Raw genomic sequence first — 57173 nt, 5'->3', positions numbered from 1 at the left:
GCCGACCAGGACCCGGAACCCCTACGCGTCCCGCCCGCGCAGTTGACTTTGACTTCAGCCCTTGTGGATCATTCTGAAAGGACTGATTCGATGTTCTCGACGTTGCGGGAGGATTGAGCGCGTCAACATCGTTCTTTGGCTTCCCGACCTTGGCCGCCGACTGGTCATGGTGTCCGACACAACCTCGAAGCCCTACTCGGCATCGAACTGCGGACCGATGTGTGGCGGGCAGAGGGTTACTCGGAACGGTGGGTGGTGACTTTCTCGATCACCTGTGCGCGACGGTCCAAGTGGCGCGGGTGCAGGGGAGCCTCGTCGGGTGCGGTTTTGCCCTGCTGTCGAAGAAATCGAGCTAGCCGGTTGTAGTTGCCGGGGTTGTAGTCGGCCGATCTGGGATTGGCGTTGAAGACGGTGCGAAATCCGGGTTTCTGGCCTTGTTCGTCAGTGAGGCGTGGGTCGTTACAGGTCAGGTGGATCGAGGCGGTCTTCTCGTCGTACCAGACGTGGACCGGGTTGCGGGCATCCCCCAACTGCACGTAGTTCCCGCCGCTGTTTCGTTCATCATGGCTCTCGTTGCTCATCGTGGCCTCGTCTCGGGCTCGGGTTGAGATTCATTCGCAGGCGCGTGTGGTGATCTCTTTTGCGACGGTCGGTCACCGCGGCCATGGCGTTACAGCTGAGGGTTACGGATGCCCGGCTTGTTCAAAGACAACGCCCGCTGACCTTGACGTCGGCGAACTGCGAAGGGCGGGAGAGCTCGCGCATCGATCTGTTTCGCACACAGAGTCCAGCGCTTTCACCAGGCCATTGGACGAAGGTCGCAGGCATACCGAGGAGAAGCCGGTTGAGGGGCAATGAAGCGTTACCTATGGTTGCGGGTTCAGTCGCGTTGATGACGGCACTAGCGTCGGCAGCTTGATGGCGACAGCTATCAAGGGCGAGGTGGCGCCGGAGAGTGCGCTCGCCGTTGCTGAGCAGGGCTGTTTGGGTGAGGGGCAGGCCCAGCCGCTGGCGGGCGCCGGGGAAGCGGCGATGTGGTGCCGGAACGACGACCTCGACACCCTGGTCGTAACCGTCAAGCGGAGCCATGGCGAGGTCCGGATCGCTCACTTGACGCTTGCCGGTAGTCCAATGGCTGCCAATATCCCCGGATATGCCTCGCTGGCGCGGCTTCTCGGCGGCAGGCTGTAGCGTCCGAAGTTAAGCGAGCCATCCGGTCTTCTGATCGACCCGGGCACGGCATGGCGCTCAGTTGCCTGCAGGCAAGGCCGCGAGACGCATCGGCTTTGATGGGAACAACGTGTCCGAGGCAGCACAAGACGGGAACAAGGACACGGCATGTCGTGAACGGCAGCGCTGGCCGTCCGCGGCTGACGAGGATCGGTTTCCGAGTGCTGCTGGCAACGTTGTTCAGTTCACTCCGGCGAACGATGCCTCGGTTCTCCACGTATCGGGCAAGCGGGTGACCTGACTTGGCTCAAGATCGCTGATCTTGGGTAGGGTGCTGGCTGTTGAGCTGCGGTTTCGTCGTGTGAACGGCGAAAATCTGCGCACTAAGCGGCCGGTTCCAGGGGTCTGCCCATCGCTTCCCGGTTACGGCTTCAGTGACAAGCCGGCCGCGCCGGGTGGGGGATCGAGCGGATACCCGACGCGTGGTGCGAGCTGATGGCCCGGCTCGGCTACCGGCGGTTCGGCGCCCAGGGCACTAGCATCGCCACGAGCATCGGTCAACGGCAACCCGATCGGGTCGCCGGCATCCATCTCATGCCGCCGCTCGCACCGCCCGATCCGGCCACGTTGGACGACCTCACCGGTGCCGAGCGGGCGGCGCTCGCGACACTGCGGGAGGCGGACGAATGGGGCTCCGGATACTCGGCGCAGCAGTCGACCCGGCCGCAGACGGTCGGCTACGGGCTGGTCGAATCGCCGGCCGCCCTCTGCGCCTGGATCGTCGAGAAGTTTCTGGTCGTGGACCGACTCCGGTGGCGACCTGCATCGGGTTATTACCCGGGATGAGCTGCTCGACAACCTGATGCTCTACTGGCTGCCCGGCACCGGTGCCTCATCCGCCCGGCTGTACTGGGAAAGCCTCCGGCGGGTCAACGAATGGATCTCCGGGTCGGCCGGCGCGCCGGCGACCGTACCCACCGGCTGTTCGGTCTTCCCCAAGGAGCTACAGCGCCCGTCTCGGCGGTGGGCGGAGCGCCGGTTCCCGAACATCCGGTACTGGAACGAGCCCGGCAAGGGCGGCCACTTCGCGGCGTTCGAGCAGCCGACGTTGTTCGTCGACGAGGTCCGGTCATTCTTCCGGCTGGTCCGCTGATGGTCACCCGTACTCGGTAAGCGGCTGGCTAAAGATCAACAAGTGCCCATCGGGTGTCCGTACGTTGAAGTCGCGCATCCCGTAGGGCCGGTCAGCCGGTGGCTCGACGATGTCGGCGCCGCGGGCGCGCAGCTCGTCGTGGCAGGAATCGACGTCGTCGACGATAACCGTCACCCTAGCCGGGCCGACGCTGCTTTCGGCGTACAAGTGGAACTCGGCGGTGTCGCGGATCACGGCCGCGTAGCTAGGTGGGGTCTCCCAGGTGAATATGGTGTCGAATCCGAGCGCGTCCGTGAAATACGACCGCGCTGCCTGCACATCTCGGCACGGCAGCACGGGAACCGCCACCCGCATGACCATTCCGTCACCTTATCTGACTTTGGCTCAAGATCGCTGATCTTGGGCAGGGTGCTGGCTGTTGAGCTGCGGTTTCGTCGTGTGAACGGCGAAAATCTGCGCACTAAGCGGCCGGTTCTAGGCTGTCTCGTGGCGTATGTGCGCACGGTGAAGACGGCGTCGGGGGCCAGGGCGGTGCAGATCGTGCACTCCTCGCGTCGCGGGACATCGAGCACATCGGCTCGGCGCATGACGATGCGGCGTTGGAGGCGCTCAAGGCGGTGGCGAGGCAGCGTCTGGCTGTGGGGCAGCCCGAGCTCGACTTTGGCCCGGACTTCGCGGCGTTGCAGGCCGGCAGTGGTGCTGGTGGTGGGCCGCTTGCGATCACGTCGTCGCGGATGGGGTACCTGTGGGACGCGCTCGGCCACGCCTACCAGCTGTTGGGGTTCGAGGAGGCCGCTGGTGGTGACGAGGTGTTCCGATCACTGGTGCTGGCACGGATCGTCGAGCCGACCAGCAAGCTGGACAGTCTGCGGGTGGTCGAGGAGGCAGGTTTCGACCCGCCGGCGTACGCGACCCTCAAGCGGCGTCTGCCCACGTTCGCGAAAGAGTCCTGGCGGCAGAAGTTGGCCGCGGCGTGCGCCCGCACCGCTGATCTGGGGCCGGCGTCACTGGTTCTCTACGATGTGTCCACCTTGTACTTCGAGACCGATGCCGGGGACGGGTTCCGTGAGCCCGGGTTCTCCAAAGAACGCCGCCTGGAGCCGCAGATCACGATCGGGCTGCTCACCGACGCAAGCGGGTTTCCGTTGATGGTTAACGCGTTCGAGGGCAACCGGGGCGAGACCACTACGATGCTGCCGACCATCCTTGCGTTCATGGATGCCCACCAGCTCGCTGATGTCACGGTCGTGGCCGACGCTGGCATGATCTCTGCGGCCAACCAGCAGGCCATCGAGGCCGCGGGGTTGTCGTTCATCCTCGGCGCGCGGATACCCGACGTGCCGTACGTGGTCCAGGCGTGGCGCCACGAGCACCCGGATGAGCAGATCCCCGACGGGCACATCTTCACCCAGCCCTGGCCTGCCGGCCCCAAGGACCAGCGCCGCGACCAGATCATCTACTACCAGTACCGGGCGGACCGGGCTCGGCGCACCCTGCACGGCATCGACGAACAGGTCGCCAAGGCCGAGCAGGCCGTCGCCGGCAAGACCGCGGTCAAACGCAACCGGTTCATCCAGCTCACCGGCGCCACCAAGAGTTTCAACCGGACCCTGGAAGTCAAGGCACGCGCCCTTGCCGGCCTCAAAGGCTACGTCACCAACCTCCCGGACGTCACCGCCGAGTTCGTGATCGACGCCTACCACCGACTGTTCCACATCGAGAAGTCGTTCCGAATGTCTAAACACGACCTACGTGCGCGGCCGATCTACCACCACAAGCGCGAGTCGATCGACGCGCACCTGACGGTCGTGTTCGCCGCCCTGGCCGTCAGCAGGTGGATCGAGCAGACCACCGGCTGGTCGATCAAGAAGTTCGTGCGCACCACCCGCCGCTACCGCACCATCAACATCCAGGCCGGCGAGCACGCCCTCACCGCCGTCGACCCGCTACCCGACGACTTCCGCGATGCCCTCACCCGCATCCACGATCGCGGTGCGCACTAATTTGAGCCAAGTCAGGGCAAGCGGGTGAAGCTCCTCCGCGTTGACCTGCACGGATGGTCGCAGTTCGATACTTCGCGGCGCTCCCCGGCACCGTGGCGCAGGGAACTTTTAATCCGAGGGAATCTGCAGCTCGTCGGTGCGACCGGGTTTCGCACTTTGCGGAACCCGGGGAGCACTACCCAGTCGGGTTACGCAACTGGACAGAAGATGTGACCCCAGTTGGCGTGGGTGGGATGGCGTGCTCCAGAGTTGCTGCAGCTACTGAACAGTAACTGAAATTCGCCGCACCAATTCTCAAAATGGGGCCAAACGAAAAAACCGCCCTACCTCGGCTGATCTGCCAGGTGGGCGGTGTTTCGTCATTGTGGAGCTAAGGGGACTCGAACCCCTGACCCCCTCACTGCCAGTGAGGTGCGCTACCAGCTGCGCCATAGCCCCGGAGCGAAGTTGTACTCCGCATCTCGTGTGTCCATACATTACACCGCCCGCGAGGGCCGTTCACGCGGGGGTCATCTTGCGAGGGTGCGGCTGGCGGAAACCGGGCTGACCGGCATCTTTTAGCCTTATTTTTAGTTGTGTATTGACTCTGTGTGTGACCCCCGTTACGTTTTCGACCATCGTGACGCCGAGGTCCCCGCCCGCTACGCCGCGTCTCCACTGGGCTCCACCTCAGCTCGCCCTGCCCGAATGACGCGGAGGAGGTCCTGATGAGGGCCAGAGCAGGTCTGTTAACCCTGTTTTCCCTGGTCGGAGCACTGATCGTGGTGGCTCCGACGGCTCAGGCGGCCATCGTGGCCGGCACTTGGTACACGGTGACGACCGGCAGCGGGAAGTGTGTGGACGCGCGCGCCGCCGGGACGGCGAACGGGACGGTCGTCCAGCAGTACGCGTGCAACCAGACCTTCTCCCAGCAGTGGCAGTTCCAGCCGACCTCCGGCGGCTACTACCGGGTGAACACGCGCAACGATCCGGCGCAGGTCTGGGACGTCGCCGACGTGTCGACCGCGGACGGCGGGTTGATCCACTTGTGGGCCTACGGCGGCGGCGACAACCAGCAGTGGCAGCCGGTCGAGGAATCCGGTGGCACGTATCACTTCGTCAGCCGCAACAGCGGAAAGTGCCTCGACATCCCGGGAGCGTCGACGGCGGACAGCGTTCAGCTGCAGCAGTACGCGTGCAACGGCAGCGGGGCGCAGTCGTTCCGGCTCACGCCGGTCACCGGCACCGCCAATCCCGATCTCGGGCCGAACGTGCTCGTCTTCGACCCCGGTATGTCGCAGTCGGCGATCCAATCCCAGGTCGACAGCGTGTTCTCGCAGCAGGAGACCAACCAGTTCGGCTCGAACCGCAAGGCGTTGCTGTTCAAACCGGGCTCGTACAACGTCGACGTCAACGTCGGGTTCTACACGCAGGTGCTCGGGCTCGGCCTCTCGCCGGACAACGTGACGATCAACGGCGCGGTGCACGCCGAGGCCGACTGGTTCCAGGGCAACGCGACACAGAACTTCTGGCGTGGCGCGGAAAACCTCTCCGTGAACCCGAACGGCGGCACCGATCGCTGGGCCGTTTCGCAGGCCGCGCCCTATCGGCGCATGCACGTCCGCGGCAATCTGCAGCTCGACGACGGCGGCTGGTCCAGCGGTGGCTGGATGTCCGACGTCAAGGTGGACGGCCAGGTCCGTTCCGGTTCGCAGCAGCAGTGGATCTCGCGCAACTCGCAGTTCGGCGGCTGGAGCGGCTCCAACTGGAACATGGTGTTCGCCGGTGTCATCGGCGCGCCGTCGACCAGTTTCCCGAATCCGCCGTACACCACGGTGAACACGACGCCGGTCGTGCGGGAGAAGCCCTTCCTCTACGTTGACGGCGCGGGCGCGTACCAGGTCTTCGTGCCTTCCACGCGCACCAACGCGTCGGGTATCACGTGGGGCGCCAACCAAGCGGGGACGTCGCTGCCGATCAGCCGGTTCTTCATCGCGAAGCCCGGCACGACGGCGTCGCAGCTCAACGCGGCCCTCGCGGAAGGGAAAGATCTCCTGATCACGCCGGGCGTCTACCACCTCAACGAGACGCTCCGCGTGACCAGGCCGGACACCGTCGTCCTCGGCCTCGGGCTGGCGACGCTGGTCCCGGACAACGGCATCACCGCGATGACGGTGGCCGACGTCGACGGCGTCAAGGTGGCCGGTGTACTGATCGACGCGGGCACCACGAACTCGAACACGCTGATGGAGGTCGGCCCGGCCGGCGCCGCGCAGGACCACGCGGCCAACCCGATTTCGTTGCACGACGTGTTCTTCCGCGTCGGCGGGGCGGGTGTCGGGAAGGCCACGAACAGTTTGGTGGTCAACAGTGACGACGTCATCGGCGACCACCTGTGGATCTGGCGCGCCGACCACGGCAGCGGGGTCGGGTGGGGCACGAATACCGCCGACACCGGCCTGACCGTCAACGGTGACGACGTCACGATGTACGGCCTGTTCGTCGAGCATTACCAGAAGTACCAGACGATCTGGACCGGAAACCGCGGCAGGACGTACTTCTACCAGAACGAAATGCCTTACGACCCACCGAATCAGGCCGCCTGGATGAACGGGTCGACGCGCGGTTACGCGGCCTACAAGGTGGCGAACTCGGTGACGGACCACCAGGCGTACGGGCTCGGCAGTTACTGCTACTTCAACGTGAATCCGAGCGTGGTCGCCGATCGCGCCATCGAGGTGCCGAACACCCCGAACGTGCGGTTCCGCAGCATGGTCACCGTCTCCCTCGGCGGGAACGGGACCATCGCCAGGGTCATCAACAACACCGGCGGACCGTCGAATTCGGGGACGAACGTGGCCAACCTCGTCGCGTATCCCTGAGCCCCGGTGCGCGCCGTGATGGCGGTCGCGGCGCGCACCGGCCCCCGAACGGGTGGCGTGCCGCGCGGACGCTCTCCGGCGCTTCGATACTCGAGACATGCCTCTCGTCGGTTTCACCGCCATCGAACCCCGCCTCGCCTGGCCGCTCGCCGCCGTCCGCGGGGTCTTCGCCGTCCTGTTCGGGGTGCTCGCGCTGATCTGGCCGGGCACGACCGTCCTGGCGCTGGCGATCATCTACGGCATCTACGCGATCTTCGACGGCATCGGCGGCGTGATGCAGGCCTTCCGGCCGGGCGACGCCGCCCACCGTGCCGCCTACGGGGTGCTGGGTGCACTCGGCATCGTCGCCGGTGTGCTGGTCCTGCTCTGGCCGGGGATCACGGTGCTGGTCCTCGCCCTGCTGGTCGGCTTCTGGGCGATCTTCACCGGCATCGTCGAGATCGTCGCCGCGATCCGGCTGCGCAAACAGATCGAGGGCGAGGCGTTCCTCATCGCGGCGGGCGCGCTCTCGCTGATCGCGGGCATCGTGATCGTGTTCAACCCGATCGCGGGCGCGTACGGGATCGCGCTGCTGGCCGGGATCTACGCCCTGATCTACGGCGTGATCCTGCTCGTGCTGGCCTTCCGGCTGCGGAAGCTCGCCAAAGCCTGAGCGGTGCGGTCGTGGAGGACGTGCTCCGCGTCGGTGAGCATGAGCCGACGCTACCCGGGATCGCTTAGGCTGATCCGGTGAGCCAGCCGATCCTGTTGACCGTCGACGACGATCCCGCCGTATCCCGTTCGGTCGCCCGCGACCTGCGCAAACGGTACGGGAAGGACTACCGGATCATCCGGGCCGATTCCGGTGCCGACGCCCTTGAGGCGTTGCGCGAGATCAAGCTGCGCGGTGACGCGGTGGCCGCGATCCTCGCCGACTACCGGATGCCGCAGATGGACGGCATCGTCTTCCTCGAGAAGGCGATGGACCTGTTCCCCAACGCCCGCCGCGCCCTGCTGACCGCCTACGCCGACACCGACGCCGCGATCCAGGCGATCAACGTCGTCGACGTCGACCACTACCTGCTCAAGCCGTGGGACCCGCCGGAGGAGAAGCTCTACCCGGTCATCGACGCGCTGGTGGAGACCTGGCGCGCGGTGGGGGAGCGGCCGGTCGACCAGATCAAGCTCATCGGCCACCGGTACTCGTCGCCGTCGTTCCACCTGCGCGACTTCCTGGCGCGCAACGCCGTGCCGTATCGCTGGTACTCGGTCGACGACGACGAGGGCCGCCGGATCCTGGAGGCCGCGGACGCCGCGCCGCAGGACATCCCGGTGCTGGTCACGCCGGACGGCTCGGTGCTGCGCCAGCCGTCCGGGCCGGAACTCGCCGACGCCGTCGGTCTCTCCACGCGGCCCGCGCAGGAGTTCTACGACCTGATCGTGATCGGCGGCGGGCCTGCCGGGCTCGGGGCGGCCGTGTACGGCGCGTCGGAGGGGCTGCGCACGGTCATCGTCGAGCGCAAGGCCACCGGCGGGCAGGCGGGCACCAGCTCCCGGATCGAGAACTACCTCGGCTTCCCCGACGGCGTTTCCGGTGCCCAGCTCACCGACCGCGCGCGGCGACAGGCGCTGAAGTTCGGCGCCGAGGTGCTCACCGCCCGCGACGTCGTCGGTTTGGAGGCGCGCGGTTCGGCGCGCGTGGTCCTGTTCGGCGACGGGACCGAGATCGCCGCGCACGCGGTGGTGCTGGCCAGCGGCGTCACCTATCGCGCGCTGGAGGCCACGGGCATCGCCGAACTCACCGGCCGCGGCGTCTACTACGGTTCCGCCGCCACGGAGGCGCCCGAATGCAAGGGCGAGCACGTCTACATCGTCGGCGGCGCGAACTCGGCGGGCCAGGCGGCGGTGTTCTTCTCCAAACACGCCGCCGAGGTCACCATCCTCGTCCGCGGCCAGTCGCTCGAAGCGTCGATGTCGCACTACCTGATCGAGCAGATCGCCGGGATCGAGAACATCCACGTCCGCACGCGGACCACGGTGGTCGAGGCACACGGCGACGACCACCTCGAACAGCTGACCCTGTGCGAGAACGGCGCCACCACCGAGACCGTGCCCACCGGGCATCTGTTCATCTTCATCGGCGCCGCGCCGCGCACCGACTGGCTGGGTACGGAGATCCTGCGGGACGACCACGGTTTCGTCCGGACCGGACCCGATCTGCTGACCGACGGCGCCCAGCCGCCCGGCTGGCCGCTGGAGCGCGACCCGCACTACCTGGAGTCGTCCATCCCCGGTGTGTTCGTGGCCGGTGACGTCCGTGCGGCGTCGGTGAAACGCGTCGCCTCGGCCGTCGGCGAAGGCGCCATGGCGGTCACCCTGGTTCATCGCTACTTGGAGGAACAGTGAGCGTTCTGCCCAGGGAAGAACTGCGCGGGCTCTTCCTCTTCGAGCATCTCAGCGAGGAACAGCTCGACTGGATCGACGAGCACGCCGTGCTGGAGCGGTACACCGGCGGCGAGACGATCATCCGCGAGGGTGAACCCGCGACCTGCTTCTATCTGTTGTTGTCCGGCGCGCTGCGGATCACGCGGCTCGTCGGCGGCACCGAGGTCGAGGTGGTCCGCTCAGACCAGCGCGGCGCGTACTGCGGCGCGACGCAGTTCTTCGTGCACCAGGAGACCGAACACACCTACGGCGCTTCGGTGCACGCGGTCAGCGACCTCACCTTCCTGACCCTGCCCGCGGCCGAGTTCGCCACCGAGTTCCGCCGCTGGTTCCCGATGGCGACGCATCTGCTGGAGGGCATGTACCTCGGCTGGCGCAACAGCGACACCGTGATCGGTTCGCGGCGGCGCCTGCTCGCGCTCGGCGAGCTGTCCGCCGGGCTCACGCACGAACTCAACAACCCGGCCGCGGCCGCCGTGCGCGCGACGGCGTCGTTGCGGGAGCGCGTCGCCGGGATGCGGCACAAGCTCGCGATGCTGGCGAAGAAGAGCGTCGACCCGGCGCTGCTGGAGCAGTTGCTCGACATCCAGGAGCAGCTGGTCAAGCAGGTCTCTTCGGCGCCGAGGCTGACCGCGATGCAGCAGGCCGACCGCGAGGACGAGATCGGCGACTGGTTCGACGAGCACGGCATCGACCAGGGCTGGGATCTCGCCGACATCTACGTCCGCGCCGGGCTGACCGTGCCCGATCTCGATCGGTTGCTGGAATCGGTGGGGGAGACCTTCCTCGACGGCGCCGTCCGCTGGCTGGCGTACGCGCTCGAAACCGAGATGCTGATGGGCGAGATCGAGGACTCGACGACGCGGATCTCGGTGCTGGTCGGCAAGGCCAAGCAGTACTCCCAGATGGACCGCGCGCCACATCAATGGATCGACGTCCACGAAGGGCTCGACTCCACCCTCGTCATGCTCGCCGGGAAGATCGGGCCGGGCATCCGGGTGGTGAAGGAGTACGACCACACGGTGCCGAGGATCCCGGCGTACGCGGGTGAACTGAACCAGGTGTGGACGAACGTCGTCGACAACGCGCTCGGCGCCATGGGTGCCGAGGGCACGCTGACGCTGCGGACGTCCCGGGTGAACGACCACGTGCACGTCGAGATCGGCGACACCGGCCCGGGGATCCCGGCGGAGATCCGGCAGCGGATCTTCGAACCGTTCTTCACCACCAAACCGGTGGGGCAGGGGACCGGACTCGGCCTGGACATCTCGTGGCGCATCATCGTCGAACGGCATCAGGGCGACCTCCGCGTCGACTCGGAACCGGGGAAAACGCGGTTCACCGTCTGCCTGCCGATCTCGGAGCAGTCCGTGATCTGATTTTCCTTCTGCCCCAACGTTTCGACAGAAACTGACGACTTCTTCCGTTCATCGATCGTTCATTTCGAAATGGCTCGCCCGCGCGTCAAAAGAGGTGAACGGGCTGAAGGATCAGGCCTGTGAACGAGGGGGTGGGTCGGTGAAACGCCGTCTGTCGATCGGCCTGGCCGTGGTGCTGCTGCTGGCCGTGGTCGCCGTGATCGTCTGGGGCCGGGGCGGTGACGAGAACACCGCGCGGGGTACCGATCTGACCACCGTGCGCGGGGTCATCGGTTCGGAGAAACTCGCGTTCTTCTCCGACAAGCGGGTGGCGGACGCGTTCGCCAGGCATGGCTTGAAGGTCGAGGTCGACACCGCGGGTTCGCGGCAGATCGCGAGCATGGACCTCGGGAAGTACGAGTTCGCGTTCCCGTCCTCGTCGCCGGCCGCGCAACGGATCCAGCGCGATCACCAGGTGACGGGAGTGCACACGCCGTTCCAGTCGCCGATGGCGATCGCGACCTTCGAACCGATCGTGAACCTGCTGGCCGCCAACGGGATCGTGCGCAAGGGCGCCGGGGACTACCAGGTCCTCGACGTCGCGAAGTACCTCGAACTCACGCAGAAGGGCACACGCTGGGATCAGCTGCCCGGCAACACCGCCTTCCCGGCGCGCAAGAACGTCCTGGTCACCACCACGGATCCGCGCGAGTCGAATTCGGCGGCGATGTACCTGTCGATCGTTTCCTTCGTCGCCAACGGGAACAACGTCGTCAACACGCCGGAGGCCGAGGCGAAGGTGCTGCCCGGGGTGTCGAAGCTGTTCATCGACCAGGGATACACGCAGAACAGCACCGAAGGGCCGTTCGAGGACTACCTCGCCGCGGGTATGGGCAAGACGCCGCTGGCGCTCATCTACGAGTCGCAGTTCGTCGACAGGCTGGTGCGCGGCGACGGTTCGATCAGGCAGGACATGCGCCTGCTCTACACCGCGCCGACGGTGTACTCGAAGCACACACTCGTCCCGCTCAAGCCGAACGGCGACCAGGTCGGCAGGCTGCTGGCGACCGATCCGGAACTGGGGAAACTCGCCGCCACCTTCGGATTCCGCACCGGTGACCCGCGGTTGTTCGCCGACGTCGTCGCCGCGGCGAAGGCCCCGGTGCCCGCCGAGCTGGTGGACGCCGTCGAACCGCCGTCGTTCGAAACCCTGGAGCGTCTGCTCGACGCCGTGAAGAAGCAGTACTGATGGACGATTTCACGCTCACTCCACCCGAACCGGTGGAGGCGATCCCGGCCGAGCGGGCCGCCGGCCTGGTCACTCTCGCGCCGGAGGTCCACGCTGAGGTCGCGAAGCGCGCGGAGGGTTTCGCGCGGCGGCTCGAAGCTCTCGACGTCCGATCGCCGGAGTTCACCCGCGTCCTGGACGAACTGCTCGCGGTCGGGGAGGCCGACATGCGCGCGGCGGCGGCCGTCGCGGGCGCGCTGCTCGATCGCTCGACGCGGGCGCTGGCCGAAATCGGGTCACCACAACAGCAGGCGACGGTCAGCCTGGCCGGGCTGCGGCGGGTCGTCGCGGAGATCGATCCCGCGAAACTGCCGATCACCGGCCGGAAACTGATGGGGCTGATCCCGGTCGCGGGCAGCGCGAAGAAGGCATTGGATCGCTACCGCGCCGCCAATGAGCCGGTGAACGCGCTGGTACTGGACCTGCGTGCGCGCCAAGACGTCCTCCGCCGCGACAACGCCGCGCTCAAGGGTGAGCGGGAGCGGCTGTGGAAGACGCTCGGCAAGCTGTCGGAGGCGGCCGCCTTCGCCGAGGCGGTGGACGCGGCGGTCGAGCGGCAGGCGGAGATCTTCGATCTGACCGATCCGGCGCGGGCGAAAGCGCTGCGGGCCGACGCGCTGCATCCGATCCGGCTGCGGCATCAGGATCTGCTGACCCAGCTGGCCGTGAGCGCACAGGGCTATCTGGCGCTGGATCTGGTGCGGCGCAACAACGACGAGCTGATCCGCGGGATCGAACGGGCGGTGTCGACCACGGTCGCGGCGCTGCGGGTCGCCCTGCTGGTGAGCGGCGCGCTCGCCGGGCAGCGCGACGTCCTCGACGAGGTCCAAGCCGTACAGGCCACCACCGACGGGCTGATCAGGGCCAACGCCGAACTGCTGGAACTGCGCAGCGCCGAGATCCAGCGCGCGGGCAGCGATCCGGCGGTGGCGGTGGCGACGATCCGCGAGTCGTTCGAGCGGATCTATCGCAGTATCGACGCGATCGACGAGTTCAAGGCGGGGGCCGTCTCGACGATGGCGGCGACCGTGGAGGCGTTGTCCGGGGAGATCCGGCGTGCCGAAGACCATCTGCGCCGGTCTCACGAGACGGCGACGGCCGAGGGGGCATCGTGAAACGCTGGGCGGTCACGGCGATCAGCGCGGTTTGCGCACTGTCGCTGGTTTCCTGTGCTTCGAGTGAAGGCGGGACGCAAGGACTCGGGGAGGCCGAACCCGGCACTCTGCGGGTGCTCGCGGGCAGCGAACTGGCGGATATGCGACCGCTGCTGGAGCAGGAAGCGGCGGCCACCGGGGTCAAGGTCAAGTTCCAGTTCACCGGGACGCTGGAGGGCACCGAATCGCTCGCGAGCGGGAACGCGGACGGCCAGTACGACGCCGTCTGGTTCTCGTCGAACCGCTATCCCTCGGCCGTTCCCGAAGCCGCGAAACGCTTGGGAGAGCAGGCGAAGATCATGAGTTCGCCGGTGGTGCTCGGGCTTTCCACGTCGGCGGCGCAGCGGCTCGGCTGGGCCGGGCGGCCGGTGGGCTGGGGGGAAATCGCCGAACAGGCCGGGAAGAAGACCTTCACCTACGGTATGACCGATCCGTCGGCGTCGAACTCCGGATTCTCGGCGCTGGTCGGGGTCGCCTCGGCGCTCGCGGGCGCGGGTAACGCCATCGACGCCCAGCAGATCGCTTCCGTCACCCCGAAACTGACCGAGTTCTTCAGCGCGCAGGCGATGTCGGCGAGCTCGTCCGGCTGGCTTTCCGAGGCATACCAACGGCGCGCGACCGGTCAGGATCCCGGCAAGAAGGTCGACGGCCTGATCAACTACGAGTCCGTCCTGCTGTCGATGAACGCGAGCGGGAAGCTCCCCGAACCGCTGACGCTGGTGTACCCCTCCGACGGCGTCGTCACCGCCGATTACCCGCTGACGTTGTTGCAGAGCGCGAATTCCGACGCGCGCGACGCGCACCGCAAGCTGGCCGAACGGCTGCGCACCCCGGACACGCAGCGCAAGATCATGGAGACCACGCAGCGCCGCCCCGTCGTGCCCGGCGTCCAGCTCGGGCAGCAGTTCGCGCGGAAGGACCTCGTCGAGCTGCCGTTCCCGGCGACGCAGCAAGCGGTCGACGCGTTGCTGGGCGCCTACTTCGACAAGATCCGGCGACCCTCGCGGACGCTGTACGTGCTCGACACCTCAGGCTCCATGGCGGGCGACCGGATCGAGGCGCTGCGGACCGCGCTCGCCGGGCTGACCGGCGCCGACGGTTCGCTGACCGGGCGGTACCGGCGGTTCCGCAGCCGCGAAGAGGTCACGATGCTGCCGTTCGACACGGTGCCGGGCCGCCCGGAGACCTTCGTCGTCCCGGAAGGCGATCCACAACCCACCTTGGACAAGATCAAGCATTTCGCCGAAGACCTCGACGCGGACGGCGGTACCGCGATCTACGACAGCCTGGATTGCGCGTATGAGATCCTGGGGCCGCTGGTCGCCCGGGACCCGGACCGGTTCACCTCGATCGTGCTGATGACCGACGGAGCGAACGCGGGCGGCTCCACGTTCGCGGACTTCCAGCGGAAGTTCCCGGCATTGCCGGAGGCGATGCGGCAGATCCCGGTGTTCACCGTGATCTTCGGCGAGGGTGACTCCGCCGAACTGAGCGAGGTCGCGAAACGCACCGGCGGAAACGTCTTCGACGCGCGTGGTGACGTGCTGCCCAAGGTGTTCCAGGAAATCCGCGGGTACCAATGATCCGGTACCTCGGCTCCACGAAGAACCTCGCCGGCTGCGTCGGCGGGCTGATCGGGCTCGTGCTGTACCTGACCGGCGTCGTCGGCGGGCTGTGGCCGGTGGTCGTCGCGGGGCTCTACGCGGTGTTCGCCCTGCTCGCGCCGCCCGAACGGGTCCGGCTGGTGGGGGTGGACGCGGTCGTCGAAGCCGGGCAGCTCCGGGCGGATCTCGATTCGCTGGTGGCCAAGGTGACCGAGCGAGCGCAGCGGATGCCGGAGTCCTCTGTGGACGGTGTACGGCGGATCGCCGGGATCATCGACGACATGTTGTCACGGCCGGAGCGGTGGGCGGCCAACCCGGACGTCCAGCACGCCGTCACCCGGTTGGCGCGGACGGATCTGCCGCTGTCGGTGGAGACCTACCTGAATCTGCCGTGGTGGTTCGCGGGCAAACGGCGGGCCGGTGAGCCGAGCGCTTCCGACGAACTCCTCGCGCAACTGGAGCTTTTGGAGACCGAAGCGCACCGCATCGCGGAACGGTTCTACGCCGGCGACGTCCACCAGCAGGCCGATCACACGCGCTATCTGCGCGAGCGTGGTGAATCGGCTTAGCGCGTCCCGATCATCGGAAAGCGAAAAAAGTCTGCCGGTCATTCTGCATGGGCACGCCCGATTTCCCGTGGTGGACTGCGTAACGCCGATCAGGTCGTGGTCGGTGTTCCGTCTTCCTCAGGGAGTTCAGACGTGCGTAAGTACAGACATTGGGCGGCCGCCGCGGCCGCGGCGGTGATGTGCCTCGCCGGTGGTACCCCGGCGAACGCCGAACAGCGCGGTGATCACTGTGTCGCCGACACAGCGACCGGAGTGATCCGGTGCTTCGACAGCGTCGGCGAGTCGCTCGCCGCGGCGAAGGCCGGAAAGGTCGGCGCCTCCGCGACGGTGATCAGCGTGCTTTACGAACACGCGAACTTCGGCGGCGCGAGCGTCGCCGTCACCGGGTCGCCGTGCGTCGAGGGGACCAACCAGACCATCGGCTTCCTCGGCGACTGGAACGACAAGATCTCCTCGTTCCAGACCTTCAACAACTGCTACATCACGATGTACGAGCACGCCGAATACCAAGGCGGCAGCCAGGAATGGTACGCCAACGACAGTGGTAACTACGGGTCGAACATGAACGACCGCGGCAGTTCGGTGGTGTACTCGCGCGGACCGTCGCGCGCCGAACTGCTCAAGGACTGCGGCCGCGCCACCAAGACCTGCAACGCCCACGTCGACCAGCGCGGCCAGGACTTCTACGGCGACTGGGGCCGCGTGGACACGGTGTACAACTGCAGCGCCAACAAGATCACCCAGGTGATCGGCAAACGCGACACCCGCAGCGGGAAGAACACGGTGTCGAACGAGATCAGCGTGAGCGCGGGTTTCGAGTTCCTCGTCGACTGGTCGGTCGCGTACAAGCGCACGTGGGGCCAGGAATGGGGCTGGGAGACCAGCGAGAGCGTCGAGACCCGGATCGAGGTCAACCCGGGCTACTGGGCTGGCCTGGACCGCTCACCGGTGATGCGGGTGGCCAGCGGCTCGTACGACATGTGGTACGACAAGCGCCGGTGGGGTCACCACCAGTGGTACGTCTGGAACTTCAGCGGTGAGGGCCCGGCGCCCGGTGTCGTGGGGCAGACCAGGACGGTCGGCAAAAAGATGACCTCGGAGGAGAAGAAGAAGGTGTGCGGGAAGTCTGCCGGGCTCGTGCGTTCCTCCGGCGGGGCTCAGGCGGAAAGTGCCTCGGCCGCTCCCTCGGTGCCGGCCGCGCCCGCGGTGCGCGTCGCGGAGGGGCCGCTGCACAGCTAGCCCGGTGAGGCGTCGGTACAGGTGGTCGTGAGTGGCGATTAGGGGTTTTAAACCAAAAACCCCACAAAACCCCCCCCCCCCCCCCCGGCGCGGGGGGGGGGGGGGGGGGGGCCGCCTCACCCCGCGCCCGGGTGGGGGGCGTGCCTGGGGGGGGTGGGGGGGCTTGTGGTTAAAAACCCCCACCCCCCACCCACGACCCACCCGACCCAGCGGGCCGGTTCGTGGGTCAGCGGCCGCCGAGTCGCGGCAGGGTCAGCGTGGTCACCGCCGTCATCACCCAGCCCAGCAGGTCGCCGAGCGGGATGGTGGACAGCTTTTCCGGCCATTCGTCGGCCAGGGCCTGCAGGACGAGGTGACCGTCGTGCGCTTCGACCGCGGTGAGCCGGATCCCGCGCGGCAGTTCCGGCAGCGGGAGCACGATCGGCTTGAGGCGGGAGGGCGGCCCGAACCGGCGCCGTCCGATGTGGACGGCCATCGGCCGGAGGACGACGGCGTCTCCCTCCACAGTGGACTCCAGGGCGAGATGACCCCAGCGGGGCCGTTTCTCCCAGTGGACATGGAAGTGCCCGTCCTCGCCAGGGGTGACGATGATGCCCGGCCGGACCTCGGCGACCCGCTCCCGCAGGATCTCGGGAGCCACCCGGATCGCCATCTTCACCTGGTCGGGGATGACGGCCGGGGAGGGAAGCGAACGGAGCCTGACGTTCGACGCCAGAACGGTGATGCGCTCGAGTGGCGTGTCCGGCCAGTCGACGTCCTCCACCACAATGCGGACGTCACCGACCCGGCCGGTGGCGGCGAGGCTGAGGCTGTCGGCCTGGTAGTCGAGTCCGGTCAGGGTGAGCCCGACGTCGTGCCCGTCCACCTTGGTCGTCAACCGGCGCCCGACCAGCTGTTCGGTCACGGTCTTCAGCACCGCGGCCGGGGTCAGCGGCACATTCGGCAACAGCGCCCGCCCGGCGGCGGCCAGGCCGAACAGCTCGGGAAGCGGGTTCAGGTCGAACCGTCTGCCTTCGCTCATCCGTCCAGTGTCGCCGAACGGGACGCCGGTCGCCGCCGCAGGGGGTCAGCGGGCCGCGATACGGGCGATGACGCCCGCCAGGATCACCCAGAACGCCGCGGCCAGACCGTAGTTGAGGATGACCGCGAGGTTCGGGTCACTCACCGGGAAGAGGCCTGGCCAGAACAACGCCAGCGGACCGGCCAGTGACTGGATGAAGATGAAGAAACCGTTGCCCGCGTTGGCACCTGCGAGCACCATGACCATGTACAGCAGTTCGATGAAAGCGAACAGCGCGCCGACGCCGATGATGATCCGTACGGCCGTGTTGCTTCTGCTGGTGGTTCGCCATCTGGACATAGCGGAAAAGTTCCCGGATTCCGCGGTGGCAAACGTTTCACCAGCCAAGTTGCGCCGATCGGCCGTATTCACCTACTCCTCGTAGGCCGCCAGTGACCGTGCGATGGCCCAATCCTGCGCGGCGACCCCGACGGACTTGAACACGGTCCTACCCGAGACCGCGGGCGGTTTTCGCAAAGCGGCGCCGAGTTCCACGATCGACCCGCGTTCGAGCAGGCCGTCCGCGACGGCCTGGATGACCTCGCCCGCCTCTTCGAGCGCGGCTTCGAGCTGGTCGACCAGCACGAGCGACGCGGTCGCCAGCAGTTCGGCCGGCAGTTCCCGCATCGACGGCCGGAACGAGCCGATCGCGTTGACGTGGACGTTCTCCGGCAGGTCGGACAGGGCGAAGAGCGGGGTTTCCGACGAGGTCGCGCAATTGACGATCTCCGCGTCCGCCAAGGCGTCTTCGACGCGCTCGGTGACCCGGAAGGACACGGCAGGGAACTCCTCGGCGAGCCGATCGGCGAGCGCGTGGGCCTTGGCGGGCGTCCGGCCGTGGATCGCGACGTCGCGCAGTTCCCGCACCGCGGCGATCGCGCGGACCTGGTCGGCCGCCTGCGCGCCGGAGCCGAGCAGCGCGAGGTTTCCGGCGTCGGCGGGGGCGAGCAGATCGGTCGCGACGCCGGTGACCGCGCCGGTGCGCAACGTGGTCACGGCGGCCGCGTCGGCGACGAGCGGAGCGCCCGCGCCCGTCCACACCACGGTGCCGAGGATGGCCGGATCACGGTCCAGCCGGATCCCGAGCGTCTTGACCACCGCCGTTCCCGACGGGTCGTGGTGTGCCGTCATCACCAGCACCCGGCCACCGCCGAAGACGAGCCGTTCCGGCTGGGTGAAATGCCCGGCCGCGAGTTCGGTGAACGCGTCACGGACGGCCTTGACCGCGTCCCGCATGGGGACGGCCGCGCGGACCTCGTCGTCGCTGAGGGTTCGTGGCACCGTGCCCCCTAACCGGCCGCGCTGTCGTCCAGCGGCGCGCCCCGCCACTGCCAGCCCGCCCGGGACGGCCGTCCTGGCAGTTCCGTCCGGTCCGTCGCCCACAGCAACGCGGTCCAAGGATCGAGGCCGACGGCGTCCACGTCCGGGAACATCCGCGCCAGGACACGGGAACACACCTCCCTCGGGGGATCGAGGGTGACGTCGAGGCCGCGCGCCATGTCCTCGCCGTGGACGAGTGCCTCGACGCAGCCCATTCCGGCGAAACCCTCGAGGTCTGCGCGGCCGCTCGGGTGATACGCGCGGACGTCCGGGACGGCCGTGCGCAGGGTGGCGCTCAGGATGCCGCCGCCGACCGTGACGAATTCCAGCATCTCCGACGGTGTCGCGGCCTGGTCGGCGACGGCTTCGAAACACACGAAACGCGGTGTCGACGGCCGGGCGATCAGCAGTGCGGCGTAAGAGATGAGACAGTCACCGAGGTGCTCGGCGGTCCGCCAGGCGTTCAGTTCGCCGGTGCCAGGGGCCGCCGACCAATCGCGACCCGACGCTTGGCGCAGTCCGCCGGTCACACTTGCTATCGCCGCGTCGAGGTCGTCGGGCGTGACTGTCATCAGGCATCAACTCAAGGGTGTCGGAAACGCCGCCGTTCTCCGAAGCGTAGCTCTTCGCAGGCGTAACTCGCGTGCTCGGACACGGATCTCACGTGCCTGGAGCCCGCACTCGCGTGTCCTGTTCCGCAACAAATGCGGGACACACCTTCGAGAAATCGATTATCATTGTCACTATGACCATCTGGGGTGACAGCTGGGACCGTCTCATGGCGAAGTACCAGCCGGGCCGGGACCAAGCGATGAACCGGATGATCGACCTCATCCGAACCCGCTGCGAAACCAAGGCGCCGCGGGTCCTCGACCTCGGCGGCGGCACCGGTACCTTCAGCGCCCGCCTGATCGAGCGCGTCCCCCAGGCGGAGGTCACGCTGGTCGACTTCGATCCGGTGATGCTCGCGATCGCCCGATCGACGCTGCCGCCCGCCGTCCGGCCGGTGCGCGCCGATTTGCGTGACCCGGTGTGGACCGATCCGTTACCGCCGGGCGGCTACGACGTCGTGGTCGCGATCATGACGTTGCACTATCTGCCCGCCGAGCGGTTGACTCAGGTGTACGCCGAACTCTCCGATCTCGTCCGCCCCGGAGGATTCCTCGTCACAGTGGACGACATGCCGGACGCGGACGCCGGAAAACGGGTCGCGGTCGACGACGGCTCGTGGGCGAACTGGTGGGCGGGTGTCGCGGCGGATCCGGTGCTCGGTCCGGCCGCGGCGGAACGGGCCGTCCTCTTCGACGGCGCCGTCTCGGCTGAGTGGCATCCACCGGCCGGCTGGCATCTGCGGGCGTTGAGCGGCCGGTCCTTCGACACCGTCGAGGTCGTCTGGCGCGATGGCGGGCAGGGCGCCGTCGCCGCCTTCAAACCGGGCCGAGAAGGCTAGTCCTCGGTCGCGGGAAGCAGTTCCCGCAGCATCGCCAGCAGTTCCCGCCGGTCCCCGGCCCCGAGTTTCCCCCGGATCCGGGCCATATGGTGCTCCACGGTCTTCCCGGAGATGAACAGTTTGCTCCCGGCCTGCTTGTAGGTCAGCCCGTCGACGACCAGGCGGGCGACCTCCAGTTCGCGTTCGCTCAACGCGCTCAGTCCGGTCGCCGCGACGGGTTCCGGAGCGCGGCCCTGGAACTGCCGTGCCGCTTCGAGCAGCTGCACCATCGCCTTCCGGTCCGAGGTCCGGATCGCCGCTTGACCGGCCAGCCGTGACGCGTCCCAGCAGAGCCCGAGTTCGTGCAGTTCGGCCGCGGACCCGGTGATCGGTTCGGGGTCGAAGTCCCCGGTCAACACCGCGAGCCAGCCAGTCGCGGCCGAGGCCAGCGCCGCCGGATAACGGCCGCAGGAAGCGAAATCGTTCAATGCGGCCAAATGCTCTTCGGCCAGTGAGTGGTTTTCCACGGTGATGGCGGCGTGCAGTTCGTGCCAGCGCAGTGTCGCCGTCCACAGTGGAGGGTTGCCGAGGGCGTCGAGCACGGTATGCGCCCGCTCCAGCTGTCCGGCGAGTTTGGCGCTCGCGCCTGCCCGCGCGGCCGCGATGGTGAGTTCTCCCAGTGGCAGCAACGAATACAGATCCGGCTGCTGGCGCATCGACGCCTGATACGCGCGGTCCCAGGACCGTTGCAGCCCGGGCAGATCGCTCGCCCGTCGCGCCAGGCCCAGCTGAAGCGTGGCGGCGAAGAGTTCGTCGCGGGCTTCGAGACCGTCCGGCGGCATCAAGGCCTCGGCGGCCGTCTTGAGGTCCCCCGAGGTCATCGCGACCCAGCCCCGCAGCAGCCGGTGCCGTTTCGCGAGCAGGTCGCCGCCGATCCGTCCGCTCACCGCGCGCGCCAGCACCGATTCGGCCAGCGCGAGTTCGCCGGAATGCAGCCCCACCAACGCCGCGAGCGCGGCCGGGCTGTCCGGGAGCGGCGCGGGCGCCCCCGCCGACTCCAGCATCGACGCCGCGCCGAGCAGGGCCGACAGGGTTTCCGAGCCGCAGCCGGAGACCGAGTCGGTGATCGCGCGCGCCATCCGTGAGGCGGCGCCCGCGAACAGGGTCGGGACCTCGGGGGTCTCCAGCACACCGCGGGCGGCTTCCGGTTTTCCGGTGCCCACCAAGGCGATCGCGGCGAACGCCTTCGATCCGGCCCGGCCGGACCACTGATACAGCTCCGCGCTGTGCGCGAGTTCGCCGCGATGCGCCAGCACGGTCCCGGCCACTTCTGCGCCCGCGGCGCGGGCATCCACGCCGTCGGGGTCGTCGGTGTTGCCGAGCAGGCCGTCACCGAGCCGGAGTGCGGTGTCGAGATCCCCGGCCAGTGCCGCGGCGTGCGCCCAGCCGACGGTGAGCGCCGCGCCGCGCCCACCGGCCTCGGACGCGGCTTCGTAGAACCGCGCCGCGAGTTTCGTGTCGTCGGGCATCGCCTCACGCGCGGCCGCCTCGAAGGCCGCCGCCGCGCTCGCACCCGAACTTCCCGTCCCCAGCAGGGAACGGGCGAGCTCCAGTACCGGAAGTCCTTCGCGCAGCTGGAGTTCCACCAGCCGCTGCAGCACGGTCAGGCGTCGGCCCGGAGATCCCCAGGCGCGGACGGCTTCGGCGGCGATCGGCAGCAGAGCGTCGTCCTCGCCGAGCAGCCCGGTCGCCCTGGCACCGTCGAAGATCTCGGGGAGCCCGTCGCGGTCGCGGTTGAGCAGGGCCGCCAGGAGATCGAGGTTCCGGCCCGCCCCGGCTTCGGCCGCGATCAGGTAGCGGTGCACGTCGTCGTCGAGTTGTTCCAGCTCGGCGCGGAAATCCGCGAGCTGACCGGTGACCGCGCGGAGCACGAGTCTCGGCACCCCACCGGTTCTGGCGTGGACGGCTTCGGCCGTGGCCGGGTCACCGCCTGCCTGCTCGACGAGCCGCCGGACGTCCTCGACGCCGAACGCGCCCAAGGACACCGACCGGCCGAAGGAGTCCGCGAGCGGGCGCAGCGCTTTGGTCCGCGCCGTCGGGCGGAACGCCAGCACCACCGGCGCGGTCGTTTCGTCCGCTCTCGCTTTGATCTTCGCGATCTCGTCGTCGTCGAGCTGGTCGGCGTCGTCGATCAGCAAGGCCTCGACCCCGGCGCTCGCGTAGTGGCGTCCGAGCAGGCCGAGCAGATGGGTCTTCCCGTACCCGCCGGGGGCGACGACGGTGACCCGCGCCGTCAGTTCCGGCGCGGCGATCACCTCGTCGAGCAGACGCCGGGCATCCGGATGGATGATGCCGGGCTTGTCGAGCAGTGCGTTCAACAGCGACCTTCGGGGGATGTCGTGGCAGCGCCGGGGGTGGCCGGCGCGCAGCTGCTGGAAGCGGGAGGGGCTTGGTGTCCCTTGTCCGCGGTGGCTTCTCGAGTGGTCAGGGTGAGCAGCAGGGTGGTCGCGGCCAGTACCACGACCGCGGCCGCGGCGACGAGGGGCTTGCGTCGGCTGAGCAGTTTCGCCGCCCCGGTGCGTTCTGGCAAGGGGAACGGCGTGATGTCCACCGGGGGCCGTTCCGGCCGCTCGGTGAGCTCCGGAACCGCGTCCACCCTGGGCAGCAAGGTGGTTTCCACGGTCGCGACGGCATCCGATCGCGCACCGCCGGGTTGAGGAATGTCACGTCGTGCGGCGATGTTCGCCGCCCCGGTCGCCACCGTCAGCACCGGGTCACTCGAGGCGAAGAGCGCGCAAGGGGTCCGTCCGGGAACCGGGGGAGCCTCGCCGGCGAGCACGAGGCCCGCCAGCGCCTGCGGCTGGACCCCGGCGCCGTGCGCGAGTTCGAAGACCTTGCCGACGGCCTCACCGGGGTCGACGCCTTCGATCGTCTTGACCGGCTGCCAGCCGTTGATCCCGGCGGTGGCGATCGTGACCACCGCGCCGTCCGGGCCGAACTCGCAGACACCGGCGGTGACGTCGCCCTGCGGGGCGAGGTACGCGTGCAGCGCGGCGATGGGGGCCGCCACCAGGGCGGCGCGGGGGAAGCCTGCTTCGGCCAGCGCCCGGCGCAGCAGGTCGCGGCGGAACGAGCCCCAGCCGACGGGATGGGTGAGCACGATGTGCTGCGGTTTCTCCCCGAATCGCTCGGCCGCCTGGTCCACCGCGGCGTCCACGAGGACGGCGCTGAGGGATTCGGCGGGGAACCGTTCACCGCCGACGATGACCGGGACGTCGTCGCCGACCCGGTCGTGGAACCCGGTCAGCAGGCGGGCGGGCGCGGACAGCCCGGCCTCGACCGCCGCGTCACCGGTGAGCAGGTAGCCGTCATCGTCGAGGAACACCGCGGACGCCGCGGCCGGGCCGCGCGCGCCGAGCCACAACGGTTCCGGCGTGCCCCAGCCGTCGCCGGACTGCGCGCAGGTGGCGGCGGTGGTGCGGGTCGAGGCGATATCGATGCCGAGGACGTAGGGCAACGAGCATCCTCCTTCGCTTGACCAGCCCCTAAGGACCGACTGGGCCCCTAAAGACAAACCAGGGCCATTCACCCGTACGGCTTGACCCTTCTGGGTGAGAGCTGGCATTAAACCCAACGGGGCGCGTCTCGGTTAAGCCCCTAACGCCCTAACGATGTCATACCGATCCCCTATTGGCTGAGTGAGCGACGACCGGGAGTGATCCCCGATGTGCGGGGAGGTGCCCCCTCACTAGCTTCGGTGACCTGCGAGCAGCCGTGCCCTCAGGCGCTGCGTTCGCCTCATCGCCCCAGACCCCACAGGAGAGTCCTTTCATGGGTTCCGTTCAGACCCTGCACGACTTCACGCTGAACCTGCTGAACGACACCGCGGCCCGCGCGGCGTTCGCCAACGACCCGCAGCAGGTGCTGGCCGACGCCGGCCTCGGTGACATCAACGCCGCCGACGTGCACGAGGTCGTCCCGCTGGTGCTCGACTTCGTCCCGGTCGACGCCGCCACCGGCGTGACCGGCACCGCGGCCTCCACCGCCGACAACCTTGCCGGCATCGGTGGCGTCACGAACGCCGTCAACGGCACCGACGGCGAGTGCGCCGACGGTGTCCAGGGCGCGATCGACCAGCTCACCGCGCTGACCGCCGGTCTGCCGGTCGACGTCCCCGCCGTCGGCTCCGGCGGCCTGCCGGGCGTGCCGAGCCTCCCCGAGGTCGGCGTCCCGGGTGTCCCGGCCGTTCCGGGCCTGCCGGAGCTGGGCCTGCCCGAGGTCGGCGTGCCGAGCCTCGGTGACCTGCCGCTCGACGTCCCGAGCCTGCCGGGTGTCCCGGCCGTCTCCGACGTGACCGACGTGTCGAACGCCGCCGCCGGCGTGACCGCCCTCGCGCAGAACACCGTCGGCAGCTTCGGCCTGACCGATGACCTTTCGCGCGGCCTCGACTCCGCGGCCCTCGGCCAGGCCGGTGGCGTGGCGGGCGGCGCCGTCGACACCGCGACCGACCTCGTCCACGACGTCCCCGCCGTGGACGCCGTCCAGGTCCCGGCGCTCGACTCTGTTCCGGCCGCCGGCGACCTGACCAGCGACCTGCCGCGCGCCGACGGTGTCGCGGGCGGTGCCCCGGACTTCCTGTCCACGGTCGGTGACCTGACCAGCGTCATCGGCAACGTCGGCGTCGCCGACGTCACCACCAAGGTGCACGAGGTCGCGAACAACTACGCGAACGGTGACATCGCCAACAACCACGGCGACGTCACCGGCAGCGTGGCGGGCAACGTGGCCAACGAGGTCGCCAGCGTCGCGAACCACGCGGGTGTCTCCGACGTCCACGACGTGGTCTCCGAGGTCGGCAACAACATCGGCCACAACGTCGGCAACATCGGTGACATCCACATCGGTGGCGGCGACATCGCCTCGGGCAACGACATCCACATCGGCTGATCCGAATACTTTTCAGCTCTGTGCCAGGGCCCCGCGACCGCCGCAGGTCGCGGGGCCCGCACGCCTGTGTTGGCCTATGCCACATTGATTCCGCGCTTGGTTAAGGGAACACTGCATCCCCGTGACAGCCCCCGCCTGGCTCGACGTGCTCAACGAGACCTTGGACGCCTGTGTCGTCCATGGTCGCGCCGACCTGGCCGAACGGCTCCGGCGCAGACGTGACCAGCAGGCGCCGGGCACCCGGATCGCGGTGGTCGGTTTTCCCAAGCAGGGCAAGGGTTACCTGCTCAACGCGTTGCTGAACGCGCCGGTCTGCGCGGTCGGGGACGCGAGTACGCCCGCCGTGCCGACCGAGATCGGCTACGCCAGCGATCCCGCCGCGACGCTGGTCGGGCACGCCCGTGAACGCGTCCCGGTCGGTGATCTCGCCAAGGAACTCGAGGTCCGCCCGCCCGGTTCCCTGCGCCGCGTCGAGGTCGGCCTGCCGCGCGAACTGCTCGGCACTGGCCTTGTCCTGGTGGACACCCCGGCCATCGGCGATCCCCGGTCGCCGCGTACGGCGGCCACGCTCGACGTCCTCGCCGACGCGCACGCGGTGATCCTCGTCTCCGACGCGTCGCAGGAACTCCAGCCTGCCGAACTCGCGCTGGCCCGGCACATCCGGACCTGGTGCCCGGCCTTGGTGCTGGCGCTGACCAAGATCGACGTCAGCCCCGACTGGCGGGAACTCGCCGCGCGCAACCGTGCCGCGCTTTCGGAGACCGGGGTCGCCGCAGACGTCTTCCCCGTGTCCGCGACGGTGCGCCAGGCCGCCGCGAAGGCCGGTGACGCCGACCTCAATGGACGGTCCGGTTTCCCGCAACTCCTGAACTGGGTGGGAGAACAGGCCGCGCGTCCGATCGAACGCACCCGGGCGCTCGCCGCCGCGGTGAGCGTCCGTGCGGCGGCGGTCGAACTGGTCGAGACGCTGCAGACGCGGCTCAACGCGGTTCCGCAGGACAGCGGGATCGACCAGGTCACCCTGCTGCACCAGGCACAACGGCGCTCCGAGGAACTGCGGCGGCAGAACGTCCGCTGGCAGAACCTGTTGTCGGACGAGATCACCGATCTGGTCTCCGACGCCGAATACGACCTGCGTGAGCGGACGCGGGTGATCGTGCGGCATATCGACCGCACCTTCGACGAAGGCGATCCGGTGCAGATCTGGCCGGATTTCCAAGCCTGGCTGGAGGAAAACCTCGCCGAGGCGGTCGAGACGAACTACCACTGGGTGTCGGACCGGGCGACGTGGATCGCGCACGCGGTCGCCACGAGTTTCGGGCCGCGGTTCGGTCAGGTGCCGGATCTGCCGCTCACCGGGTCCGGTGTGGACTCGATCCCCGAAGTCGGCACCCCCAAGATCGAACGGTTCAAGATCGGCCAGAAACTCTTCACCGGGTTGCGCGGTTCCTACGGCGGCGTGCTGATGTTCGGCCTGGTCACCAGTCTCGCCGGGCTGCCGCTGATCAACCCGGTCTCGCTCGGCGCCGGTGTCGCGTTCGCCACCAAGAGCGTGCGCGACGAAGGCGGGATGCGGTTGCAGCGGCGGCAGGCGCTGGCGAAGGCCGCGGCGCAACGCCACGTCGACGACGTGTTCATCCGGTTCAGCAAGGAGATCAAGGACGAGATCCGCCAGGTCCAGCGGCGGCTGCGGGACCATTTCGCCGCGCTGTCGGACGAGCTCGCGGAAGAGTTGACGCGCCAACGGGAACTGATCGTGGCCGGCTCCGCCGAACGGGATCGGCGCACGCAGCGGGTCAAGAAGGAGATCGACCGGCTGGCCGCACTGCACCGGAAGGCAGGAGCCTTGGGCGTGACCGCCCGCGATGTCCGGGAGCTCTCCGCGTGACGGCTCTCGACGTCCGTGAACTCCTGACCGACGCCGCGGCGCTCTACCGGGATCGCCCGCCCGCGGTGGCGATGCTGCGGGAATGCCTGGAACGGCTGGAAGAACCGCTCCGGGTCGGTTTCGTCGGCACACCGGGAACCGGGAAGTCCACTTTGGTCTCCGCACTCGCGGAATGGCCGACGCGAGCGCTGCGCGAACTCGACCTGTTCGACACCCCGGCGCTCGCGGAACACGTCGACGCGACAGTACGGTTGGTGCGCCATCTCGAACCCGACGAACTCGACGGCGCCAGGCCGGCCGGCGGTTCGGCGTTCGCGCGGCAGAGCGCGGTGAACTCGGTGCTGGTACTCGGGAGGTCCGACGAGGTCGGCGCGGGCCGGATCGACGCCTTGCTCACCGCGAAACAACTGGCGCGGCGGGCTTGGCGTGAAGATCCGCGGTGCGCGGGGTTCCAGGGAGTCATCGCGGTCGCCGGGCAGCTCGGGTACGCCGGACGCGCGCTGCGGGACGACGAATTCGAGGTCCTGCGGGCGATGGCGTCGATCTCACGCCAGGACCTGGAGCGCAACCTCCTGTCCGTCGATTCCTTTGTGGACGATCCGTTCCCGGTGCGGATCCCGCCGGAGTCACGGAAACATCTGGTCTCGCGGTTCGGGCTCTACGGCGTCCGGCTGGCGATCACGCTGATCCGCACCGGTTGCGAGAACAGACTGAAACTCTCGGCGGAACTCGTGCACCGCAGCGGTCTCGGTGACCTGCGGGACACGCTCGCCGGCTGCTTCGTCGCCAGGGCCGAAGCGCTGAAAGCCCGCACGGCGGTGCTGCGGCTGGAAGGTCTGCTGACCGCCGAACCGCGTCCGCACGGTGACCGGCTGGCCGCACGGGTGGAACGGTTCGCCGCGGCCGCGCACGACTTCCGGGAACTGCGGCTCATCGCCGACATCCGGGGCGGCCGCACGGCGCTGTCCGGCGAGATCGCCGAGGAGGCGGCACGACTGCTCGGCGCGCAGGGACTCGCGCCCACCGAGCGGCTCGGTCTCGAACCCGACGCGGATCCGGCCGAGATCCACGGGGGCGCGGAGAACGCGCTCGTCCGCTGGCGGCACGAGGCCGAGCGGCCCGACGCCGCGCACGCGGAACGCGCCGCCGCGCGGGTGATCGTGCGATCGGTGGAAGGACTCCTCAACCTGTTCGTCGCCTGACGCCACCCCCGCGTTTCGTTCGCTGTTGAGGGGTAAGGCAAACGTGGCGCGGTCCGATGCGCGGGTCCGGGCTGGCTGACGGAGGTCGGGGGTCGTGAGTGGCGATTCGGGTTCTAACCCTATTCGTCACTCACGACCCCCTCAAGGAACGCGTTCACAGGACGTAACGCCGGGTCCTAGGCGTTGCCGAGCACCCGGGTCACGGTGATCTCGATGACCACACGTTCCGGGTTGGGTTTGGGCTGCCGGTAGCGCACGGCGTAGCGGTTTTCGGCGTCGCGGACCGATTCCGGATCTTCGCGCAGGACCGCGCGTCCTTCCAAAGTGGACCACCGGGGCCCGTCCAGCTGGCAGGCCGCGACCGGTATGCCCTTTTCGCCCGCTTCCTTGATCATGCGGGCCTTCTTCGACGAGCGGAACGTGATCACGCGGGCGATCCCGGCCTCGAAGTCCACCGTGACCCCCACGGCGACGACATGCGGGGTCCCGTCGGGGCGGACGGTGGTCAGGGTGGCGAGATGCCGCTCGGTCCAGAAGTCCCGGAAGGCCTCGCCGCGCGCGCTCAGGTCGATCGTCATGACCCCACGCTAGGACATCGTTCACGCAAGCGTCTTTTGAGGTAATAGTAAGGAAACTTTCTTAACTCTCTTGTTTTTGGCGGACCCGGATGTCACTCTCGAAAAGCGCCGCCGCCACCAACGATGTTTCCGGAGGAGCCATGAGAAAGACCGTTCGGACAGTGCTGGCCGCGGCCGCGCTGACCGCCGGGCTGGTCGCCACGACCGCCCCCGCCACCGCGGCCACCGCTCAAGGAACCCCTTACCTGCCGGGCGTTCTGCGCCCCTCGGTGTCGCAGGCGACGCAGGACGCGGCACTCGCGAAGTACTACGACTACTGGAAGAAGAACTTCCTCACCACCAAGTGCGGGACGGGCACCTACGCGGTCAAGGCGCCGGACGCCGACCACGCCTTCGTCGCCGAGGGCCAGGGTTACGGGATGACCATCGCGGCGATGATGGGGACCAAGGACTCGCAGGCCCGCACCGTCTTCGACGGCATCCTGAAGTTCGTGAAGGCGCATCCCTCGTCGATCGACCGGGATCTGCACGCCGCCGAGCAGGATGAGAACTGCAAGAGCGTCAACGGCGTCGACTCGGCCACCGACGGTGACCTCGAAATCGCCTACGGCCTGCTCATCGCCGACAAGGTCTGGGGTAGCGGCGGTTCGGTGAACTACAAGGCCGAGGCGCTGCGGATCATCAAGGCCATCAAGCGCAGCGAGGTGCACCCCACCACCAAGTTCATGCGGCTGGCCGACTGGGCCGACGAGGGCAAGTACGTCTACAGCTCGCGTTCCTCCGACTGGATGCCGGGCCACCTCCGCGCGTTCGAGAAGGTCACCGGGGACACGTTCTGGGGTCAGGTCCGTACCCGGCAGGAGCAGGCCGTCACCCAGATCCAGCAGCAGTACTCGCCGAAGACCGGGCTGATCCCGGACTTCGTCGTCAACACCAACTCCACGCCGAAGCCCGCTCCGGACGGCTTCCTCGAAGAACACGACCCGCACTACAGCTACAACGCCTGCCGCGACCCGTGGCGCCTCGGTGTCGACGGCATCACCGTGTCGGGCAGCCCGGCGCAGGGCCAGGTGCGGAAGATGAACACCTGGATCCAGCAGACGACCGGCGGCGACCCGGCCAAGATCACCACCGGCTACACGCTGTCGGGCTCCAAGCTTTCCGGCGAGTCGGGTCAGCACCCCTGCTTCACCGCGTCGTTCGCCATCGCGGCGATGAACGACCCGGGCAGTCAGGCCTGGCTGGACAAGCTGTGGACCTCGATCACGACCTGGACGCCGAACTCCAAGGACTACTACGGCACCGGCATCACCCTGCAGGTCCTGCTCATCCTCTCGGGGAACTACATCGCGGTCTGAGCTCCGCGCGTGAAGGCCCCCTTCCCTCGGCTCAGTCGAGGGAAGGGGGCCTTCACGCGCGAAAAGGACATCCAACGGACAAGATTTCAACTGCTTGTTGACCTCTTCAACAGGCAGTTGTAGCGTCGGCGACCATCCCGAGGCACTGTGGAGGTCCGTCATGCCGTCGACGCCGCTCACCCTGACCCGAACCTGGCGCTTGGCCGTACTCACCGGCGTGGCCGCGCTCGTCACCGCGGCCTGCGGAGGCGGGCCTGACGGTGCCGGAGGCCGGCAACCCGCCGCCACTCCAGGCGCGCCCGCCGCGATCCCCGACACCACCGCGTTGATCGAGGCCGTCCAGAAGGACGCCACCGTCGCCTCCGCCCTGCCCGCGAAATACACGCAGGCCGGGATGCTGCACCTGGCGTCGAACCTGCAGTCCGCGCCCAACAACTTCTACGCCGCCGATGGCAAGACCCCGATCGGCTACGAGGTCGACCTCGCCAAGGCCATCGGCAAGAAGCTGGGCGTCACCGTGCACCACCAGGACATGGCGTTCGGTTCGCTGATCACGAGTCTCCAGTCCGGCCGCGTCGACCTCACGATGGCCGCGATGAACGACACCAAGACCCGGCAGGCGCAGATCGATTTCGTCGACTACTTCTCCTCCGGTATCACGATCATGGTCCGCAAGGGCAATCCCGACCAGATCGCCGGCCCGGACACGTTGTGCGGCAAGAACGTCGCCGTCGTCCAGGGCACGAGTCACCAGAAGTTCGCCGAAGAGCAGAACGGCAAATGCGCGCAGGCGGGCAAGCCCGCGCTGACCGTGACCGCGACCGACAGCGACACGCAGAACCAGAACCAGCTCCGCACCGGCCGGGTCGCCGCCATCCTCAACGACCTGCCCAGCGCGGTCTACATCTCGCGGACCGCGGGCGAGGGCAAGTTCTTCGAGGTCGTCCCCGGTGAGCCGATCAACGGCGGACCGTACGGCATCGGCGTCAACAAGGAGAACAAGCCGCTGGCCGAAGCCGTCCAAAAGGCACTGCAGTCCCTGATCGCCGATGGTGGCTACGGCAAGATCCTGCAGGCCTGGGGCGTCGAGCAGGGCGCGGTCAAGGAGGCGAAGCTCAATGGCGGAAGTTGAGCCACTGCCCATCGTCCGGCTGCGGCATTGGGGCCGCTGGGTCAGCGCTGTCGTCATCCTCGCGCTGCTGGCCCTGCTCGGGATCGCGCTCGCGAACGCCCAGATCCAGTGGGATTCCGTCCCGGAGTTCCTGTGGTACCGGGTGATGGCGGTCGGCCTGCTCAACACCGTGCTGCTCGCGGTGATCGCGCAGGCTTCGGCGATCGTCATCGGGGTCGTGATCGCGCTGATGCGCCGTTCGGCGAATCCCGTGGCGCGCTGGTTCGCGGCGGGCTACATCTGGCTGTTCCGTGGGCTTCCGGTGCTGCTGCAGATCCTGATCTGGTACAACCTGGCGCTGGTCTTCGAGTTCATCTCGATCCCGCTGCCGTTCGGCGGCTACCTGCTGCACGAGCAGACCAACGTGCTGATCACCGCGTTCACCGCCGCGCTGCTGGGCTTGGCGCTCAACGAAAGCGCGTACATGGCGGAGATCGTCCGCGCCGGGCTGAACAGTGTCGACAGTGGACAGACCGAGGCCGCCAAGTCGATCGGGATGACGCCGCTCGCCACGTTGCGCCGGGTGGTGCTGCCGCAGGCGATGCGGGTGATCATCCCGCCGACCGGCAACGACTTCATCAACATGCTCAAAGGTACGTCGATGGCCTCGGTGATCGGCGTGACCGAGCTGATCCACGCCGCCAACAACATCGCCTCCAACAACCTGCTGGTGATGGAGACCCTGCTCGCCGCGGCGATCTGGTACATGGTCGTGGTGACCGTCGCCGGGGTCGGGCAGCACTATCTGGAGCGTGCCTTCGATTCCGAAGAGCGGGCGAGCGGCCCGTTCTCGCGTGCCGCCAAGGCGTTGCGCACCGCGCCGCTGGTGAGGAGTGAACGTGTCTGAACCCCTGCTGCGGGCGGTGGGTGTCCGCAAGAGCTACGGGCACACCGAGGTGCTGAGCGGGATCGACCTCGAAGTCCACAAAGGACAGGTGGTCTGCCTGCTCGGGCCGTCGGGTGCCGGGAAGAGCACGTTCCTGCGCTGTATCAACCATTTGGAGACGATCGACGCCGGGCAGGTCTGGGTCGACGGCGAGCCGATCGGCTTCCGGCTGCGTGACGGCAAGCTGCACGAACTGAGGGAGCGCGAGGTCGCCCGGCAGCGGCGCGGTATCGGCATGGTGTTCCAGCGGTTCAACCTGTTCGGGCACCGGACGGTGCTGCAGAACGTCGTCGAAGGGCCGGTCCGCGTGCTCGGGGTCGCGCCGGACGAAGCTCGCGAGCAGGCGCTCGAACTGCTGGAACGGGTGGGCCTCGCGCACCGGGCCGGCGCCTATCCGGCGCAGCTGTCGGGCGGGCAGCAGCAGCGAGTCGCGATCGCCCGGTCGCTCGCGATGAAACCGAAGCTGATGTTGTTCGACGAGCCGACGTCGGCGCTCGATCCGGAACTGGTGGGCGAGGTGCTGGCGGTGATGGGTACGTTGGCCGCGGAGGGGATGACGATGGTCGTGGTGACGCACGAGATGGGGTTCGCGGCCGAGGCCGCCGACGAGGTGGTGTTCATGGCCGACGGCGCGATCGTCGAGACCGGGCCGCCGGATCAGCTCCTGAGCGATCCGAAGCACGAGCGCACCAAGCAGTTCCTGGCGCGGGTCCTCGCATGACGCGGATCTCCCCGCGGTACCTGCTGCAGTTCGGCGAACCGGCCGGGTACCTCGACTTCGCCCGGTTCGGCCCGCCGTCGCACGCCGTACTCGACACGACCGCGAGCCTGCTCGACGCCTCCACGAAGGCGGGCCCGTCCACTGTGGACGACCTGATGCGGCAGGAGACCAGGGCCAAGGCCGCGGCCGCACGCCTTTCCGGCAGCGACACCGACCACACGGTGCTGTTGCCGCACACCAGTCTCGGACTGTTCCAGGCGGCGTTCAACGCCCCGGCGGGTGAGGCGCTGGTCTCGGCGTCGGAGTTCCCGGCCAACACCTACCCGTGGGCGCGCGCCGAACAGGCGGGACGGCTCACCGTGCGGCGGCTGCCGCTGGGACACTTCACGGCGGACGCGGTCAAGGCGGCGTTGACGCCGGAAACGTCGCTGGTCAGCGTGAGCGCGGTGGACTTCCGCACCGGCTACCGTGCCGATCTGGCGGCGATCCGGGAAGCGATCGGCGACCGGCTGCTCGTCGTGGACGGCATCCAGGGTTTCGGGGTGACCGAGGCGCCGTGGGAGGTCGCCGACGTGCTTGTCGTCGGTGGCCAGAAGTGGCTGCGGGCGGGCTGGGGCACCGGATTCGCCGTGCTGTCCGACCGCGCGCTGGAGCGGATGGAACCGATCCTGTCCGGCTGGACCGGCGCCCGCGACCCGGGACTGTTCGACGACGAGATCCATCCCGCCGACGACACCGCGGCCGCGTGGTCGATCTCGAACCTGAGCCCGATCACTTCGGGGGCGTTCGCGGCGGCTCTGGAACTGGTCGAAGAGGCGGGGGTCGCGGCCATCGCCGCTCGGATCGCCGAACGCGTCGGTGAACTCGAAGAGGTCGTGAAATCCGTTGGGGGAGAGGTGGTTTCGGCCGTCGAGCGACGCGCCGGGATCCTCGCCTTCAGCTGGGAGGGGCACGCCGCCGAACAGGTGGGTTCCGCGCTGGCCGCCGCCGGGATCGCCGCGACCGTACGGCCGGAGCACGTCCGGCTGTCCCCGCACGCGTCGACTCCGGCGAGCGCGGCGGAACAGCTGCGCTCGGCGTTGGAACGGCTGAAGAAACCGCTCCGCGTCTTTGAGACGCCTGTCGTCGCGTCGGCGGCTTCGGCGGATCTGCTCACCGCGCTCGTCCCGGCGGTGCACGCGCTCGCCGCGATGCTGGGACCGGGCAACGAGGTCCTGCTGCACGATCTGAGCAGGCTGCCGGACTCGATCGTCGCCATCGCCGGCGACCTCACCGGCCGGACGGTCGGCGGTCCGATGACGGATCTGCTGCTGGGCCTGGTCCGCCGCGGCACCACACAGGACCTGACGAACTACGAGACCCACGGCCCCGACGGCCGCGCGATCCGCTCCTCGACGCTGTTCCTGCGGGACGCCGACGGGGTCGCGATCGGCTGCCTGTGCGTGAACCGGCTGTCCGACGGCTCGCCGAACGCCACCGGTCACGAACCCGAGACGTTCCCGCCGGACGTCGACAGCCTGCAGCGGTTCCTGGTCGGGCGGGCGGTGGCGAAGGCCGGGATCCCGGTGGACCTGATGAAGAAGCGGCACAAGGCGGCCGTGGTGCGGGAACTGGACGAGGCGGGGTTCTTCCTCATCAAGGACTCGGTGGACCACCTCGCCGGGGAACTCGACGTCACGCGGTACACGATCTACAACTACCTGAACGAGATCCGGGGCAGCTGACGCCAGGACACGCGGACCGGCCCCGGCAGCACTCGCGCGTGCAATGAAAGGTCCTTTCCTTGCAAAATTTGCAAGGAAAGGACCTTTCATTGCACTACTACCGGGGCTACCTCAGGAACGACTCCACGGCATCGGCCGCCCGGTCGATCCCGCCGTTCCCGCGTGTCTCGGCCTGAATCTCGGCAAGACGTGCGGCCACTTCAGCAGACCCGGCCACGCGCTCGACGGCGGCCCGCAGCGTCGACGCCGTCACCTCGTCGGCCGGAAGCTGCTCACCGACACCCAATTCCGCCAGTTTCGCCGCGTTGCCGAAGCCGTCGGTCGCCAGCGGGATCGCGACGGTCGGCACGCCGTACCACAGCGATTCCGTGCTGCCGCCCATACCGGCGTGTGTGATGAACGCCGACGCGGCCTCCAGCACCGCGAGCTGCGGGACGAACGGGTGTACCTCGATATGCCCTGGCAGTGGCCCGAGTTCGGCCGGATCGGTCTGGCCGATCGAGATGACCACGTGCCAGTCCGAGTCGCGGAACCCGTCCACGCAGGCGCGGAACAGGTCGATCTGGTCGGTGAACGCGGTACCGAGCGACATCAGCAGGACCTTCCTGCCGCTCGCGGGCGGAGTCCAGCTTCGGTCGGCCAGTCGTTCCGGATCCAGCGCCGGGCCGACGAACCGGACCGACGACGGAACCCGGTCGACGTTCGGCTGCATTGCCTTCGGCAGCAGCGCGAGCACCTGCTGTGGATGGGAGATCCAGTCCCAGGCGTCGGCCTCGATGCCGTTCTCGTTCAACCACCGCGTAAACGTGGCGAAATAGTCCTTTCCGGACGGTGAGGTCCGGATCGTCTCCAGGATCTCGGCCATGTCCTCTTCGTAGCCGTCCCAGGCGACGTACGTGGGGGACAGTTGCACCGCGGGAACGCCGTAGCGCCTGCCCAAGATCGGTGCCGGAAGCCCGCCGATGTCGTACAGCAGCAGGTCCGGCCGGTTCTCGTCGTAGAAATCGGTCAGCACCGGCATCGCCTGGATGCCCTCGTCGAGGAAGACCCGCATCTGCGAGGCGGGGTCCTCCGGCCACGCGGACTGGTCGCCGAGCGGGAGGATCGACGGATGCGAGACGACCTCGGCACCGGTCGGTTCGATCAGCCCGGTGAGCGGCTCGCCCACGGCGTAACTGACGCGGTGCCCACGAGCGACCAGCTCACGGATGACGGCCAGCGACGGGTAGATGTGGCTCGGCGCGGTGCAGCCGATCATCGCGATGTGTTGCTTCTGCATGATGTCCTGTCTGTGTCCGTGAAGGAATGACAGACGGCGCGCAGAAAAGGGGCCCACCCGATCGCGGGCGGCCCTGCGGTCACGCCGTCTCAGGCGGTGCGCATCCGGATGTAGTAGGTCATGATCGAAATCCTAGCGCGCCCCGCGCGGCCTCCCAACCGATTAACCGGTTGCCCGGTTTGCCGCGATCGGGACCCCCCGTTGGTAGGGACCTTCGCCGGAGGGGTTCCCGCGGTCGCCCACGTGGATAGGGTTTCGGGGCTTCACCTTTGGAGGGAAAGGGAGAAACCGTGAGACGTGTTCTCAGCACCGCGCTGGCCGTGGCCACCCTGGCCGCGGTCGCGGTGACCGCACCGGCTGTCGCCGCGGAAGAAGCGCAGCCCACCGAGACGATCACCTGGGGACCCTGTACCGATCCGGCGTTGATCAACGCCGGCGCCGAATGCGGCTACCTGTCCGTGCCGCTGGACTACTCGAGGCCGCGCGGCGAGAAGATCCAGCTCGCGCTCAGCCGCGTCAAGCACAAGACGCCGGAGGCGCAGTACCAAGGCGTCATGCTCACCAATCCGGGTGGCCCCGGCGGCTCCGGGCTGCTGCTCGCGACCCGCGGCACGCGGGTGCCGAACCACGCCGGCGACGCCTATGACTGGGTCGGTTTCGACCCGCGTGGCGTCGGCTCCAGCAAACCCGCGCTTTCGTGCATTCCCGACTACATGGACTACAACCGGCCGAACTACGTGCCGACGACACCGCAGCTGGAGAAGACCTGGCTGCAGCGCTCGAAGTCCTACGCCGAGGCGTGCGCCAAGAACAACAGCCGCGCGCTGCTCGACAACATCAAGACGACCGACACGGTCAAGGACATGGAGAGCATCCGCAAGGCGCTCGGCGCGGAGCGGCTGAACTTCTACGGGTACTCCTACGGCACCTATCTCGGCCAGGTCTACGGGACGCTGTTCCCGCAGCACGTGCGCCGGATGGTCCTCGATTCCACTGTGGACCCGCGGAATGTCTGGTACCAGGCCAATTTGAACCAGGACGTCGCCTTCGACGTCAACATCAACATCTGGTTCGGCTGGGTCGCGCAGCATGACGACGTCTACCACCTCGGCAAGACGCAGGCCGCGGTGAAGCAGGTCTTCAACGAGCAGCTGAAGAAGGTCGCCGCCGTCCCGGCGGGCGGGTTCATCGGACCGGACGAACTCCTCGACGTCTTCCAGCAGGCCTCGTACTACCAGCTGCGGTGGACGCTGCTCGGCGACGCACTGGCGAAGTTCGTCAACAAGGGTGACTGGCAGACCATGAAGGGCCTGTTCGAAGCCTTCGGCGGTCGCGGTGACGACAACGGGTACGCGGTCTACCTCGCCGTCCAGTGCACGGACGTGAAGTGGCCGCAGAGCTGGCAGCAGTGGAAGTTCGACAACTGGCGGACCTACCAGAAGGCGCCGTACTTCACCTGGCAGAACGCCTGGTTCAACGCGCCTTGCCTGTACTGGCCCGCGAAGCCGGGCAAGCCGGTCAAGGTCGACGGCAAGAAGGTGCCGAGTGTGCTGATGATCGGCGAGACGCTCGACGCGGCGACGCCGTACGAAGGCAGCCTCGAGGTGCGTAGCCGCTTCCCCGGTGCTCGCCTGATCGGTGAGCCGGGCGGGACGAGCCACGCGATCACCCCGCGCGGCAACGCCTGCGTCGACAACCGGATCGCCGACTACCTGGCGACCGGTGCGCTGCCCGACCGCAAGCCGGGGCGGACGGCCGACGTCGAATGCGCGCCGTTGCCGCTTCCGGTGCCGCCACCGGCACCGGCTTCGGTCCCTGAGGCCGCCACCTCCCGGGTGCCCGCCTAACCGCCCAGCGAATGCGCGTGAAGGCCCCCTTCCCTCGGCTCAGCCGAGGGAAGGGGGCCTTCACGCGCTCCGGGGTTTTCAGGGCAGGGGACTTTGTGTTACAAAGTGCGTATCGACTTTGTATTTCAGAGTGCTCGAAGGGGGAGAGTCATGGCGGACGCGTTCAGCCTCGAAGGGCTGACGAAGCGCTTCGGTGACGTCCTGGCCGTCGACGACGTCAGCGTGCGGGTCGCGCCGGGGGAGGTGGTGGCGCTGCTCGGGCCGAACGGTGCGGGCAAGTCGACCACGGTCGACATGCTGCTGGGCCTGACCAGGCCGGATGCCGGCCGGGTCCGGGTCGCCGGGGTCAGCCCGGCCGAGGCGATGGACCGGGGCATGGTCGGCGCGATGGCGCAGAACGGGACGCTGCTCAGGGACGCCACGGTCGCCGAACTCGTCGGCCTGTTCTCGTCCCTGCACCGAAGTCCGCTGCCGGTCCGCGAGGTGCTCGAACGCGCCGGCGTCTCCGAGTACGCGAATCGCCGGTGCGGGAAGCTCTCCGGCGGCGAGCGGCAGCGGGTGCGGTTCGCGCTCGCGCTGGTCGGCGATCCGGATCTGCTGGTGCTCGACGAGCCGACAGCGGCGATGGACGTCGAGGGGCGGCGACGGTTCTGGGCGTCGATGCGCGAGTACACCGAGACCGGCCGCACCGTCCTCTTCGCGACGCATTATCTCGCCGAAGCCGAGGACTACGCCGATCGCGTCGTGCTGATGCGCCACGGCCGGGTCGTCGCGGACGGACCGGTCGGCCAGGTCAGGGCCGCGGTCGCGGGCCGGGTGCTGCGGGCCGTCGTCCCGGACGCCACCGAAGCCGCGCTGTCCGTGCTGCCGGGAGTGTCGCGAGCAGTCCTGCGGGCCGGGCACGCGGAGCTGAGTTGCGCCGATTCCGACGCCGCGATCCGCGGTCTGCTGCGCGAGTTCCCGCTCGCCGCGGACATCGAAATCACCGCTGTCGGACTGGAAGAAGCCTTCGTCGCACTGACCGCCGATGCGCCTGAAGGGCAGAACACAGATGAAACCGAGGGGGCCTCGCGATGAACATGAGCTACTTGGCGCTGGAGATCAAGCGCATCGTCCGCAGCCCGCAGTTCGCGTTGTTCACCATCGGCATGCCGCTGGTGATGTTCCTCTTGTTCGGCGGGATCTTCGGTGCCCGCGAGATCGCTCCCGGGATCTCGACCGCGACGGTGACGATGGTGAACATGGCCGCGTACGGCGCCATGACCGCCGCGCTGTTCACCGGAACGCGTGTCGCCACCGAGCGCACCGACGGCTGGCAGCGCACCTTGCGGCTGACGCCGATGCGGGCACCCGGCTATCTGATGGTGAAGGTGTCGGCGGGACTGTTCGTCGCGCTGCCCGTGCTGCTGGTGATCTTCGCGGCCGGGATGATCCGCGGCATCCGGCTCGACACCGGCCAGTGGCTGACGATCTTCGGCGCGTTGTGGCTCGGCGCGCTGCCGTTCGCAGTGCTGGGCCTGATGATCGGCCTGTTCGGCAAGGGCGACACCGTCCAAGCGGTGACAGGCGCGCTGATGCTGCCGCTCGGCATGTTCGGCGGGCTGTGGATCCCGCTGCAGATCCTGCCCGGCTGGATGAACACCGCCGGACATCTCATGCCGACGTACTGGCTCGGCGAGCTCGGCCGCGCGCCGGTGCTCGGCGGTTCGGGTGTGCCGGCCGCCGCCGGAGTGCTCATCGCCTGGCTGGTGGTGCCCGCGCTCGTGGTGATGGTGAGGTTCCGGCTCGACACGGCGAGACTGTGAACGCGTGTTAGTTTTCCGAAGTGGTGGAGCATGAACGGGACGACGACGCGCGGCCGATGACGCCCGAGGAGTCGCTCGCGCTCATCGCCAAGCAGGCGGAGGAGACCCGCCGTGGGATCGGGCCGAATCCGGCCGTGCTGCTCGCCGTCTGGGGTCTGGTGTGGTTGCTCGGTTTCGGGCTCATCTACCTTTCGGCCCCGCCGACTTCGCTGACACCGCTGTGGCTGGCCGCGACTTTCGCCGTCGTCGCCTTCGCCGGAGCCATCGCGTATTCGGCGATCTACGGCATCCGAAGCGGTCGCGGCGTCCGCGGTCCGTCGCGGCTCGTCGGGGCGATGTACGGGTGGAGCTGGATGATCGCGTTCGGCGGGCTGACGGTGGTGAACACCGCGCTGATCCGCCTCGGCCTCGACCCCGGGCTGATCCCCTTGCTGTGGTCGGGAACCTCGCTCATCCTGACCGGCCTGATGTACCTCGCCGGCGGAATGCTGTGGCAGAGCAAACTGCAGTACGGCCTCGGCGTGTGGATCATCGCGTGCGGCGCGGCGAGCGTGCTCGCGGGCGGACCGCACAACTTCCTCGTGCTGAGCCTGGCAGGCGGCGGTGGCTTCCTGGTGGCGTCGCTGGTCTTCCTGGTGCGGTCGCGATGAGCGAGGACGGGTTGCCCCAGCTCGATCCGGTGATCCACGCGCAGGCACGGCTGCGGGTCACCGTGGCGCTGTCGAGCCTCGGGCCGGGCGACAGCATCACTTTCCCGCGCCTGCAGCAACTGCTGGACATGACGCCCGGCAACCTGTCGACGCATCTGCGCAAACTCGAGGACGCCGGGTATGTCGAGATCACCAAGGCCTTCGAACATCGCACACCGGTGACACTGGTCGAGTTGACCACCCGGGGCCGCGCGGCCTTCGAGGAGTACACGAAAGCCCTGCACCGTCTTCTCGAGGTACCGGGCGATGGGCGGGTATGACCGGTGGGTCATCCACCTCGACATGGACGCGTTCTACGCCTCCTGTGAACAGCTGACCCGGCCGACCTTGGCGCAACGCCCGGTCCTGGTCGGCGGCGCGGGCCCGCGCGGCGTGGTCGCCGGGGCGAGCTATCAGGCACGCGAGCACGGGATCAAATCGGCGATGCCGATGTCGCAGGCCCGGCGGCTGCTGCCGCCCAACGGCGTCATCCTGCCGCCGCGGTTCGCCCTGTACGAACTGCTCAGCACGCGGGTGTTCGACCTCGTCGCCCAGTACGCGCCCGTGCTGGAACGGATCTCGCTCGACGAGGCCTTCGCGGAACCGCCGTCGCTGGCCGGGGCGTCGTCGGATCAGGTCCGCGAGTTCGGTACCCGCCTGCGGGAGCACATCCGCTCCGAGATCGGCCTGGTGGCTTCGATCGGGGCGGCGTCGGGCAAGCAGGTCGCGAAGGTCGCGTCGGATCTGGCCAAACCGGACGGGTTGCTCGTCGTCGACCAGGGCACCGAACGCGATTTCCTCGCGCCGCTGCCGACCAGGGTGCTGTGGGGGATCGGCCCGGTGGCGGAAGGGAAACTGCGGGCGATCGGCGTCCGGACACTGGGGCAGCTGACCGCGTTGTCCGACGCCGACGCGGTGTCCACTTTGGGCAGTGTGGTCGGCAGGGACCTGCGGCGCCTCGCCACCGGCGTCGACGACCGGCCGGTGTCCGACCGTGCGGAACTCAAGCAGGTCAGCGCGGAAACGACGTTCGACCGGGACCTGATCGACCTGGTGAGCCTGCGGCGCGAGGTCCGCGACCTCGCCGTCCACGCGCACAAGCGGCTCGTCAACGCCGAACGGGTCGCGCGGACGGTGGTGGTGAAACTGCGGCACACCGACTTCAGCACGGTGACGCGTTCGGAGACGATGGCGTCGCCCACCGACGAATTCGACCAGCTCGCCGCGATGGCGGAACGACTGCTGATCGACCCGTCGGACTTCGGTGGCGTACGGCTGGCCGGAGTCGCGTTTTCCGGGCTTTCGGTGCCGCATCAGGATCCGCTGTTCACCCTGTCGGTCCCGGTGTCCGATGTGTCCACTGTGCCCGTCGTCTCGCGCGCGCCCGCCCCGGTGGTCGCCTCGACCGGTTGGCGGCCGGGGGACGACGTGGTGCACGAGGAGTTCGGGAGCGGATGGGTGCAGGGCGCCGGGCACGGACGGGTGACCGTGCGGTTCGAGACGCGGTCCAGCGGCCCCGGGGTCGCCCGGACCTTCGTCCAGGAGGACCCCGCCCTTCGCCGGGGCGACCCCGGTGACTGCCTCGCCTGACTCCGCATCCAGAGAACTGAACGCGAGGGCTCCGGTTTGACGGCGAGTGACCTCGTTAAGGCAGGATGGACGACAACTGTCACCCGAACGAGGGAACCGATGATCGCCAGCCGCGCCCGCCACACAGCCGCTCTCCTCGGCGTCGCCGTGCTGCTCGCCGGGTGCGAAGGAGCCCCTGACCAGCCGCCCGCCGCGTCAAGCGCCCCGCCCGCGCAGGCGAGCCAGGCGCCGGATGGCTCGTTCACCGTGGTCGCGACCGGTGACGTGCTCATTCACCCCGCGCTGACCGATCAGGCCAAGGAGGACGGCAACGGCGAGATCGACTACCGGCCGCTTCTGGCCGGGGTGAAGCCGCTGATCTCCGGGGCCGACCTCGGTATCTGCCACCTCGAGACGCCGCTCGCGCCGAAGGGCGGCCCGTACAGCGGCTACCCGTCGTTCAGCGCGCCGCCCGAGATCGTCGACGCGCTCAAGGACACCGGGTACGACACCTGCTCGACGGCGTCCAACCACACGATCGACCAGGGCGCGGAGGGCGCCAAGCGGACGCTCGACGAACTCGACGAGGCCGGTCTCAAGCACACCGGTTCGGCGCGGTCGGCGGAAGAGGCGAAGAAGCCGCTGATCGTCGACGTCAAGGGGGTGAAGGTCGCCCAGATCTCCTACGCCTACGGGTTCAACGGCATCAAGGTTCCCGCCGGGAAACCGTGGCTGGTCAACCAGATCGACGCCGACGCCGTCATCGCGGAGGCCAAGGCCGCGCGCGAGGCGGGCGCGCAGGTCGTCGTCGCGAGCCTGCACTGGGGCACCGAATACCAGCACGACCCGACCTCGGAACAGCGCTCCCTGGCGAAGAAACTCCTCGGCGACGACGCGATCGACCTGATCGTCGGGCATCACGCGCACGTCGTGCAGCCCTTCGAACAGATCAACGGCAAATGGGTCGCCTACGGCCTCGGCAACAGCGTCGCCCGGCATTCGGAGCCGAAGGGCTCGACCGAACAGGGCGCGGCCGCGCGGTTCCGGTTCGTGCGCGATGGAGAGCGCTGGAAGGTCGACAAGGCCGAGTACGTCCCGACCCTGGTGCAGCTCGGCCCGCCGATCCGGCTGCTCGACCTGACCGCGGGGCAGCGTGGGGACGCCGGGGCGGAAGCACTCAAGGCCACCGCACTCAAAGACACCGACGAGGTCGTCCTCAGCCGCGGCGCCGGTGACCAGGGGCTGACCCGCCCCGGCCGCTGAAACACGGGTGGGCCGGAGTTTTCGCCCGGCCCACCCGTGCTTTTCCGCGCCCGTCGTCAATATCGTCGTCGCACCACCAGTTTCGCGAGGGCCGCGAGCTCGGCGCCTGGGCGGGGCACCGGATTCGCGACGGCGAGATGGTGCAGCGCGCCGGTCAGGAGCGCGTCGGCCTGCTCCTGGCTCCACGCCCGGCCGCCCGCCCGTTCCACCAGCTCCGCCGCGTGGGGCAACTCCGCGGCGTCGAGGTTTTCCTTGCGGTACAAGGCGTCCAGCTCTCGCCCGGCGTCCGTCCCGGAGTGGAGCGCGGCCACCACCGGCAGGGACTTCTTCCGGTTGGAGAGATCCGAGTGGACCGGTTTCCCGGTCACCGCCGGGTCACCCCAGATCCCGAGCAGATCGTCGATGTGCTGGAACGCCAGCCCGAGTGCCCTCCCGTACTCGGTCAGCCGGTCGACCTGATCCTCCCTCCCTTCCCCGGCGAGCGCGCCGAGCGTGCACGACGCCCCGAGCAACGCGCCGGTCTTCCCTTCGGCCATCCGGACGCATTCGGCGGTGTCGACGTCACCGCGTTCTTCGAACTTCAGGTCCGCGCTCTGCCCTTCCAGCAGGTCGATCACGGCCGTGCTCAGCACCCGCAACGCGGTCTGCCCGAACGGGGACAGCACCTCGAAGGCCTGCGACAGCAGGGCGTCCCCGGCCAGGATCGCGGCGCCGGTGCCGAAGACGGTCCAGGCCGTCGGGCGGTGCCGCCGGGTGGTGTCGGCGTCCATCACATCGTCGTGCAGCAGGGAGAAGTTGTGCACCAGTTCCACCGCGACCCCCACCGGGACGGCGATCTCGGCGTCGCCGCCGACCGCCTCGGCGGCCAGCAGCACGAGCGCCGGCCGCAACGCCTTGCCACCGTCCGAAGTGGACGGACGACCGTGCTCGTCCCACCAGCCGAAGTGGTAGCCGGCGATCAACCGCATCGACTCCGGTAGGTCGCCGACGGCTTCACGCAGCGCCGGATCGAGCAGATTGCGGCTCCAGGTCAGTACTTCGCCGGCGGGCCGGGCGCCGGTGCGGGTCTCGATGGTCGTCAAGAAATCCACCCGTCGTCGTGGCGGTTCATTCCGCCATGGGGAACTGCTGATCGCATATTCGCGGCTACCCATTCGAGTGGGGTACGCACAAAATGAACATAGCAAGCGGTAATCCCGGCACAAACACTCGATCGGGTCTCGGGGTATGTTCACCTGTTTGCCGGATCGGTACTGGTAGGCGCTGTTCGCGAGGACCGTTCGGGCGACGAGGCCGGTCGGCCCGCCGGTAAGCGTGCACGCCGGTGACGTCCCGTGGTCGTGTCTCACCCGGTCGTGAAGCCGTTCTCTCCAACCGGTGACGCGCCTTTCCGGCGGGTGCCGTAAATCGTTTCGCGTGCTGAGAAATTGCGCCAGGAAGGTGATGATCGACAGGGTGCGCTCCGCCGCGAGTATGAATTGATTCAATTGCCCTTTTCGTCGCCTCGAACAGTGAACTAGTTTCAGCACTCTTCGTGAGGGATGGAGTCGAATGGGCATTTACCTGACCGGCATCGCCTGGGTCGTCGGCGCGGCGGCCTTCGCCGGGTTCGTCGGCTACCTCGTCCGCAAATTCGGCTGGGACGAGGGACGGCGTGACAACAACGACGCCGCCGGCCAGGTGTTCACCATCGTCGGCGGGCTGCACGCGGTACTGGTCGCGTTCATCTTGATCTCCCTCTTCGACTCCGCGAGCGCGGCGCGCGAAGGCTCCTACCACGAGGCGGACAGCCTCGTCGCCGCCGTCTGGGCCGCGGATTCCCTGGGGCCGGAGGCCAAGGACGAGGTGCGGAAGCTGAGCGCGGAGTACATCACCACGGTCGAACAGCGGGAGTGGCCGTTGATGGCCGTCGGCGACAAGACCGTCCCCGACGCCGGCTGGGCGCGACTCGACCAGCTGCGCAAGGCGGTCGAGAAGGCGCCTTCGGACGACGACTGGGTCCGCGAGCGCAAGGCCGAGGCGACCACCCAGCTCTGGCAGGTCTACGAGGCCCGTCAGGCCCGGCTCAACGCCGTCGAAGGCAGCCGGGTCGGCGGTGTCGTCTGGTTCGCGCTGATCCTCGGCAGTCTCATCTCGGTGCTGCTGCCCAACCTGTTCGGCGGCACCCGCCTCGCCGCGCATCTGGTCATCGTCTCCACCCTGGCCGGCACGATCACCCTCCTGCTGTTCGCGATCTATCAGCTGCAGAACCCGTTCGGCGGCGGGGTGCGGATCCCGCCCGACGCGTTCACCGCAGCACGGGCAAGGCTCGTTTGAGCGTCGTGGACGGGGTGACGCGGGCCGCGGCGACGGTGGCCGTCGCGGGGCTGGTCGGCACCTCGGCGCTGCTGGCCCCGATGGCCGCGCGCGCCGCCGAATCCTGCCTGGTGGTGCAGGCCGAAACCGGGTCGCACGAGAAGTCGAAGCTGCGCTGGCTCGACGTCGGCTCGGGGACCACACTGCGCGTGACCGAGCCGGGATACCGGCTCAACGCGCTCGGCTACTCCGCGACGAGGGACCTGATCTTCGGCGTGGCCGAAAGACTCAGCGGGGGCGCGCACGCGGTGACGATCGATCGTGACGGGGGCACCCGGGATCTCGGCCTGATCACCCGCGCCGGGAACCGGTTGCCGGTGTGGAGTCCCGTCGCCGGGGTGACCGCCGGTGCGATCGGCGGGAATTACTGGTATCTGCTCAGGAACGGCACACTGTACACAGTGGACTTGACGCCGGGGGAGCGGTACCTGCGGGTGATCCGGACGGTGTTCCTGCGGCCGATCACCCTCGCCCACGACGTCGACGACTTCGCCTACCACGACGGACTGCTCTACGGCGTTTCCACCACCTGGCACGGAAAAGGCGTCGTGATCACCATCGATCCGGCGTCCGGCAAGGTGCGCGAAGTCGACGACGCCCGGTTCCCGCCGGCCGACGTCTACGGTTCCGTCGTGCTCGGCCGCGACGGCGCCGTGTACGCCACGGCGAACCGGATCGGCGGACGCAGCGTGCTCTACCGCCTCGACCGCGGCGGCCAGGTGACCGAGGTGCGGTCGGGGCCGCCGCTGGCGGGTTCGGACGCGGCCGGCTGCCTCACCGCCCCCGAAGTTCCCGAGCAGCCCAAGCCGGAACCGCCCAAGCCGACACCGACTCCGACACCCACGCCGACCCCTGCTCCTACCTCCGCACCGGTGCCTGCTCCCACGTCCCCTGCGCCATCGCCTGCCCCTGGTCCGCGCCCGGCGCCGACCTCCGGCCCGACGCCCACGCCCAGCCCGGCTCCGCGGCCCACTTCCGCGCCCAGGGTGATCCAGCCGCCCGCTCCCGCGCCGAAACCGACACGTTCGGCGCTCGCCCAGAAACGCGAGGAAGCGGAGGAGGCCGACCCGCACGCCCGCACGAAGGAGAAGCGGCGGTGGGGGCTGACCACCCTCGTCCTGATCCTCGGCGGCGCGGCGGCGGCCGGTGCCGCCAGGCGGGCCCGGTGAATCAGTACTTGAACTGGTCCACGTTCTCGCGGGTGATCAGCAGCGGATCACCCAGCAGCACGGTCTTGGTGGCGGCGTCGTACTTGATCGCCGGGAGTTCGAGGTTCACCTTGTTCGACGGGCCGAGCTGCCTGCCCTCGGCGATCTGCTTGCCTGCCCACGCGGTGAGGTAGCCGAGTGATTCGACGTTCCACAGCACCGAAAGGGACGCGGAACCGTCCAGCAGATACGGCTTGATCGCCTGCGGCGTCCCGACGCCGACGGTGAAGACGTGACCGATCTTCTGCTGGGCGCGGACCGCCTCGGCGACTCCCGGTGCGGACGTCGTGCACTCGCCGACCAGGCCGGTGAGATCCGGGTACTTGACCATCAGGTCCTTGGCCAGCGCGGTGGCGTGGTCCCGGTCTTCACCGGCGTAGACCGTCTCGACGAGCTGCGCCTGGGGGTACCGGGCAGCCGTATAGGCACGCTGGACGGCGATCCACGCGTTGAGGTTCTCGGCGCTCTCGCCGCAGGAGACGATCGCGTACTTGCCCGCGCCGCCCATCTTCTTCATCAGGGCGTCGGTGAGCGCCTCGCCGATGCCCTCCGGCGTCGCCTGGTTGACGAACAGTTCGCGCTCGGTGCCGGGCGCGTCGGTGTCCGAGGTGATCACGTGGACGCCCTTGGCCCGCGCCTCGGCGATCGCCGGTGCGATCGCCTTGGGATCGTTCGGGGCGATCGCGATGACGTCGACCCGCTGGTCGACGAAGCCGCGCACGATCGAGACCTGCGCGGCGGGGTCGACCGTCGCCGGACCGGTCGAGATCCATTCGACGCCGAGCTGCTTGGCGGCGGCGTGCCCGCCGGTGTTCATCGCCTCGAAGTACGGGATGCCCGCGACCTTCGGCACGAACGCGATCCGGACCGGTTTGGCCGCCGTCCCGGCAGGCTCCTCGTTGTCGCAACCGATCAGCCCGAACACCATGCCCAAAGCGAGCACGGCCGCCACCACGAGCGTCTTCGTCGGCCCTCGCATCTCCACCCCATAGTCACGGAACTACCTGAACCAGCCGATCGGTCTGCGCGCGGTGGAGACCTCCGGCGAAACTAGGGTCTCCGGTTACCCCGGTCAACCGGATGAGCGCAAAGGGTTACGGAAGTGAGTTCATCGACCTGGTCCGATTACCGAGTCGGCCTACGGGGGTGACGATGAGTGATCGGGAGAGCCGCGTCACTGCGCCGCATATACGGGTAGGGGGTATATTGATTCGTATGAACGAGACACGGCATGGAGCAAGCTGGTCGATGGCGGCGGCGGCGACCCTGCACTGCCTCACCGGCTGTGCGATCGGCGAGGTCCTCGGCATGGTGATCGGCACGGCGCTCGGCCTGCACAACGCGGCGACGGTCGTCCTGTCGATCGCGCTGGCCTTCGTCTTCGGTTACGCGCTGACGATGCGCGGCGTGCTGAAGTCGGGCCTGCGGCTCGGCGCGGCGCTCAAGGTGGCGCTGGCCGCCGACACCGTTTCGATCGCGGTCATGGAGATCGTCGACAACGGCGTCATGGTGGTGGTGCCGGGCGCCATGGACGCCGGGCTGGGGAGCCTGCTGTTCTGGGGTTCGCTGGTGTTCTCGCTGGCCATCGCGTTCGTGCTGACGGTTCCGGTGAACAAGTGGATGATCGGGCGCGGTCTGGGGCACGCGAAGGTCCACGCGCACCACGCGCACTGACGAGGCGTTTCACGGACCGGTGGAGAGGTCGATCGCCTTGTCGATCTCCGCGGGCATCAGCACCCGAAGGATGCCTTCGAGCAGGTAGTAGTCGCCGTAGGGCAGTGAGACCTCGACGCCGTCCTCTGCCGGGCGATTGCGCGTGCCTCGCGCCATGATCGCCTCGGCGCGGGTGGATCCCGTGGTCAGGCAGGTGTCGCACAACGCCGTGAGGATCCGGATCGCCGCCTCGCGGTAATGCGGGCGGTTCGCGACCTTCGCCAGGTCGAGCAGTCCGCACGCCATCACCGCTCCGGCGGAGGAGTCCTTGATGTCGTGCGGCGCCTGCGGGGCGAGGTAGTCCCACACCGGCACGTTGTCCGGGGTCAGGGCGCGGAGCGCGAAGTCGGCCAGGCGCTGCGCGGTCCGCAGGAACAGCGGATCGCCGGAGCGCCGGTACATCGTGGTGAAGCCGTAGATCGCCCAGGCCTGACCGCGCGACCAGCACGACGCCGGGCCGTAGCCCTGCACGGAGTTAGGGCCGATCTCGGCGCCGGTGTCCGGGTCGAAGTCGAACACGTGCGGGGTCGAACCGTCCGGGCGCAGGAAGACCCGTGCGGTGGTTCTCGCGTGGGAGACGGCGATGTCGAGGTACTTCCGGTCGCCGGTCTGCTTGCTCGCGAAGGTCAGCAGGTCCAGGTTCATCATCGTGTCGACGATGACCCGGCCGGCGTTACCCGGCGTGCCGAGCGCGCCCCAAGCCCGGATGAACCTGCCCTTTTCGTTGTAGCGCTGGATGAGCGACGCGGCGGCGTTGAGCGCGCCGGTGCGCCACTTCTCGTCGCCGGTGAGCCGCCAGCCGGTCACCCAGGAGGGATAGAACAGGAATCCGAGGTCGTGATCGCGCGTTTCGTGCTGGCGCGGCGCGAGCTTTTCCGCGGCCGCCATCGCGAGTGCCCGGAATTGCGGATCGCCACTGTGGATCGAGGCGAGCCATAATGTCCCCGGCCAGAAACCGCCGATCCAGCCGCCGTTGGTGGAATAGGTCCATTTCTCGAATCGGGTGATCTCCGGAAAGGCTGTCACACCCGGCGCGACGGCTCGCAGTTTGGTCACCGCGTAGTCCGCCGTTCGGCGGAAAGTCCTTATCCCGTCGGCTTCTCGCTCCGCGGCGCCGGCCGCCGGAGTGAACGCCGTCGCCGCGACGGCGGCACCGGCGGCGGTACTCAACAGGGTTCGCCGGGAAACGCTCACGATGCCCGCCATTCGTCAGTGGGAATGCGTCACGGGAGTTTCGCACGGCGGCCGAGCGCTTGTGAAGACCATTCATGGTTGTGAATAAAGGCGCCGTTCAGTGGGACGGATCTGGCTGATTCGGCGTCGCCGGGCGTGTGCCGTGAAGGCCTCATTCCCTACCTTGAGAGTAGGGAAGGAGGCCTTCACGACTCCCCAGCACCGGCCACCAGCACCGGAATGAAAAGGGCGAAGGCCCGGCGCAATGGGGGTGCGCCGGGCCTTCGCGTTCAGGGGGTCACGCGCATTTGGGCGCGACGGGCAGGTCCGATCCGGTCTGCAGGTAGGTGTCGGAGATGTAGTGCCCCGGGCCGATCCGGTCCCAGATGTTGCTGGTACCGAATTTGCCGGTGACGGTCTCACCCTCGACGTAGCATTCGATGTTGACCTTCGCGTAGTTCGCCGCGAGGCCCTTGATGGTCGCCGTGGTGCTCGCCGAAGCCCGCACGTTCATCGGGTCGCCCGCGGTGCTGACGACACCGGTCGGGCCGGAGCCGGTCCACAGGTAGGAGACGTTGACCCAGCCGTTGTCGGTCATCTTCAGGCCGTCCCAGAAGGTGCCGTCCGCGAGGTCGATGCCTGCCGGGTTGGCGGGCCTGCGGCCGAACTCGTCCTTGCCGCCGTTGTAGCCGTCCTGGTACGCGGCCTGTGCTTCGGGCTTGCCCTGCGGCAGGTCCTTCCACATCTGGCGGGTGGCCGAAGGGTTCCAGTAGTCGTCCTTGGTGTTCCACGGGCCGACGTCCCACACCGGCGCGTACTCGCAGCGGCTGTTGTCGGTGCGGCAGATGCGGACGGTGTAGTTGCCGGTGTTCTTGGGCGCCAGGCCGCGGCCGGAGGGCAGCGCGACGAAGTGGTCGCGGGATTTGATCACGTGGCCGTTGGCGGTGGTTTCCCCGGTGAGGCCTTCGCGGGTGCCGAACACCTTGTAGGTCAGCGGGGCCGCGGCCGCGCCGATGTCGTTCGTCTGCGGGCCGAGTTCGCCCTGGAGCGTGACGTCGCTGACCTTCGCGGTCAGTCCGTCGTTCACGGTACGCAGTCCGATGCGGACCTGGACCGTGGAGACCGAAGTCGACAGCTGGGCGGCACCGCCCTCGGTGGGGGTCCATTCGGTCCAGTCGTTCGAGTTCAGCTTTCCGCGGACGTCGACCTCGACGGCCGTGCCCTTCGGCGCCTCGGCGGTCACCTGCGCGGTGACGCGGTTCACCGGCTTCCCGAGCTTCTGCTCGGCCAGCAGCAGGTAGCCCTGGCTGCCGATGGAGTCGGGCTTTCTGTGCCAGGCCGCGTTTTCCAGGCTGAGCACGCCGCCATCGCTGCGGACGTTGACGTCGTCGCCGTCCACAGTGGACAGGTCGGCGCGCCAGCTTCCTTCCGGTGCGGCGTTCGCGGGGTTGGCGGCCAGCGCGGTGACCGCCCCCATGGCCAGCACGGCCGCCATCACACGGCGGGCCTTCACGGTCCGGACCATTCCGGTCTCCCTTCGAGCACTCTCGGTTGCTACGAAGGGAGCTTCGCCGGGGCCTGTACACGATCGATACAAACGCAATTCGGCACCTGGTCGCGCTGCGTACTCGCGCGTCCAAGTGCCGAATTTGTTACGTCAGGCGCTCGCGGAATCGTCGTAAGAGGCTTCCGCGGATTCCTGCAGCCGTGAAGCGAGCGCGGACTCCTGTGGCCGCGCCGAGAGTTCCCGCCACAGCGCCAGCGCGCGTTCCGAGTACGTCCGCGACCGTTCCGGCTGGCTCAGGGCCTCGTGCAGTTCGCCCAGCAACTGCGAAACCTCCGCCTCGGACCGGCGATCCCCGTTGCGCCGGTGCACGCTCAGCGAATTGACCAGCAGCAGTTGCGCGTGGGCCAGATCCCCGCTGTGCAGATAGAGTTCGCCGAGGTTCTGGTTCGCGTATCCGACGCAATGGTCGTCGCCGAGTTCGTTGAAGATCGCGATGGCCCGGTCGACCCGCTCGCGTGCCCCGGCGAGGTTTCCTTGATGCTGCCGCAACATCGCGAGCCGTTTGAGCGCGTGTGCCTCCCGATGCCGGTCGCCGATGGCCGCGGACTGGTCGAGTGCTTCGGTGAACCAGCGTTCCGCATCGGCGAACCGGCGCCGCGCCAGCCACACCGCGCCGATCGCGATCCGCGCGACGGCCTCGCCGTGCGGATCACCGGCCGCCGAGAACTGGTCGAGCGACGCGTGACAATGCTCCAGCGCGACGGTGTCCTCGCCCTTGATCCGCAGCACGGTGCCGAGCCCGGCCAGCGCGATCGCCGCCCCCCGCGCGTCACCGATCTTGTCGAACAGCAGCTGCGACTGCTCGAACGCGACCAGCGCTTCGGCGTAACTGTCCTGGTACAGCTGGATTTGACCGAGGTTGCGCTGGATGATCGCCTCGCCCCGGACCTCGCCGGACCGGCGGGCCGCGGCCAGCGCCACAGCGTGCGTGTGCAGCCAGTCGTCCTGGTGCCCGCGCTGGTCGAAGTACGGCGCGAGCGCGGCGGCGAGCCGCCAGGCGAGCGCGTCGAAACCGAGGTCGGCGGCCAGCGAGACGGCGGCGACGCAGGTGTGCCGCTCGGCGGCGAACCACGCGGCCGGATCCTCGACCAGCCTCGCGGTCCCCGGCGGGAGCGCGGGCTGGACGGCGGTGTCGTCCCGGTAGAGCCCGAAGAAGTGGATCGGCATCCGGTCCGCGGCTTCGACCGCGAGGGCGAGATAGCCCTCCAGTACTCGTTTGGTGGCGTCGCGTGCCTTCGCCGGGACGTCCTGTGCCCGCAGTTCGACGGCGTAACACCGCAACAGGTCGTGCAGGCGATAGCGCGGCTCACCGGTGCCGTCCGAGCCGGCGAGTTCGACCAGGTGGGCGTCCACCAGTACGTCGAGTACGTCGTCGGCGTGGGCCCTGTTGAGCAGGGCCGCCACCGCCCAGGCGGGGAACTGGACCGAGCCGAGCCCGCCAAGGCCGCGGAACGCCGTCGCCGCCGACATCGGCAGAAGATCGTAGCTGAGCGTGACACTGGCACGGACGGCCAGATCACCGACGCGGAGTTCGTCGAGTCTTCGCCTCTCGTCCCGCAGCCTGTCCGCCAGTACGCGCAGCGTCCAGCCTGGCCGGTGGGTCAGCTTCGCCCCGGCGACCCGGATCGCCAGCGGCAGGTACCCGCACTGGCGCAGGATCGCGGCCGCGCACTCCGGTTCGGCGGCCACCCTGTCCCTGCCCACGATGCCTTCGAGCAGCTCCTCGGCCTCGGCCTCGGACAGGAGATCGACGTCGACCGAGGTGGCCCCCGCCAGATCCGGCAGGCGGACCCGGCTGGTGATCAGCACCGCGCAGGTGCCCGCGCCGGGCAGGAGCGGCCGGACCTGGGCCGCGCTGCCCGCGTCGTCGAGGACGACGCACATCCGCGTACTCGCCAGCCGTGACCGCAGCAGCGCCGCGCGTTCGGGAAGCTCACGCGGCAGGCCCGCGTCGGGGACACCCAGCGCACGGAGCAACTCGGCGAGCACGCTCATCGGCGGCCGGGGCGACGACGACGTCCCGGCGAGATCGACGTGCAGCTGGCCGTCCGGGAAGAACTCCCGCACCGCGTGCGCGACCCGGATCGCGACCGAGGACTTGCCGACCCCCGGCGCCCCCGAAAGCACCACGATCGCCGGTTTTCCCTGTTCCCGCCGGTGGCGGAAGAGCTCGACGAGGTCGCCGACCACCACGTCGCGGCCGGTGAAGTCCGGCAGGTCCAGCGGAAGCTGGCAGACCGGCGCCATCGACCGGGGGAGTGGGGCGGCCACGGTCTCCGCGGCCGCGGACGGCGCCACGCCCAGTGAAGCCCGCACTTCCCGCAACCGTGGTCCCGGCCCGGTGCCGAGTTCCTCGGCCAGCACTTTCTCGGCCATTTCGTAGGCCTCGATCGCGTCGGCCGTGCGGCCGTCGGCCCGGAGCGCGACGATCAGCTGCTGCCAGAGTTCTTCGCGCAGCGGATGCTCGGTGACCAGGCCGCGCAGTTCGGCGACGGCTTCGGCGGCCCGGCCGAGTTCGATCCTCGCCCGCAGCCGTTGTTCGGAGACCGCGAGCCGCGATTCCGTCAGCCGGGCCACCGTCGCGCCCCAGCCGTGGTCGTGGGGCAGCCCTTCGAGGACTTCGCCACGCCACAGCGCTTCGGCTTGATCCAGCAGGTCGAGAGCGGTTTCGGCCTCGCCCCGGCCGAGCGCGTCCTGTGCCAGCGCGGCCAGTTCGCCGAACCTGATGTGGTCGATCTCCCCAGGTGAAGCTTTCAGGATGTATCCGGACGCCCGGCTGCCGATCCGTTCCCCGAGTCCGGGATCGTGATCGGCGAGGCGTTTGCGCAGTGAATGGACGTAGGTGCGGATGTTCGCCGCCGCCGAACGGGGAGCCGACGAGGGCCACAGGACCTCGATCAGCAGTTCGGTGGAGACGACGACGTTGGGTTGGAGAAGCAGCGCAGCGAGCAGCAGACGCGGTTTGGGGCCGCCGAGCGGCACCACCTGTCCGTCCACCGCCACTTCGAGCGGACCGAGAACGCGAAACCCGAGAATAGTCACCTAAACCGCCAATACGGCAGGAGCCCCATTCCGCCGATCGTATTGCCGTACCGCCATGGTTGACTAGATCCATTCGCATGCATGTGCAGACAGTCGTGCGGGTTTGTACGGGATGTGTACGACTCCGGTCGACGCTGCGGCCATGAAGCGTTCAAGTATCCGGCGGCTCGCCGGTTTCTTCCTCGTGCTCGCGACGGCGGGTGCTTTCGGCCTGGCCGGCGCGACCCCCGCGCTGGCCGCGGCGACCGGGACCGTGAAGACGGCGGGCGATCCGCTGAACGTGCGCCGTGCGCCGAACACGGCATCGACCGCGGTCCGTACGGTGGCCAACGGTGCCACGGTGACCATCGACTGCCAGACGATCGGGACCTCGGTCACCGGTCCGCTCGGCACGACGACGTTATGGGACTACGTTCCCGCGCTCGGTGGTTACATTTCGGACGGATATGTCTACACCGGCTCCGATCAGCGGATCGCGCCCGACTGCGGGGTCGGTTCCGGCAGTGCCGAATGTTCCACCGGTGCCTGTGCCGGCGAAGGGCAGTTCCGTTCATCGGATGCTCATTTCCTGGTTTACGACCAGGAAGCCGACGGCAAGTCCGCCGTGGTCGCCTACTGGACGAAGGGTGGCGCCGGCCCGTTCTACGTCTGGGCCTCCGGAGGTAACGGCACGCACGTCGACAAGGCCGTGCCGGTGGCGAAGGGTTCGTGGGTCTATTACAAGGTCTGCGTCGCCAATGCCGCCGCGAATCCGGTACTCGAGGCCTGCAGTGGCGGCATCACCGATTACGCCGCGTGAAATTCCTCCCCGTTCTTTCCCCACTTCGAAAGGTTGAATTCTCATGGGTCAGGTGAACCGGCGGGCGGTACTCCTCGGTGGAGCCGCGGCGGTTTCGGCGGCGGCGTTGTCGTCGACATTGCCTTCGTGGGCGAACGCGAGAACCATGGCGGCGGCGCCCGCCATCCACGATCCGTTCCAGCTCGGTGTCGCCTCGGGTGACCCGCTGCCGGACAGTGTCGTGCTGTGGACGCGGCTCGCCCCCGCCCCGTTGAACCCGGACGGTTTCGGCGGGATGCCGGACGCTTCGTACACAGTGGACTGGGAGATCGCGAACGACCAGGCGTTCTCCTCGGTCGTCCAGAGCGGCACCGCGACCGCGGCCCGCGCCTCCGGGCACAGCGTGCACATCGAGCCGGTCGGCCTCGCGCCGGGACGCGAGTACTTCTACCGTTTCAAGACCAGCGGGTACATCTCACCGGTCGGCCGGACGCGGACGGCGCCCGCCGCCGGTGCGGCCGTCGATCAGCTGAAGTACTGCTTCTCCTCCTGCCAGCACTGGGAGGAGGGCTGGTACCACTCGTACAAGGGAATGCTCGCCGACAACCCGGAACTGGTGCTGTTCCTCGGCGACTACATGTACGAGAGGAAATCCGGGCGCGCGGCCGCCGAACTGAACCCGCGCAGACTCGCCTTCTCCGAGGACGTGACGACACTGGCGCAGTACCGCGCCCGGCACGCGCAGCACAAGACCGACGCCGACCTGCAGAACGCGCACGCGATGGCGCCGTGGATCGTGGTCTTCGACGACCACGAGGTGATGAACAACTGGAACGGCACCACCAGCCCCGCCACGGCCGAGCGGAAGGCCAACGGATTCCAGGCGTTCTACGAGAACATGCCGATCCGGTCCACCGCCAAGCCGAGTGGTTCGACCATCCGCCTGTACCGGCAGTTCTCCTGGGGCAACCTCGCCCGGTTCCACATGCTCGACACCCGGCAGTACCGCAGCGCGCAGGTGCCCGACCCTTCCGGCGACGCGGGGCCCGCGTGCACCGACATGCGGTCGACGTCGCGCAGCATCCTGGGCACCGCGCAGGAGGCGTGGCTGCTGAAGGCGCTGGAGACGGCCCCGGCGAAGTGGGACTTCCTCGGCCAGCAGGTCTTCTTCGCCACCCGTGACGGCGACGGGAACAAGGCGACCTGTGAGAGCCCCGACTCCTGGCAGGGTTACGAGGCTTCCCGCGACCGGATCGCGAAGGGCATCGTGGACCGCAAGGTGCCGAATCCGATCGTGCTGACCGGCGACGTCCACCGGCACTGGGCCGCGGATCTGCGTCGCGACTACTTCAACCACAGCGACCCGGTGTTCGGTTCGGAACTGGTGACGACGTCGGTGACGAGCAACAGTGACACCGCGAGCGATCCGTCGTCGACGTGGCTGTCGAACAACCCGCACATCAAGTACTGCCGGGGAAAGCGCGGCTATGTCCGGGTGACCGCTTCGCAGGCGCAGATGCGGGCGGATTTCATGACGGTTTCGGACACCGCCGAGTACGACTTCTCGAAGGTGACCTTGGCCGCGGACCGCAGCTACGTCGTCGAGGCGGGAAAGCCGGGCCTGCAACGGGTTTAGCGCCTCTGCGAGGGGCGATTCGGGTTAGCGCGAACCCTCGTTCAGGTACTGGGAAGCGCGTGAAGGCCCCCTTCCCTCGGCTCAGCCGAGGGAAGGGGGCCTTCACGCGCAGCCGGTGCGGCTGGTGGTGCTGCTGAGGCTC

Annotated in this window: 49 protein-coding genes, 1 tRNA gene and 1 pseudogene (1 of these 51 running past the window's edge); 35 read left to right on the top strand and 16 right to left on the bottom strand. The window is 68.5% G+C overall.

Annotated features, from left to right (window positions below):
- Positions 1 to 117: the 3' portion of a hypothetical protein gene (locus tag ACZ5ZX_RS16225; RefSeq protein WP_465502789.1), read on the top strand. Its footprint begins 468 nt before the window's first position; only the last 117 of its 585 coding nucleotides appear in the window; the start codon falls outside the window, past its left edge; it ends in the stop codon at positions 115 to 117.
- A gap of 119 nt (positions 118 to 236) precedes the next feature.
- Here the strand turns inward: ACZ5ZX_RS16225 and ACZ5ZX_RS16220 are convergent, their stop codons facing one another.
- Complete coding sequence (locus ACZ5ZX_RS16220; protein ID WP_465502788.1) at positions 237 to 581, bottom strand: hypothetical protein; 345 nt, start codon at positions 579 to 581, stop codon at positions 237 to 239.
- Positions 582 to 915: 334 nt separating this feature from the next.
- Between ACZ5ZX_RS16220 and ACZ5ZX_RS16215 the strand changes: the two genes are divergently transcribed.
- From ACZ5ZX_RS16215 to ACZ5ZX_RS16205, 3 genes are all read left to right on the top strand, one after another.
- On the top strand, positions 916 to 1191 hold the full coding sequence (locus tag ACZ5ZX_RS16215; RefSeq protein ID WP_465502787.1) for a hypothetical protein: 276 nt from the start codon (positions 916 to 918) through the stop codon (positions 1189 to 1191).
- 474 nt (positions 1192 to 1665) lie between these two features.
- Positions 1666 to 2016 carry a hypothetical protein gene (locus tag ACZ5ZX_RS16210; protein ID WP_465502786.1) on the top strand — a complete coding sequence of 117 codons (351 nt, stop codon included), beginning with the start codon at positions 1666 to 1668 and terminating at the stop codon, positions 2014 to 2016.
- A gap of 16 nt (positions 2017 to 2032) precedes the next feature.
- Positions 2033 to 2323, top strand: a complete 291-nt coding sequence (locus tag ACZ5ZX_RS16205; RefSeq protein WP_465502785.1) for a hypothetical protein — start codon at positions 2033 to 2035, stop codon at positions 2321 to 2323.
- Between the two features lie 3 nt (positions 2324 to 2326).
- Here ACZ5ZX_RS16205 and ACZ5ZX_RS16200 read toward each other — a convergent pair whose 3' ends face one another.
- Positions 2327 to 2683, bottom strand: a complete 357-nt coding sequence (locus tag ACZ5ZX_RS16200) for a bleomycin resistance protein (RefSeq protein WP_285484319.1) — start codon at positions 2681 to 2683, stop codon at positions 2327 to 2329.
- Between the two features lie 126 nt (positions 2684 to 2809).
- On the opposite strand from ACZ5ZX_RS16200, the pseudogene ACZ5ZX_RS16195 reads away from it, so the two are divergent.
- Positions 2810 to 4326: pseudogene (locus tag ACZ5ZX_RS16195) on the top strand (IS1634 family transposase).
- Positions 4327 to 4691: 365 nt separating this feature from the next.
- Here the strand turns inward: ACZ5ZX_RS16195 and ACZ5ZX_RS16190 are convergent.
- Positions 4692 to 4764, bottom strand: a tRNA-Ala gene (locus ACZ5ZX_RS16190).
- A 269-nt stretch (positions 4765 to 5033) separates the two neighbouring features.
- On the opposite strand from ACZ5ZX_RS16190, the gene ACZ5ZX_RS16185 reads away from it, so the two are divergent.
- The 9 genes from ACZ5ZX_RS16185 to ACZ5ZX_RS16145 all read left to right on the top strand — a co-directional run bounded on the left by ACZ5ZX_RS16185 (position 5034) and on the right by ACZ5ZX_RS16145 (position 16823).
- Positions 5034 to 7187 carry an RICIN domain-containing protein gene (locus ACZ5ZX_RS16185; RefSeq protein WP_465502784.1) on the top strand — a complete coding sequence of 718 codons (2154 nt, stop codon included), beginning with the start codon at positions 5034 to 5036 and terminating at the stop codon, positions 7185 to 7187.
- A 97-nt stretch (positions 7188 to 7284) separates the two neighbouring features.
- Positions 7285 to 7839, top strand: coding sequence for an HdeD family acid-resistance protein (locus tag ACZ5ZX_RS16180; protein WP_465502783.1), 555 nt, complete (start codon positions 7285 to 7287; stop codon positions 7837 to 7839).
- Positions 7840 to 7916: 77 nt separating this feature from the next.
- Positions 7917 to 9572 carry an NAD(P)/FAD-dependent oxidoreductase gene (locus tag ACZ5ZX_RS16175; RefSeq protein ID WP_465502782.1) on the top strand — a complete coding sequence of 552 codons (1656 nt, stop codon included), beginning with the start codon at positions 7917 to 7919 and terminating at the stop codon, positions 9570 to 9572.
- Positions 9569 to 10990, top strand: coding sequence for an ATP-binding protein (locus tag ACZ5ZX_RS16170; RefSeq protein ID WP_465502781.1), 1422 nt, complete (start codon positions 9569 to 9571; stop codon positions 10988 to 10990). Before ACZ5ZX_RS16175 ends, ACZ5ZX_RS16170 begins: the two co-directional genes overlap by 4 nt.
- A 139-nt stretch (positions 10991 to 11129) precedes the next feature.
- Positions 11130 to 12218 (top strand): hypothetical protein, encoded by a 1089-nt coding sequence (locus ACZ5ZX_RS16165; protein ID WP_465502780.1) that lies wholly within the window; start codon positions 11130 to 11132, stop codon positions 12216 to 12218.
- Positions 12218 to 13372, top strand: coding sequence for a toxic anion resistance protein (locus ACZ5ZX_RS16160; protein WP_465502779.1), 1155 nt, complete (start codon positions 12218 to 12220; stop codon positions 13370 to 13372). Before ACZ5ZX_RS16165 ends, ACZ5ZX_RS16160 begins: the two co-directional genes overlap by 1 nt.
- Positions 13369 to 14994, top strand: a complete 1626-nt coding sequence (locus ACZ5ZX_RS16155; RefSeq protein ID WP_465502778.1) for a hypothetical protein — start codon at positions 13369 to 13371, stop codon at positions 14992 to 14994. The genes ACZ5ZX_RS16160 and ACZ5ZX_RS16155 overlap by 4 nt, the downstream gene beginning before the upstream one ends.
- Positions 14991 to 15584: a hypothetical protein gene (locus ACZ5ZX_RS16150; RefSeq protein ID WP_465502777.1), complete on the top strand. Its 594-nt coding sequence runs from the start codon at positions 14991 to 14993 to the stop codon at positions 15582 to 15584. The genes ACZ5ZX_RS16155 and ACZ5ZX_RS16150 overlap by 4 nt, the downstream gene beginning before the upstream one ends.
- A gap of 132 nt (positions 15585 to 15716) precedes the next feature.
- A complete protein-coding gene (locus ACZ5ZX_RS16145) occupies positions 15717 to 16823 on the top strand; it encodes a peptidase inhibitor family I36 protein (protein WP_465502776.1) in 1107 nt (368 codons plus the stop codon).
- 226 nt (positions 16824 to 17049) lie between these two features.
- Here ACZ5ZX_RS16145 and ACZ5ZX_RS16140 read toward each other — a convergent pair whose 3' ends face one another.
- The 4 genes from ACZ5ZX_RS16140 to ACZ5ZX_RS16125 all read right to left on the bottom strand — a co-directional run bounded on the left by ACZ5ZX_RS16140 (position 17050) and on the right by ACZ5ZX_RS16125 (position 19775).
- Positions 17050 to 17844, bottom strand: coding sequence for a hypothetical protein (locus ACZ5ZX_RS16140; RefSeq protein ID WP_465502775.1), 795 nt, complete (start codon positions 17842 to 17844; stop codon positions 17050 to 17052).
- A gap of 45 nt (positions 17845 to 17889) precedes the next feature.
- Positions 17890 to 18183, bottom strand: coding sequence for a hypothetical protein (locus ACZ5ZX_RS16135; protein WP_465502774.1), 294 nt, complete (start codon positions 18181 to 18183; stop codon positions 17890 to 17892).
- A 72-nt stretch (positions 18184 to 18255) separates the two neighbouring features.
- Entirely contained in the window at positions 18256 to 19164 is a 909-nt protein-coding gene (locus ACZ5ZX_RS16130; RefSeq protein ID WP_465502773.1) for an ornithine cyclodeaminase family protein, read from the bottom strand.
- Positions 19165 to 19172: 8 nt separating this feature from the next.
- The gene (locus tag ACZ5ZX_RS16125) at positions 19173 to 19775 is read right to left on the bottom strand and encodes a hypothetical protein (RefSeq protein WP_465502772.1); all 603 of its coding nucleotides are present in this window, start codon (positions 19773 to 19775) and stop codon (positions 19173 to 19175) included.
- A 173-nt stretch (positions 19776 to 19948) separates the two neighbouring features.
- Between ACZ5ZX_RS16125 and ACZ5ZX_RS16120 the strand changes: the two genes are divergently transcribed.
- Positions 19949 to 20653: a methyltransferase domain-containing protein gene (locus ACZ5ZX_RS16120; RefSeq protein WP_465502771.1), complete on the top strand. Its 705-nt coding sequence runs from the start codon at positions 19949 to 19951 to the stop codon at positions 20651 to 20653.
- Here ACZ5ZX_RS16120 and ACZ5ZX_RS16115 read toward each other — a convergent pair.
- Both ACZ5ZX_RS16115 and ACZ5ZX_RS16110 read right to left on the bottom strand, forming a co-directional pair.
- Positions 20650 to 23010, bottom strand: coding sequence for a helix-turn-helix transcriptional regulator (locus tag ACZ5ZX_RS16115; protein WP_465502770.1), 2361 nt, complete (start codon positions 23008 to 23010; stop codon positions 20650 to 20652). The genes ACZ5ZX_RS16120 and ACZ5ZX_RS16115 overlap by 4 nt on opposite strands.
- Positions 23007 to 24149 carry a molecular chaperone DnaK gene (locus ACZ5ZX_RS16110; RefSeq protein WP_465502769.1) on the bottom strand — a complete coding sequence of 381 codons (1143 nt, stop codon included), beginning with the start codon at positions 24147 to 24149 and terminating at the stop codon, positions 23007 to 23009. Before ACZ5ZX_RS16110 ends, ACZ5ZX_RS16115 begins: the two co-directional genes overlap by 4 nt.
- Before the next feature lie 314 nt (positions 24150 to 24463).
- On the opposite strand from ACZ5ZX_RS16110, the gene ACZ5ZX_RS16105 reads away from it, so the two are divergent.
- From ACZ5ZX_RS16105 to ACZ5ZX_RS16095, 3 genes are all read left to right on the top strand, one after another.
- Positions 24464 to 25579: an IniB N-terminal domain-containing protein gene (locus ACZ5ZX_RS16105; protein ID WP_465502768.1), complete on the top strand. Its 1116-nt coding sequence runs from the start codon at positions 24464 to 24466 to the stop codon at positions 25577 to 25579.
- Between the two features lie 121 nt (positions 25580 to 25700).
- A complete protein-coding gene (locus ACZ5ZX_RS16100) occupies positions 25701 to 27467 on the top strand; it encodes a dynamin family protein (protein ID WP_465502767.1) in 1767 nt (588 codons plus the stop codon).
- Entirely contained in the window at positions 27464 to 28669 is a 1206-nt protein-coding gene (locus ACZ5ZX_RS16095) for a GTPase (protein ID WP_465502766.1), read from the top strand. The genes ACZ5ZX_RS16100 and ACZ5ZX_RS16095 overlap by 4 nt, the downstream gene beginning before the upstream one ends.
- A 176-nt stretch (positions 28670 to 28845) precedes the next feature.
- Here ACZ5ZX_RS16095 and ACZ5ZX_RS16090 read toward each other — a convergent pair whose 3' ends face one another.
- Complete coding sequence (locus ACZ5ZX_RS16090; RefSeq protein ID WP_465502765.1) at positions 28846 to 29247, bottom strand: PPOX class F420-dependent oxidoreductase; 402 nt, start codon at positions 29245 to 29247, stop codon at positions 28846 to 28848.
- A 140-nt stretch (positions 29248 to 29387) separates the two neighbouring features.
- Here ACZ5ZX_RS16090 and ACZ5ZX_RS16085 point away from each other — a divergent pair, with 140 nt between their 5' ends.
- The 5 genes from ACZ5ZX_RS16085 (at position 29388) to ACZ5ZX_RS16065 (ending at position 35107) form a co-directional block, all read left to right on the top strand.
- Positions 29388 to 30605, top strand: coding sequence for a glycosyl hydrolase family 8 (locus ACZ5ZX_RS16085; protein ID WP_465502764.1), 1218 nt, complete (start codon positions 29388 to 29390; stop codon positions 30603 to 30605).
- Positions 30606 to 30765: 160 nt separating this feature from the next.
- Positions 30766 to 31737: an ABC transporter substrate-binding protein gene (locus tag ACZ5ZX_RS16080; RefSeq protein ID WP_465502763.1), complete on the top strand. Its 972-nt coding sequence runs from the start codon at positions 30766 to 30768 to the stop codon at positions 31735 to 31737.
- Positions 31724 to 32623: an amino acid ABC transporter permease gene (locus tag ACZ5ZX_RS16075; protein WP_465502762.1), complete on the top strand. Its 900-nt coding sequence runs from the start codon at positions 31724 to 31726 to the stop codon at positions 32621 to 32623. Before ACZ5ZX_RS16080 ends, ACZ5ZX_RS16075 begins: the two co-directional genes overlap by 14 nt.
- Complete coding sequence (locus ACZ5ZX_RS16070) at positions 32616 to 33383, top strand: amino acid ABC transporter ATP-binding protein (RefSeq protein ID WP_465502761.1); 768 nt, start codon at positions 32616 to 32618, stop codon at positions 33381 to 33383. The genes ACZ5ZX_RS16075 and ACZ5ZX_RS16070 overlap by 8 nt, the downstream gene beginning before the upstream one ends.
- Positions 33380 to 35107, top strand: a complete 1728-nt coding sequence (locus ACZ5ZX_RS16065) for an aminotransferase class V-fold PLP-dependent enzyme (protein WP_465502760.1) — start codon at positions 33380 to 33382, stop codon at positions 35105 to 35107. Before ACZ5ZX_RS16070 ends, ACZ5ZX_RS16065 begins: the two co-directional genes overlap by 4 nt.
- A gap of 106 nt (positions 35108 to 35213) precedes the next feature.
- Here the strand turns inward: ACZ5ZX_RS16065 and ACZ5ZX_RS16060 are convergent, their stop codons facing one another.
- Entirely contained in the window at positions 35214 to 36386 is a 1173-nt protein-coding gene (locus ACZ5ZX_RS16060) for a macrolide family glycosyltransferase (protein ID WP_465502759.1), read from the bottom strand.
- Positions 36387 to 36676: 290 nt separating this feature from the next.
- Between ACZ5ZX_RS16060 and ACZ5ZX_RS16055 the strand changes: the two genes are divergently transcribed.
- The 7 genes from ACZ5ZX_RS16055 to ACZ5ZX_RS16025 all read left to right on the top strand — a co-directional run bounded on the left by ACZ5ZX_RS16055 (position 36677) and on the right by ACZ5ZX_RS16025 (position 43559).
- A complete protein-coding gene (locus ACZ5ZX_RS16055) occupies positions 36677 to 38233 on the top strand; it encodes an alpha/beta hydrolase (protein ID WP_465502758.1) in 1557 nt (518 codons plus the stop codon).
- A gap of 150 nt (positions 38234 to 38383) precedes the next feature.
- Positions 38384 to 39310, top strand: coding sequence for an ABC transporter ATP-binding protein (locus ACZ5ZX_RS16050; RefSeq protein ID WP_465502757.1), 927 nt, complete (start codon positions 38384 to 38386; stop codon positions 39308 to 39310).
- Complete coding sequence (locus ACZ5ZX_RS16045) at positions 39307 to 40038, top strand: ABC transporter permease (RefSeq protein ID WP_465502756.1); 732 nt, start codon at positions 39307 to 39309, stop codon at positions 40036 to 40038. The genes ACZ5ZX_RS16050 and ACZ5ZX_RS16045 overlap by 4 nt, the downstream gene beginning before the upstream one ends.
- Positions 40039 to 40058: 20 nt before the next feature.
- The gene (locus tag ACZ5ZX_RS16040) at positions 40059 to 40688 is read left to right on the top strand and encodes a hypothetical protein (RefSeq protein WP_465502755.1); all 630 of its coding nucleotides are present in this window, start codon (positions 40059 to 40061) and stop codon (positions 40686 to 40688) included.
- Entirely contained in the window at positions 40685 to 41008 is a 324-nt protein-coding gene (locus ACZ5ZX_RS16035) for a transcriptional regulator (RefSeq protein ID WP_465502754.1), read from the top strand. Before ACZ5ZX_RS16040 ends, ACZ5ZX_RS16035 begins: the two co-directional genes overlap by 4 nt.
- Entirely contained in the window at positions 40995 to 42317 is a 1323-nt protein-coding gene (locus tag ACZ5ZX_RS16030) for a DNA polymerase IV (protein ID WP_465502753.1), read from the top strand. Before ACZ5ZX_RS16035 ends, ACZ5ZX_RS16030 begins: the two co-directional genes overlap by 14 nt.
- 99 nt (positions 42318 to 42416) lie before the next feature.
- Complete coding sequence (locus tag ACZ5ZX_RS16025; protein WP_465502752.1) at positions 42417 to 43559, top strand: CapA family protein; 1143 nt, start codon at positions 42417 to 42419, stop codon at positions 43557 to 43559.
- A 56-nt stretch (positions 43560 to 43615) separates the two neighbouring features.
- On the opposite strand, the gene ACZ5ZX_RS16020 is transcribed toward ACZ5ZX_RS16025, so the two are convergent.
- Complete coding sequence (locus ACZ5ZX_RS16020; protein WP_465502751.1) at positions 43616 to 44641, bottom strand: family 2 encapsulin nanocompartment cargo protein polyprenyl transferase; 1026 nt, start codon at positions 44639 to 44641, stop codon at positions 43616 to 43618.
- A gap of 469 nt (positions 44642 to 45110) precedes the next feature.
- On the opposite strand from ACZ5ZX_RS16020, the gene ACZ5ZX_RS16015 reads away from it, so the two are divergent.
- Positions 45111 to 45875, top strand: coding sequence for a bestrophin-like domain (locus ACZ5ZX_RS16015; protein ID WP_465502750.1), 765 nt, complete (start codon positions 45111 to 45113; stop codon positions 45873 to 45875).
- Between the two features lie 5 nt (positions 45876 to 45880).
- Complete coding sequence (locus ACZ5ZX_RS16010; RefSeq protein ID WP_465502749.1) at positions 45881 to 47083, top strand: DUF6923 family protein; 1203 nt, start codon at positions 45881 to 45883, stop codon at positions 47081 to 47083.
- 1 nt (position 47084) lies between these two features.
- On the opposite strand, the gene ACZ5ZX_RS16005 is transcribed toward ACZ5ZX_RS16010, so the two are convergent.
- On the bottom strand, positions 47085 to 48101 hold the full coding sequence (locus ACZ5ZX_RS16005) for an autoinducer 2 ABC transporter substrate-binding protein (protein WP_465502748.1): 1017 nt from the start codon (positions 48099 to 48101) through the stop codon (positions 47085 to 47087).
- Positions 48102 to 48370: 269 nt separating this feature from the next.
- On the opposite strand from ACZ5ZX_RS16005, the gene ACZ5ZX_RS16000 reads away from it, so the two are divergent.
- Entirely contained in the window at positions 48371 to 48796 is a 426-nt protein-coding gene (locus ACZ5ZX_RS16000; protein ID WP_465503100.1) for a DUF4396 domain-containing protein, read from the top strand.
- Positions 48797 to 48805: 9 nt separating this feature from the next.
- Here ACZ5ZX_RS16000 and ACZ5ZX_RS15995 read toward each other — a convergent pair whose 3' ends face one another.
- From ACZ5ZX_RS15995 to ACZ5ZX_RS15985, 3 genes are all read right to left on the bottom strand, one after another.
- A complete protein-coding gene (locus ACZ5ZX_RS15995; RefSeq protein ID WP_465503099.1) occupies positions 48806 to 50029 on the bottom strand; it encodes a glycoside hydrolase family 88 protein in 1224 nt (407 codons plus the stop codon).
- 277 nt (positions 50030 to 50306) lie between these two features.
- The gene (locus ACZ5ZX_RS15990) at positions 50307 to 51533 is read right to left on the bottom strand and encodes a hypothetical protein (RefSeq protein WP_465502747.1); all 1227 of its coding nucleotides are present in this window, start codon (positions 51531 to 51533) and stop codon (positions 50307 to 50309) included.
- Positions 51534 to 51665: 132 nt separating this feature from the next.
- Entirely contained in the window at positions 51666 to 54617 is a 2952-nt protein-coding gene (locus ACZ5ZX_RS15985) for an AfsR/SARP family transcriptional regulator (RefSeq protein ID WP_465502746.1), read from the bottom strand.
- A 142-nt stretch (positions 54618 to 54759) separates the two neighbouring features.
- Here ACZ5ZX_RS15985 and ACZ5ZX_RS15980 point away from each other — a divergent pair, with 142 nt between their 5' ends.
- On the top strand, positions 54760 to 55416 hold the full coding sequence (locus ACZ5ZX_RS15980) for a hypothetical protein (protein ID WP_465502745.1): 657 nt from the start codon (positions 54760 to 54762) through the stop codon (positions 55414 to 55416).
- 43 nt (positions 55417 to 55459) lie between these two features.
- Positions 55460 to 57031, top strand: a complete 1572-nt coding sequence (locus ACZ5ZX_RS15975; protein ID WP_465502744.1) for an alkaline phosphatase D family protein — start codon at positions 55460 to 55462, stop codon at positions 57029 to 57031.
- Positions 57032 to 57173: the final 142 nt, after the last annotated feature.

Source organism: Amycolatopsis sp. NPDC033938, from assembly GCF_055575975.1.
Note: the sequence above shows the minus strand (reverse complement) of the source record. Positions and strands in the feature narration are given on the sequence as shown.

Excerpts from the sequence above, each read along its gene's own strand:
- ACZ5ZX_RS16050 (WP_465502757.1), top strand. The coding sequence starts at position 38,384 with ATGGCGGACGCGTTCAGCCTCGAAGGGCTGACGAAGCGCTTCGGTGAC.
- ACZ5ZX_RS16150 (WP_465502777.1), top strand. The coding sequence starts at position 14,991 with ATGATCCGGTACCTCGGCTCCACGAAGAACCTCGCCGGCTGCGTCGGC.
- ACZ5ZX_RS16160 (WP_465502779.1), top strand. The coding sequence starts at position 12,218 with ATGGACGATTTCACGCTCACTCCACCCGAACCGGTGGAGGCGATCCCG.
- ACZ5ZX_RS16030 (WP_465502753.1), top strand. The coding sequence starts at position 40,995 with ATGGGCGGGTATGACCGGTGGGTCATCCACCTCGACATGGACGCGTTC.
- ACZ5ZX_RS16000 (WP_465503100.1), top strand. The coding sequence starts at position 48,371 with ATGGCGGCGGCGGCGACCCTGCACTGCCTCACCGGCTGTGCGATCGGC.
- ACZ5ZX_RS16005 (WP_465502748.1), bottom strand. The coding sequence starts at position 48,101 with ATGCGAGGGCCGACGAAGACGCTCGTGGTGGCGGCCGTGCTCGCTTTG.
- ACZ5ZX_RS16125 (WP_465502772.1), bottom strand. The coding sequence starts at position 19,775 with ATGACAGTCACGCCCGACGACCTCGACGCGGCGATAGCAAGTGTGACC.
- ACZ5ZX_RS16210 (WP_465502786.1), top strand. The coding sequence starts at position 1,666 with ATGGCCCGGCTCGGCTACCGGCGGTTCGGCGCCCAGGGCACTAGCATC.
- ACZ5ZX_RS15990 (WP_465502747.1), bottom strand. The coding sequence starts at position 51,533 with ATGGTCCGGACCGTGAAGGCCCGCCGTGTGATGGCGGCCGTGCTGGCC.
- ACZ5ZX_RS16220 (WP_465502788.1), bottom strand. The coding sequence starts at position 581 with ATGAGCAACGAGAGCCATGATGAACGAAACAGCGGCGGGAACTACGTG.
- ACZ5ZX_RS16025 (WP_465502752.1), top strand. The coding sequence starts at position 42,417 with ATGATCGCCAGCCGCGCCCGCCACACAGCCGCTCTCCTCGGCGTCGCC.
- ACZ5ZX_RS16065 (WP_465502760.1), top strand. The coding sequence starts at position 33,380 with ATGACGCGGATCTCCCCGCGGTACCTGCTGCAGTTCGGCGAACCGGCC.
- ACZ5ZX_RS16120 (WP_465502771.1), top strand. The coding sequence starts at position 19,949 with ATGACCATCTGGGGTGACAGCTGGGACCGTCTCATGGCGAAGTACCAG.
- ACZ5ZX_RS16205 (WP_465502785.1), top strand. The coding sequence starts at position 2,033 with ATGCTCTACTGGCTGCCCGGCACCGGTGCCTCATCCGCCCGGCTGTAC.
- ACZ5ZX_RS16135 (WP_465502774.1), bottom strand. The coding sequence starts at position 18,183 with ATGTCCAGATGGCGAACCACCAGCAGAAGCAACACGGCCGTACGGATC.
- ACZ5ZX_RS16035 (WP_465502754.1), top strand. The coding sequence starts at position 40,685 with ATGAGCGAGGACGGGTTGCCCCAGCTCGATCCGGTGATCCACGCGCAG.
- ACZ5ZX_RS16080 (WP_465502763.1), top strand. The coding sequence starts at position 30,766 with ATGCCGTCGACGCCGCTCACCCTGACCCGAACCTGGCGCTTGGCCGTA.
- ACZ5ZX_RS16200 (WP_285484319.1), bottom strand. The coding sequence starts at position 2,683 with ATGGTCATGCGGGTGGCGGTTCCCGTGCTGCCGTGCCGAGATGTGCAG.
- ACZ5ZX_RS16090 (WP_465502765.1), bottom strand. The coding sequence starts at position 29,247 with ATGACGATCGACCTGAGCGCGCGCGGCGAGGCCTTCCGGGACTTCTGG.
- ACZ5ZX_RS16085 (WP_465502764.1), top strand. The coding sequence starts at position 29,388 with ATGAGAAAGACCGTTCGGACAGTGCTGGCCGCGGCCGCGCTGACCGCC.
- ACZ5ZX_RS16015 (WP_465502750.1), top strand. The coding sequence starts at position 45,111 with ATGGGCATTTACCTGACCGGCATCGCCTGGGTCGTCGGCGCGGCGGCC.
- ACZ5ZX_RS16105 (WP_465502768.1), top strand. The coding sequence starts at position 24,464 with ATGGGTTCCGTTCAGACCCTGCACGACTTCACGCTGAACCTGCTGAAC.
- ACZ5ZX_RS15980 (WP_465502745.1), top strand. The coding sequence starts at position 54,760 with ATGAAGCGTTCAAGTATCCGGCGGCTCGCCGGTTTCTTCCTCGTGCTC.
- ACZ5ZX_RS16075 (WP_465502762.1), top strand. The coding sequence starts at position 31,724 with ATGGCGGAAGTTGAGCCACTGCCCATCGTCCGGCTGCGGCATTGGGGC.
- ACZ5ZX_RS16060 (WP_465502759.1), bottom strand. The coding sequence starts at position 36,386 with ATGCAGAAGCAACACATCGCGATGATCGGCTGCACCGCGCCGAGCCAC.
- ACZ5ZX_RS16180 (WP_465502783.1), top strand. The coding sequence starts at position 7,285 with ATGCCTCTCGTCGGTTTCACCGCCATCGAACCCCGCCTCGCCTGGCCG.
- ACZ5ZX_RS16185 (WP_465502784.1), top strand. The coding sequence starts at position 5,034 with ATGAGGGCCAGAGCAGGTCTGTTAACCCTGTTTTCCCTGGTCGGAGCA.
- ACZ5ZX_RS15975 (WP_465502744.1), top strand. The coding sequence starts at position 55,460 with ATGGGTCAGGTGAACCGGCGGGCGGTACTCCTCGGTGGAGCCGCGGCG.
- ACZ5ZX_RS16140 (WP_465502775.1), bottom strand. The coding sequence starts at position 17,844 with ATGAGCGAAGGCAGACGGTTCGACCTGAACCCGCTTCCCGAGCTGTTC.
- ACZ5ZX_RS16045 (WP_465502756.1), top strand. The coding sequence starts at position 39,307 with ATGAACATGAGCTACTTGGCGCTGGAGATCAAGCGCATCGTCCGCAGC.